Below are 55,612 nucleotides of genomic sequence, written 5' to 3'. Positions count from 1 at the left end.
CAATTCCCAACGGCCCTTCATGGTGACTTCGCCGTCGAGCGTGGTCAGCCCCAGCTTTTCGATCGCTTCCTTGGCTTTGGCGTCCTCGACGTTCGAGAGATCCGCCTTGAGCCCGGCGAGCGTCGCGTCGAAGTCGAAGCCGGCATCATTTTCCTGCCGCGTCAGATTGGCTTCCGTGCTCTCGGCCGTAAAGACGTCCTTGCCCTTGACATTGACCACGATCGGTCCGGTTCCTGCCGTCTCGTAAAGCAGAATGTCGTTGATTGTGTCGCCGGCCGGGTTGCCGGGGATAGACAGTCCGCCGATCGACAGATCCTTGGCGGAGAAGCGGGAACCGTCTTGGCTGACTTTGATATCCGGGAAGGTAACCGTCTCGGAGAAATAGCCGCCATTCTCGTTTTCCTCGACACCCTCGAAGGTGACGACGCCGATGTTGAGCGACTCTCCGGGGTTCGCCGCCATCTGCAGCTTGACGCCGGTCACCGTGACGACGTCGCCGTTCACATCCGCCTTGTCGAAGCGGATCGAGGAGCCGTTGGCGGAAAGAGCCGCATCAAGCTTCTTCATCATGTCCGCGCCATCCAGGGCGAAGGCGGGGCCGGCAAGTGTTAGAAGGGCGGCGCTCGCCATCATCAGGCGGATATTGCGCGTATGCATCATTATCGAGTTCCTTATCAAAAATGTTTGATGCGAAGCTGTTTCTGGGATCGGTTTCGCTAATCTGAGTGATCTCTGCGGGATCCGTCAACTCGCCCCCGACAGAGCCTGAACGAACCGCGACCGTCGGCATGCCCCTTGCGGTCAGCCTACTGCATGATTCCTTAAATCGGGATCAATTTAAGGACAAAGTCATGCAGCAATTCAAAGTGCTACAGCGACGTTAGCGCGTCCGATTGGACGCGCGGCGCTATAGTATCTCGAACGCGGATACCGTCACTCGAATCCTCAATTTCAAATCGGCCAAATCAGCACACCCCCGAAGCTAATACGAAAGAGGGCAAAATTATATTCGTCAGATTGGATGGTGCTTGTTCCCCGCGGATCATACTTTCCGAAACCTTACCGCCGTCAGCGGTCGTGCACGCGACGCGTCCCGGAGGCGGTGTTCTCCACAACGCAGTGCCTTGAAATTCTTGCTGTTGGCGACCGGTTGCGGTAGCAAGAGGGCATGGGACAAAGCCTTTTGCCGCCATCGGGCGGGGATGACAACATTCAGCCGGTTGACCTCAAGGCGGCGCTGGAAGAGCGCTATCTCGCCTATGCCCTGTCAACCATCATGCATCGCGCATTGCCGGATGTCCGCGACGGCTTGAAACCCGTTCACCGCCGCATCATCCACGCCATGAGCGAGATGGGGCTGAGACCCAATTCCTCGTTCAAGAAATGCGCGCGCATCGTCGGCGACGTCATCGGCAAGTTCCATCCGCATGGCGACCAGTCCGTCTACGACGCTCTTGTGCGCCTCGCGCAGGACTTCTCGCAGCGTTACCCGGTGGTCGACGGGCAGGGCAATTTCGGCAATATCGACGGCGACAATGCCGCCGCCTACCGTTACACCGAAGCGAAGATGACGGAGGTTGCGGCGCTTCTCCTTGAGGGCATCGATCAGGACGCAGTCGATTTCCGCCCGACCTACAACGAGGAAGACCAGGAGCCGGTCGTGCTTCCCGGCGCCTTTCCGAATCTTCTCGCGAACGGCGCCTCGGGTATCGCCGTCGGCATGGCGACCTCCATTCCGCCGCACAACGCACATGAACTTTGCGACGCGGCCCTCTATCTCATCCGCCATCCGGATGCGACGGTCGAGGACCTGCTGTTCGATCCCGCCAATCCCCAGAAGGGAGGCATCGAGGGGCCGGACTTGCCGACAGGCGGCGTGATCGTCGAAAGCCGGGCCAGCATGATCGAATCCTACCGGACGGGTCGCGGCGGCTTCCGGGTCCGCGCGCGCTGGGTTTCGGAGGATCTGGGCCGCGGCGGCTATCAGATCGTCGTCACGGAGATTCCCTATCAGGTCCAGAAATCGCGGTTGATCGAGAAGATCGCCGAGTTGCTGATCGCCCGCAAATTGCCGCTGCTCGAGGACATTCGCGACGAATCGGCGGAAGACGTGCGTATCGTGCTCGTGCCAAAGAGCCGCTCGGTCGATGCTGCCCTGCTGATGGAGTCGCTGTTCAAGCTGACCGAACTCGAAAGCCGTATTTCGCTCAACATGAACGTGCTCTCGATGGGCCGCGTGCCGCGCGTCATGGCGCTGAACGAGGTGCTGACGGAGTGGTTGGCTCACCGCCGCGAAGTGCTGCAGCGACGCTCGCGCCACCGGCTGGCCGCGATCGACCGCCGGCTGGAGGTCCTCGCCGGTTATCTCGTCGCCTATCTCAATATCGACGAGGTGATCCGCATCATCCGCGAGGAGGACGAGCCGAAGGCGGTGATGATCGAGCGTTTCACGCTCACCGACCTGCAGGCCGAATCGATCCTCAACATGCGCCTGCGCTCCTTGCGCAAGCTCGAGGAATTCGAGATCCGCACGGAATTCGATGCGCTGTCGAAGGAAAAGGCGGAAATCGAGACGTTGCTCGCCTCCGATGAGAAGCAGTGGCAGGCCGTTGCCTGGGAAATTGGCGAGGTCAAGAAGAAGTTCGCCAAGGCGACCGAGCTTGGCAAGCGCCGCAGCACTTTCGCCGATGCGCCGGAGGCCGATGTCGAGGCCATCCAGCAGGCGATGATCGAAAAGGAACCGATCACCGTCGTCATTTCCGAGAAAGGCTGGATCCGCGCCCTGAAGGGGCACATCTCCGACACGTCATCGCTCCAGTTCAAGGAGGGAGACGCACTGAAAGTGGCGTTCCCGGCGCAGACGACGGACAAGATCCTCGTCTTCACGACAGGCGGCAAGGTTTACACGCTTGGCGGCGACAAGCTGCCCGGCGGGCGCGGCCATGGCGAGCCCCTGCGCATCATGGTCGATATGGAGAATGACCAGGACGTCCTGACTGCCCTCGTCCATGATCCGGCACGTAAGCTCATCATTTCGTCCGCTGCAGGAAACGGCTTTGTCGTTACCGAAAGTGACATCGTTGCCAATACCCGCAAGGGAAAACAGGTGATGAACGTCAACATGCCGGACGAGGCGAAACTCGTTGTTCCTGTCAAGGGCGATCACGTCGCCGTCGTCGGCGAAAACCGCAAGATGCTTGTCTTCCCACTGGTGCAGATCCCCGAAATGGCGCGCGGCAAGGGCGTCCGGCTGCAGCGCTACAAGGATGGCGGCATTTCCGACATCAGGTGCTTTACGATCGCGGACGGCCTCACCTGGGAAGACAGCGCCGGTCGGGTTTTCAACAAGACGAAGGACGAACTGATCGAGTGGCTCGGCGACCGTGCCGCAGCCGGCCGGGTCGTGCCGAAGGGCTTCCCGCGGAGCGGCAAGTTCAACGGCTAATCTCTGCCGCCGTGCGTGCTTCAGGCGCACAAAGGTCGCTGCCGCACTTTGAATTGCCACATATTTTGTCCTTAAATCGGCTTCGATTTAAGACAATATGCAGGTCGAAGGCGCCGCCGACGCGATCGCGTTTAAGCTCAAATTCCTCTCCAGAGGGGTGAATGTCATGACCGCCGCTCTTGACGCAACCTTGCTGGCTCTTGCCGATCCGACGCGCCGCCGCATATTCGAGGTCTTGCTTGCAGGCGCAACGCGCGTCGCCGAGATCGCCGATGCCGTGGGTGTGAAAGGGGACGACCTTTCCGGGCATCTTGCCACGATGGAAGCTGCCGGATTGATCGTCCGGCAAGGTGAGCGCGGCGAGATAATCACGGCTGATCCGGCGCCGCTCCAGATCGCGGCCGAGTGGATCAATACCAATCGCGAACTCTGGACGATGCGCTCGCAGATGCAGAGCGTTTCCCTTGAGCCCGGGCCTGACGAGGCGCAGTGATTGCGCGGCGCGCCGTCGGTGCGCCTATCCCAATTCCGCACATTGTATCTGCGCCTTCATCGCCCTGTTCCGCATCTGCCAGAATGAATGGCCGATCAAGGCAAAGACGAGTATGGCTCCTCCAACGAGCGTCTGCGTCGTCGGCGTTTCCGAAAAGACGATCCACACCCAGATCGGAGCGAGGATCGTCTCCAGCAGATAGAACATGCCGACCTCCGGCGCGGAAAGATAGCGCGGGCCTGTCGCGAGGCAGAAGAAGGCGAGGGGGATCATCACCAGCCCGTTGAAGAGAATATAGCCGGGTGCTGCGATCGAAATGCCGCTCGACGGCAGGAGCAAGAAGGCGGCAATGGCGGGGAAGATTGCGGTCGTCAGCGGCACGAGCGCCATGTCGCGGCCGCTCTTGCGGGCGATGGTGATTGCGCCTGCCAGCAGGAAGGCCGAGCAGGCGGCCATCGCGTCGCCGAACAAGTGTCCGCTCTCCAGCCCGTCCTGCACGATCACGCCGACGCCCAAAACCATCACGGCCATCGTCAGCAGCGTGGCGTTCGAGGGCCGTTCCTTGAGGAAAATCCAGGAGAGGATCGCCGCAAACATCGACGTGAAGGCCAGCACGAAGTGCGACCAGGAAGGTCGAGAGGCTGCGCAGGGCGAGAATCGACCAGACCTCGCCGTTCGCCGAACGGATGAGCGGAATGTCGAAGGAAAGGGCGAGGCCGCCGAGCCCGGTGATGGCCAAGCCGCGCCGGTGCCGGGCGGCGTCAGAGGAAGGGGTCAATTATCAGTCCGTTTCGGTGGATGCGTCATCGTCGCCACAATAGCGCTCCCAACCGCGAGCCATAAGGTGCTCCTGCGGCAAAAACTTTGTTTTATACCCCATTTTGCGCGACCCCTTTACCCAGTAACCCAGATAGACATGGGGCAGGCCGCGTTCCTTCGCCCGGCGAATATGATCGAGAATCATGTAGGTGCCGAGCGAGCGCTCGGAGAGAGCGGGATCGAAGAAGGAATAGACCATCGACAGGCCGTCGCTCATTCGGTCGGTCAGCGCCGTGGCGACCAACGGCCCCTTGGCCTTTTCGTTGATGCCGTCGCCTTCGATCCGCAAGCGGTATTCGATGATCTTCGTATGCACATGCGTGTCCTCGACCATCATGGCGTAGTCGAGTACCGACATGTCTGACATCCCGCCCTTCTGATGCCGGCGATCGAGATAGCGGCGGAAGAGGTTGTATTGTTCGCTCGAGGGTTCGGCGGGGTATTCGGCCGAGACCACGTCCCGATTGGCGGCGAGCACCCGCCGCATCGAACGCGTCGGCGCGAACTCGTGCGCAAGGATGCGGACCGAGATGCAGGCGCGACAGGTTTCGCAGGCCGGTCGGTAAGCAATGTTCTGGGAGCGACGGAAGCCGCCCTGCGTCAGGAGATCATTCAGTTCCGGGGCCCGCTCACCCACCATGTGGGTGAAGACCTTTCGCTCCATCTCGTTCGGCAGGTATGGGCAGGGTGCCGGCGCAGTCAGGTAGAATTGTGGAGACGGTGCGGTCTGCGTGTTCATCGAACGTGGGGGCCACTCTTCGTGCGGTTACTCATCGCAATAGCATGGCCTAAGAATGAAAAACGTCAACTCACTCGTTTAGGCATTCCTCACGGAATGGCGCTGTAAAGCACGCAGCTAGCTCGCAAGCATTAATAGGCGTCGCTACGGACCGTGACGGTGCCGATCAGGAGGTCGTGCAAGAGCCGGCCGCGGTCGGTGAAGAGACCGATCAACAGGATGAGCGGCGTCAACAGGGCGTTAGCGATCCAGAAGATCACCAGATGGACGATCGCCGTCAGAAAATCCATCGGCCGTCCGTCCGTGCGGGCGATCGCCACGCCCATGATTCTCATGCCCGGCGATGCCTGATCGCGGCCGCCGACCGTCAGCCCGAAATAGAGCATAGCCACAAGGGCGAAGAGGACGGGATAGAGGAAGAATCCGAGGCCGAGCGTGAGAATGCCAAGGAAAAACACGACAACCGCCGCCGGAATCCAGAGCAGTGCGATGATCACATAGTCGATGATGAAGGCAAAGACCCTGCGCGACAGCACGCCCTGATAGGCGCGCCAGTCATTGCTCGGGACTCTCAGTTGTTCGTCATGCATGCTCATCAGCGTGCCTCACATTGTTGCCGGTGAGATATGGGGAATGAGCCTCGACAAAACAATGCATGGCTGCAATGCGCTCTGCCACATCAGCGTTTTGCCAGGATACGTGCCACTTCGACCGCAAAATAGCTCAATATTCCATCGCAGCCGGCCCGCTTGAAGGCAAGCAGCGTTTCCAGCATGACCCGTTCGCCATCGATCCAGCCGTTGGCCGCGGCTGCCTTAACCTGCGCATACTCGCCGGAAACCTGATAGGCGAAAACCGGCAGGCCGAAGGCCTCCTTCATCCGCCAGCAGATATCGAGATAGGGGAGGCCAGGCTTGACCATGAGCATATCGGCACCTTCCTCGACATCGAGCGCGGCATCGCGGATTGCCTCGGTACCGTTGGCCGGATCGATGTAGTAGGTCTTCTTGTCGCCCTTAAGCAGGCCGCCGGTGCCGATTGCCTCACGGTAGGGCCCGTAGAAGGCGGAGGCGAATTTCGTCGCGTAGGACATGATGCCGACATTCTGGTGGCCGGCTGCGTCGAGCGCCTCCCGGATCGCGCCGATGCGCCCGTCCATCATTTCGGACGGGGCGATGATGTCCGATCCGGCATCGGCCTGCGTCACCGCGGCCCTGGCGACAACCTCCACGGTTTCGTCGTTTACGATCTCGCCGTCACGAAGGATCCCGTCATGACCGTGGCTCGTGAAGGGATCGAGCGCGACGTCAGTGATAACGCCGATGTTCGGCACCGCCTTCTTGATCGCCCGCGTTGCCTCATTGATGAGATTGTCGGCGGCGAGGCTGTTGGAGCCGGTTTCGTCACGCAACGCCATGTCGATGTTCGGAAACGTGGCGATCGCCGGGATACCAAGGTCGGCCGCCTCTTTCACCGCCTCGACCGCCTTGTCGATGCTCATGCGGTTCACGCCCGGCATGGCGTCGATCGGCTGGACGATGCCGCTGCCCGGCACAATGAAGATCGGCCAGATCAGGTCGTCGACGGTCAAGCGGTTTTCCTGCACCAGCCGCCGTGTCCAGTCCGCCTTGCGGTTGCGGCGCATGCGGCGGTGTCCCGTTATCCTGTCCACAAGATTCGTCTTGTCGTTCATCGCGCCGCCTCCTTCTTCATTTGCACCGAGAACGCGCTTTACCATGTGCCGCCGTCGGTTGAAAACCGCACAGCCTCGCCCCCGGCTGCGGCATTTGCTCCCGGCTTTCCATAAGACAGGAGGGCAGCCTGCGGTTCTGGTGGATCTGGGGAGATACTCAGCCTATGTTGCCGCGCATGCTTCACGATTCTGCTCATGTTCCGAAGCCGTCGCTGACCGAAGTGCTCTTCGGCTGGTTCCTGCGCTTGGTGTCGGCGTCCTGCTTCTGGTTCGCGTTGAACTATTGGGCGATGCTCATCGGCTTCTCCCACGGAGGTGCCGGCCGGTTCGATCTGCTGCCGCCGGAATGGCGCGCTGCGGCCACCGCCCTTGCCGTCGTTTACCCGGTTGCCGCTATCGGCCTGTGGCTCCTGGTTTCCTGGGGCCCCGTCGTCTGGGTCCTCGCCGCGGCAATCGAGATCGCCGTCTACGAATTCTACCCCGGCACCTTCGGCGCGCGGCCCTTGCTTTTCGTGCTCCACGCGGCTGTCGCCGTGACCTTCGTTCTTTTCCGTGTTGCGCTTTTCGTGCAGCGACTGCGGCAAGCGCGGAAGGTAAGGGTTGATTCACCCTGAAACAGGCTCGCGCGACGGTAAGTTCATGTTAAGGCTGCGGTTTAAGTAGAATTTTATACGTATTCGATAGGGTCTCACTCAAGGCGGGAAGACAAACAGACACCGCCAAACAAAACAGTGAGGCAGTCAAATGAACACGAAAATGAAGCCGCAGGCAGTTGCGCCCCGAGACCCGCAGGAAGAAACGATCCGTGGTCTCTACATGGAATCCCTTCACCTTGTCGAGCGTCTGCATCGCCGGCTGCTCGACGTCATCAAGGACGAGTTCGACCGCCAGGGCCGCAGCGATGTCAATGCCGTCCAGGCTCTGTTGCTCTTCAACATCGGCAACTCCGAACTGACCGCCGGCGAACTCCGTTCGCGCGGCTATTATCTCGGCTCGAACGTTTCCTACAACGTCAAGAAGCTGGTCGATCTGGGTCTCATCAACCATCAGCGCTCCCGCGTTGACCGCCGCTCGGTCCGCATCAGCCTGACCGAAGAGGGCCAGGAAATCGCCGAAACCGTCGCGAAGCTCTACGAGCGCCACATCGGCTCGATCCAGAAGGTCGGCGGCATCGGTTCCGACGAATTCACTCAGATGAACAAGCTCCTGCAGCGTCTCGACCGCTTCTGGAACGATCAGATCCTCTATCGCCTCTGATCAAATCGCAAACCTCCAGTTCAAGGGTCGGGCGCAACCCCTGCGTGTCCGACCCTTGCCTTTTTTGCACGACGTCGTTGTTGCCGAAGCCGTGCCGTGTTATCCGGTCAGCGCTTCCGAGACACGAATTGGCCATATTGCTATGAGAGCGACGCTGCACGCGGCAGGTGTGTGCTTGCACTTTGGACGGCGATTCGGTTCGTGGTCGGCCTGCCGGGAGAGGCTCTCACTCGCGCTGTTGTGAAGCCGACGCGAGAGCGGGGCGGCACGCGGGTTAACGTTTGTTAACCACGTTCGTGTTAGGGCTCGGGCAGCGCGCATTTTTCGCGCATTGAAACGGTGGGACTATGTCGAAAAAGAACGGAATTGATGCTTTCTCGCGCCGTGCATTTCTGCGTTCGGCCGCAACGCTCGGCGCCGTCGCCTGGGCAGGCGCCGCCAATGCCCAGGACGCATTAGGCGAGATCATCAATTCGCCGCACCGCGGCTCCTGGGACGACCAGTTCGACGCCAAGGCCTCGCGCACGGCGACGGCGGTTCTTTCCAACACGCCGGTCTTCGGGCCCGAAACGATCAGCCATCTCCAGCAGGCGATCTTTGACTATCAGCAGATCGTTGCCTCCGGCGGTTGGCCGATTGTCACAACCTCGGTGAGGCTCGAGCTGGGCGTCACCGATCCCTCCGTTCAGCAGTTGCGCCAGCGCCTGATGGTTTCCGGCGATCTGCCGCAGTCGGCCGGCATTTCCTCTTCCTTCGACTCCTATGTCGACGGTGCGGTGAAGCGCTTCCAGGCGCGTCACGGCCTGCCGGCCGATGGCGTCATCGGCGAATACACCTTGAAGGCGCTGAACGTCGACGCCATGACGCGCCTCGGCCAGCTTGAAACCAACCTCGTCCGCCTCCAGTCGATGTCGGGCGATCTCGGCCGCCGCTATGTGATGGTCAATATTCCGGCCGCCTATATCGAGGCAGTCGAGAATGGCCGTGTCGTGCTGCGCCACACGGCGGTCGTCGGCAAGATCGATCGCCAGTCGCCGATCCTCAATTCGAAGATCTACGAGGTCATCCTCAATCCCTACTGGACTGCCCCGCGCTCGATCGTCCAGAAGGACATCATGCCGCTGATGCGCAAGGATCCGACCTATCTCGAGCGCAACGCGATCCGTCTCTTCGACGGCAGCGGCAACGAGGTGTCGCCAGAGACGGTGGACTGGAACGCCGAGAAGGCGCCGAACCTGATGTTCCGGCAGGACCCCGGCAAGATCAACGCGATGTCCTCGACGAAGATCAACTTCCACAACGAGCACGCGGTCTACATGCACGACACGCCGCAGCAGGGCCTGTTCAACAAGCTGATGCGTTTCGAGTCGTCGGGCTGCGTGCGCGTCCAGAACGTGCGCGACCTCTCGACCTGGCTGCTGAAGGAAACGCCCGGCTGGTCCCGTCAGCAGATGGAGGCGACGATCAAGTCGGGTGTCAACACGCCGATCACACTCGCGGAGGAAGTACCGGTTTACTTCACCTATGTCACCGCCTGGTCGGCAAAGGACAGGGTCGTGCAGTTCCGCGACGACATCTATCAGCGCGACGGTGCTGCCGAGCTCGCGCTCCAGACGACAACGGGAGTCGAACAGCCAGCGGGCTCCATAGAACAGGACGCTTTGCCGCAATAAGCAAACTCCCGATTTCACCGATCAAGGCCGCGCATCTGAATGGAACGCGGCCTTTTTCTTGGCGTGCGCGCTCGCTTCTTCGGCGCGGCGGATGGTGGAAATGGCGCAAACCGCACAGCGGATATTGCTCTCCGCGTGCGAGGAAGCTAAAGAACGACCACCTTTGAGAGGAGCCTCGAGCCGATGCTTGCACAAACCAATGACGCCTTCTTCACCCGCTCTCTCGCGGAAAGCGATCCGGACATCTTCGGTGCGATCGAGAAGGAGCTGGGGCGCCAGCGCCACGAGATCGAGCTGATCGCCTCTGAAAACATCGTTTCGCGAGCTGTGCTCGAAGCCCAGGGCTCGATCATGACGAACAAATATGCCGAGGGCTATCCGGGCAAGCGCTACTACGGCGGCTGCCAGTTCGTTGACATCGCCGAGGAACTGGCGATCGAACGCGCCAAGAAGCTCTTCGGCGTCAATTTTGCCAACGTCCAGCCGAACTCCGGTTCGCAGATGAACCAGGCAGTCTTCCTGGCGCTCCTGCAGCCGGGCGACACCTTCATGGGTCTCGATCTCAATTCCGGCGGTCACCTGACCCACGGCTCCCCGGTGAACATGTCCGGCAAGTGGTTCAACGTCATTTCCTACGGGGTGCGCGCGGACGATCACCTGCTCGATATGGATGACGTCGCCGAAAAGGCCCGCAAGCACAAGCCGAAGCTCATTATCGCCGGCGGCACCGCCTATTCGCGTATCTGGGACTGGAAGCGCTTCCGCGAAATCGCCGATGAAGTCGGTGCCTGGCTGATGGTCGACATGGCCCATATCGCCGGTCTCGTTGCCGGTGGTCAGCATCCCTCTCCGTTCCCGCATTGCCACGTCGCGACGACGACGACGCACAAGTCGCTGCGCGGCCCGCGCGGCGGCATGGTGCTGACGAATGACGAGGATGTCGCCAAGAAGATCAACTCGGCCGTCTTCCCCGGCCTTCAGGGCGGCCCGCTGATGCACGTGATCGCCGCCAAGGCCGTCGCGCTCGGCGAAGCCCTGCAGCCCTCCTTCAAGGAATACACGGCCCAGATCGTCAAGAATGCCCGCACGCTCGCCGAAACGCTGAAGGCGAACGGCCTCGACATCGTCTCGGGCGGCACGGACAACCACCTGATGCTCGTCGACCTGCGCAAGAAGAACGCGACCGGTAAGCGGGCGGAAGCCGCTCTCGGCCGCGCCTACATCACCTGCAACAAGAACGGCATTCCCTTCGATCCGGAAAAGCCCTTCGTCACCTCGGGCGTCCGCCTCGGTGCGCCGGCTGGCACGACCCGCGGCTTGAAGGAAGCCGAATTCAAGGAAATCGGCGAGTTGATCGTCGAGGTGCTTGACGGCCTCAAGGTCGCCAATTCCGACGAAGGCAACGCCGCCGTGGAAGCTGGAGTGCGCGAGAAGGTGATCAAGCTCACCGACCGGTTCCCGATGTACAGCTACATGTGATCGGACGGCTGCATGCGCTGCCCCTATTGTGGTTCCGAAGACAGTCAGGTGAAGGATTCCCGTCCGGCAGAGGATGGGAATGCCATTCGCCGCCGCCGCATCTGCCCGGATTGCGGCGGCCGCTTCACGACCTTCGAGCGGGTGCAACTGCGCGAGCTGATGATTATCAAGAAAACCGGCCGGAAGGTGCCTTTCGACCGGGACAAGCTGCTCCGTTCATTCGAGATTGCCCTCAGGAAACGCCCGGTCGACCGGGATCGCATCGAGCGCGCCGTGTCGGGCATCGTCCGCCGGCTCGAGAGTTCGGGCGAGACGGAAATCCCTTCCGAAGAAATCGGTCTGCAGGTGCTCGAAGCCCTGAAGAGCCTCGACGATGTCGCTTTCGTCCGCTACGCGTCGGTCTATAGAGATTTCTCGCACGCGGAAGATTTCGAGAAAGTCATCGCGGAAATCAGCGCCAAGATCGCGCGCGATCCCGGCGAATAGGCCCAAGCGGAGCGAAGCATGACAGCGCCGACGCGCGAGGACGAAAGGTTCATGGCGGCGGCGCTGCGCCTCGCCCGCCGCAATCTCGGCCTGACGTCGACGAACCCCTCAGTCGCCTGCATCATCGTCAACGACGGAACGATCGTGGGACGGGCGGTGACGGCGCCGGGCGGGCGCCCGCACGCCGAGACGCAGGCGCTCGCCGAAGCCGGGGAGAAGACGAGGGGAGCAACCGCCTATGTGACGCTAGAGCCTTGCTCGCATCACGGCAAGACGCCACCCTGCGCCGACGCTTTGGTCGCCTCCGGTGTCGCCCGTGTCGTCATTTCGATCCTCGACCCGGACGAGCGTGTTGCCGGACGCGGCGTGGTGATGCTGCGCGACGCCGGCATCGCCGTCGACATCGGCACGCTCTATCGCGACGGAGAGCGGGCGCTTGAAGCCTACCTTATGCGTCAGCGCAGCAAACGGCTGCATGTGACCCTGAAGCTTGCGGTTTCCCAGGATGGAATGATCGGCCGCACGGGGGAGGGGCAGGTTCGGATTACCGGCCCGATTTCTCGTGCGCAGGTACAGGTGCTTCGCGCGGAGACGGACGCGATATTGGTCGGCATCGGCACGGCGACAGCCGATGATCCGGAACTGACCGTACGCTTGCCGGGATTGGAGGACCGGTCCCCGGTTCGCGTCGTTCTCGACCGCCGTCTCGATCTGCCAGTCGGCTCGAAACTCGTCCATTCGGCACGAGAGGTTCCGGTGATCGCTGTGGCAGATGCAAGACTCGATGAGGATGCCGCCAAGCGTCGCGCGGCGCTCGAAGCCGCCGGCGTCGAAGTGCTGGACACCGATAACATCTCCGATCTTCTGACGGCGCTTGCCTCGCGCGGCATTTCCTCGCTGCTGGTCGAAGGCGGTGCGCGGGCGGCCCGCGCGTTCCTCGATGCCGATCTTGTCGACCGCATCCTGCTTTTCACCGGCCAGATCACCATTGGCGAAGACGGGATTCGATCCCCATTTGATCGGCAGTCCATTCCGGCCGGTTTCGTGCTTCGTCGGACGGCGCATTATGGCGACGATATTTTCGAGGATTACGAGAGAGACATCTGATGTTCACAGGCATTGTCACCGATATCGGTACCGTTGAGGTCGTCACGCCACTGAAGGAAGGCATCAAGCTTCGCGTTGCCACCAACTATGATCCGAAGACGATCGATCTAGGCGCCTCCATTGCGCATTCGGGCGTATGCCTCACGGTTACCGCGTTGCCAGAGGCAGGCAGCAACGAGCGTTGGTTCGAGGTCGAGGCATGGGAAGAGGCGCTTCGGCTGACGACGATCGCCGGATGGCAAAAGGGCACACGCATCAATTTGGAGCGCTCGTTAAAGATCGGCGACGAGCTCGGTGGTCATCTTGTGTCCGGCCATGTGGACGACAAGGCCGAAATCCTCTCCGTGGAGCCGGAAGGCGACGCGGTGCGCTTCCGGCTGCGCGCCCCGGAGCATCTAGCCAGGTTCGTGGCGCCCAAGGGCTCGGTCGCCCTCGACGGAACCTCACTCACTGTCAACAAGGTGGATGGCGCCGAGTTCGACGTGCTCCTTATCCGTCATTCGCTCGAAGTCACCACATGGGGCGAGCGGCGCGTCGGCGATCTCGTCAACTTCGAGGTTGATACGATGGCGCGTTATGCGGCACGGCTGGCAGAATTTCCCGCGCCCAAGGCGGAATAACGACGGCAGAAATGGATCCGCCCCCGACAAGCGGGGGCGGACGCTGTTGTTAGGGTAAGGTTTCAACGGACATAAAGCGTGAGACTACCGTCGGTTGCCTGCGCTGCGCCTGCGATGTTGTTCATCTCGACATCGCGTTCCTTCAGCTTGGCGGCGAGCGCCCTGTTGGCGTCAACGGCGGCATGGAGGGCTGCCAGCTGTTGCGGCGTTTCCGCGTCGATCCTGGCGCGGGTCTCGTTCATACGGCTCAGCGTGTCGACATCGACGATCCTGAAGTTGTCGCCCTTGAAGTTTCGAACGGTCTGATCGATCTGGTTCGGCCAGTTCATTTCGACACCCGCCGCGTGAGAGATGCCGCCGAAATTCAAGGCGGAGAGGGTGGCGATGACGGAGATTTTCGCAAAGCGGTTCATTGTCATGCTCCTTTGATTGCCCGCGGGTCTCTGGCGCGTTCAACGAGCCGAGGCGTCCCGCGATGGCCAGCACCGATCCTTTGCGGGTGAGGTCACCCACAGCGAAAGGTGCTTGACTGTTTCGACTGGTTGAGGCGGCGCTCCCGTCGCGCGACCGAGAGTTACGTCGTTTCAACGTTGATAAGCTGGGCCGGAATGTGGCCCTTTCGAGGGCATAACGATTTGAAAAATAATTAAAATTTGTTCATGTTCGCGGGCCTGGAAGCCGTCTAGGCTGCGGACTTCAGATGCCGTTCGAACAGGATGACGTGGTTACCGTGATAGGTCGTGCGCCAGAATTCCGTGAAGCCATGCCTGGCGGCCACCCGGATCGATGCCTGGTTGCCGACGTCGATGACACAGGTCTTCTTCAGGGTCGGAAATTGACGATCGGCCCAGGCAAGGGCCGCGGTCACCGCCTCTGTGGCGAGCCCTTTGCCATGTGTTCTGGGGGAAAGCGCCCAGCCCATTTCCATCGTGCCTTCGAGGGATGGCGTGATCATCCGATGTGCGTCGTGGAAGCCGGCTTCGCCGATAAAAGCCCCGGTTGCCTTCTCCTGAATCGCGAAGAAGCCGAAGCCGAAATAGTGCCACATGCCGACCTGGCGCAGGAAGCGTGTCCAGGACTGCTCGCGCGAATAGGGTATGCCGCCGATGTAGCGCGTGACCTCTTCGTCGGCGAACAAGGCGGTATAGGCGGGAAAGTCGTCGCGCCGGTAGGGGCGTAGCAGAAGTCGTTCGGTTTCGATGATGGGAACGCTGTGCATGTTTCGATCCAGATTCTTGCGAGGAGGGTCAAATCAGGCGCCCGGTTCGCCGTCCCAGTAGTCGGTTGTGGATGCGGGGCGGCCGATAAACCGGAATGAAGCGTTTGGCGAACCGGGAGGCCGTGTCTTTGCCAGGAATTTGCCGGAGTCGGGATATTCGCAGATCTCCGTGGCCGCCATCGTCGAGATGGAAAGGTATTTGAGCGCCGTCGTCCCCGTGTTGATCAGATGATGCGCTGTTTCGGGGCCACCAGCCGGCGCACCCAGCACGTCGCCGGGGCCGACTTCGTGGCGCTCGTTGCCAAAGCGGTAGGTTCCCTCTCCCTCCAGGATGATGAACAGCTCCTCCTCGACATGATGGTTGTGGAAGGGGCAGCCGGATTTGCCCGGCAGCACCTCGCCGTAGCCGATCCCCAGATCCTTGAGGCCGAGGAGGGCGCCGAAAGAAACGTCGCTCGACTCGAAAAACGAGCCACGCTGCCAGTGCTCGAGTTTGAGATCCTTCAGGTTGACGATCGGCTTTCGCGCTTCAGTCATCGTGTTCCTCCCAATCTTCGGGACGCCGATGTCGCCATGTCCATCGCAGAAGCCACAGCGCCGCGCGTCTTATTAGACGCGCAAAGGACGCTGTAGCACTTTGAATTGCTGCATGTTTTCATTCTTAAATCGGCTACGATTTAACGAAACATGCAGTGGGGACAGCTCCGCCTTGCAGAATCGACGCTACTGCACCTAAGGTTTAGGTGCAATCAAAGCTGTTGCAAGCAAATACGGTCCTGCAGGCCGGTCCTTGTAACAACCCCGCGGACCCGTCTGCAGCGGCGCCTGCCTCGGCTCTTGTCTTGTTTTTGTCGTCACCCCGGACGACGGAAGAGCTATCGCGCTCGCGCCGCAAAAAAGAGCGTCGGCGCGGCAAATGGCCCCCGGCAGGCGGAATTTGCTTGCCATTCTGCGTCGGGCGTGGTTTTACCGCCGCCTGCGCCGGTCAGGTCCGGCCCCAAGTTTTCAAAGACAGGTGATCCATGGCGAAGACCAAGTCCGCCCACATCTTGATTGTGGAAGCGCGCTTCTATGATGATATGGCCGACGCCTTGCTCGACGGCGCAAAGCACGCGATCGATGCAGCCGGCGCGACTTATGATATTGTGACAGTTCCGGGGGCGTTGGAAATTCCCGCGGCGATTGCCATGGCGCTCGACGGCGCCGACGAGGGCGGCACCGAATATGACGGTTACGTCGCGCTCGGCATGGTGATCCGCGGCGAGACCTACCATTTCGACATCGTCGCGAACGAATCTGCGCGCGCCCTGATGGACCTGGCCGTCAGCGAAAGCCTTGCGCTCGGCAACGGCATTCTGACGGTCGAGAATGATGACCAGGCATGGGCTCGCGTCCGCCGGTCGGAAGGCGACAAGGGTGGTTTCGCCGCGCGCGCGGCGCTGACCATGATCGAACTGAAGAAGAAACTGGGCGCAGAAAAGTGACGAAGACTCCCTCGGATCAGCCGCTGAAGCAGGTCAACCAGCGTGGTGCCGCGCGCCTCGCCGCGGTCCAGGCGCTATATCAGATGGACATCGGCGGCACCGGTGTGCTGGAGATCGTTGCCGAATACGAAGAGCACCGGCTGGGCCGGGAACTGGACGGAGAGACCTACCTCAAGGCGGACGCCTCGTGGTTCCGTTCGATCGTGTCGGGCGTCGTGCGCGACCAGCGCAAGCTCGACCCGCTGATCGGCGCCGCCCTTCAGGACGATTGGGCACTGTCCAGGCTCGATTCCACCGTCCGTGCAATCCTGCGCGCCGGCACCTTCGAGATGATCGAGCGCAAGGATGTCCCGGTTCCGGTAATCGTCACCGAATATGTCGAGATCGCGAAGGCTTTCTTCGAGGACGAGGAGCCCAAGCTCGTCAACGCAGTCCTCGACCGGATCGCCAAGCAAGTCCGCGGCCAGCGGAAATAGCAAAATGGTGGCAGCGACTGCGGACGACTTGGGGGCGGTTCTCCGCGAGGCACGCCGCAACGTCTTTCTGTTGACCCTTGCACAGGCGCTGCTCGGTGTGGTCGGGCCGATCAGTTTCGCGGTCGGTGGTGTCGCCGGCCACCAGCTTCTCGGCGAAGACAAGTCGCTGGCGACGGCACCGCTTACCGGCTTCAACGTGGGCTTGGCGCTCGGTGTCGTTCTTGCGGCGACGCTGTCTCGGCTGGTCGGCAGGCGCTTGGCCTTCATCGGCGGCGCCGTTATCGCCGCATTAGGCGGGCTGGTTGCAGCGGCGGCGCTTTTCCGTGAGAATTTCTGGCTGTTCACGTTCGGCTTGGCCGTTCTCGGCTCCTCCAGCGGCTTCACGCAAAAACTTCGCTTCGCGGCAGCCGACGCATCGCCCGCCTTCTACAAGCCGAAGGCGATTTCCTGGATATTGGGCGGCGGCATCATCTCGGCGATACTCGGGCCGCAGATCGTCATTTTCGCCGGTGACTACTTCGCGCCCATATGGTTTGCCGGTGCGTTCGTGGCCTTGCTGCCGGTTTGCCTCGCGGCCATTGTCTTTTTTGTCCCTCTTCGCCTGCCGGATATCCGAAGCGCTTCGGATCAGCACGCCGCCTCGCCGGTTCGGCCGCTCCGTGAGATCGTCGGCACCCAGCGGTTCCTGACAGGCATGATCTGCGGCATCTCCGCCTATGCGCTGATGACCTTCATGATGACGGGTGCACCGGTTGCCATGGTTGTCGGCTGCGGTTTTTCGACGGATCTCGCGACCCTCGGAATACAATGGCATGTGCTCGCGATGTTCGGCCCGAGCTTTGCGACCGGCTGGCTCATCGCCCGCTTCGGCGCGGAGCGTATCGTGGCCTGCGGTTTTGTGCTGCTTCTCGCTTGCGCGGCGATCGCTCATATGGGCGTGGCGCTTTGGAATTTCTGGGGCGCACTGGTTCTCCTCGGATTGGGCTGGAATTTCGCATTCATCGGCTCGACCGCAATTGTTGCGCAGAGCTATCGTCCGCATGAGGCCGACAAGGTTCAGGGGCTTCCACGATATCGTGCTGTTTTCGACGGTCGCCGGCGCATCCTTCGCCTCCGGCAAGGTGCTTTCGGCCTATGGATGGGACATGCTCAATGCCGTCGTCTGGCCGGTTGCTGGCACCTGCCTCTTCCTCCTTTTCGTGTTGATGCGGAGGAACGGGCGCGTTCCCGCCTGACCGCCCGCACCGGCGGTTCAGCAAAATCTTCCAACTGCCCCCAAAACGCGATCACGCCGGTCATTTCAGGGACTTGACGATCCCTTTTCGCGCCCGCACTCTGGCCGCGCCGCGAGGGGTGCCGCTTGAGGAGGCGGCGCGCGATTCGCGGATTGAGGGGCCTGCGGGAGGGAGTGAGCCCGTGGGTTGAAACGGAGGATAGTGCGAAATGACCTTGCTTTTAGGTGTTATCGCATGCGGGTTGCTCGCGGTGGCCTATGCCATCTGGGCAACGCAGTCGGTGCTTGCCGCCGACCAGGGGAACGCCCGCATGCAGGAGATCGCAGGCTTTATCAGGGAGGGGGCGCAGGCCTACCTCACACGTCAATACAGAACTATTGCCATCGTCGGTGTCGTCGTCTTTATCGCCGCGTGGATTCTTCTCTCGAGTGCAGCCGCAATCGGCTTCCTGATCGGCGCGGTGTTGTCGGGGGCGGCCGGTTTCATCGGCATGCATGTGTCGGTGAGGGCCAATGTTCGCACAGCCCAGGCCGCATCGGTCAGCCTTGCCTCCGGTCTCGATATCGCTTTCAAATCCGGCGCGATCACAGGCATGCTGGTGGCTGGTTTGGCATTGCTCGGTGTGTCAGTCTACTACCTCATCCTGACCGTGGGCCTCGGCAATGGGCCGGCCGCGCGTGAGGTCATCGATGCGCTTGTGGCGCTCGGTTTCGGCGCGTCGCTGATCTCGATCTTCGCCCGCCTCGGCGGCGGCATCTTTACCAAAGGCGCCGATGTCGGGGGCGATCTCGTCGGCAAGGTGGAAGCGGGCATTCCGGAAGACGATCCGCGCAACCCGGCGACCATCGCGGACAACGTCGGCGACAATGTCGGCGACTGCGCAGGCATGGCCGCGGACCTCTTCGAAACCTACGCGGTTTCGGTCGTGGCGACCATGGTGCTTGCATCGATCTTCTTCGCCGGCACGCCGCTGCTCGCCACGGTGATGGTTTATCCGCTTGCGATCTGCGCGGCTTGCATTATCACCTCGATCATCGGCACCTTCTTCGTCAAACTCGGCACCAACGGCTCGATCATGGGCGCGCTTTATCGGGGGCTGATCGTCACCGGTGCGCTCTCGATCATCGGTCTTGGCGCCGCGACGTCGCTGACGATCGGCTGGGGCTCGATCGGAATGGTTGCCGGCAAGGATGTCACCGGCTGGGCGCTGTTCATCTGCGGTATCCTCGGCCTTGTCGTCACCGCACTGATCGTCGTGATCACGGAATACTATACGGGCACCAACAAGCGGCCGGTGAACTCGATTGCGCAGGCATCCGTTACCGGCCATGGCACCAACGTGATCCAGGGGCTCGCCGTCTCGCTCGAATCGACGGCGCTGCCGGCGATCGTCATCGTCGGCGGTATCATCTCCACCTACCAGCTTGCCGGCCTCTTCGGCACCGCCATCGCTGTCACCGCCATGCTCGGCCTTGCCGGCATGATCGTGGCGCTCGATGCCTTCGGTCCGGTGACGGACAACGCCGGCGGTATCGCCGAGATGTCGCATCTGCCGCCTGAGGTTCGCAAGTCGACCGACGCGCTCGACGCCGTCGGCAACACGACCAAGGCCGTGACCAAGGGCTATGCGATCGGTTCCGCGGGCCTCGGCGCTCTCGTGCTTTTCGCGGCCTATTCGAACGACCTCACCTACTTCGCCGCCAATGGCGACAAGCATCCTTATTTCGCTGATGTGGGTGCGATCTCGTTTGATCTGTCCAACCCCTATGTCGTTGCCGGCCTGATCTTCGGTGGTCTCATCCCTTATCTCTTCGGCGGCATCGCCATGACATCCGTCGGCCGGGCGGCCGGCTCGATCGTCGAAGAGGTGCGCCGGCAATTCAAGGAAAAGCCGGGCATCATGGAAGGCAAGGACCGGCCTGACTATGGACGCGCCGTCGATCTGCTGACCAAGGCGGCCATCCGCGAGATGATCGTGCCTTCGCTGCTGCCGGTGCTGGCGCCGATCGTCGTCTATTTCGGTGTATTGCTGCTTTCCGGCTCGAAGGCCTCGGCCTTCGCCGCGCTCGGGGCGTCGCTCCTTGGCGTCATCGTCAACGGCTTGTTCGTCGCCATCTCGATGACCTCCGGGGGCGGGGCATGGGACAATGCGAAGAAGAGCTTCGAGGACGGTTTCGTCGACAAGAACGGCACGCGTCACATGAAGGGTTCCGACGCCCACAAGGCTTCGGTCACCGGCGATACGGTCGGCGATCCCTACAAGGATACGGCCGGCCCGGCGGTTAATCCGGCAATCAAGATCACCAATATCGTGGCCCTGCTGTTGCTGGCTGTCCTAGCCTGACCAAGGCTGCATAAAGCCAAGAGGCCCGCGAACTTTGTTCGCGGGCCTCTCTGTATGTTGCGGCTTATGGATCTTTGCCAAAGTCCTTGAAGAGGTTTCGCGCCGCAGCCTGTCCGGCGCCGGGGCCGGTCAGAAGCTGGCCGAGGAAGCTGGTTTCCTTGCCGCCGGTCGGAGTCGTGCGCGAGAGCATGTCGAAGACCTTGCCGTCCTTCATCGTATAGTGCGCGAGCTGGCCGACGACGCCTTCCTTGTCGAAATATACGGCAAGGATCGATTGGTCGACGAGCTTCGGCTTCATGAAGGCAACCGGCCGCCTGCGCGTCTGCGAGATGTAATAGAAGACCTCGTTGTCGAAGGTGGCGGTCGTCGAAGGCGTGCCCAGAGAGAGCAGCACCTGCTCGCGGCTCGATCCGACCGGCACGAGATTCAGCGTTTCCTGATCGACGACATAGCCCTGATGCAGGACCTCGCCCATATTCGCCGTCGTGCAGGCGGCAAGCGCAGTTGTGCAAAGGGAAGCCACGAGCACGGCACGGCTTAGAACATTCAGGTTTGATATCAAATACCGCTTCGACAAGGACTGTTCCCCTGGAGTAACGATGGCAGGTCCGCCATTGCAATTCGTGCCTGCTTCGGTAAACCAGCTTCGGCTATCATGCAATAACGTCGTGGGCGCCGCCCACATTTCGAGAAAGCCAGAGCTGGGCTTTGTGATGATTTTTGGACTGTTCAAGAGAAAAAGCGGCAATATTGCGATTGTGGAGCGTCAGTATGCGTTGCTGACCGCCGCCGCACGCCAGCCGTTTCTGTACACCGACCTCGCTGTGCCCGATACCGTCATGGGCCGCTTCGAGATGTTGTCGGCAATCCTGATTCTCTATTTTCGGCGGACACGCGCCTCCGCGCGTACCGGACAGGAGATCGCGCAGGAGATCGTCGATGCCTTTTTCGAAGACGTCGACCATTCCATCCGCGAACTCGGCGTCGGTGACGCGGGCGTTCCGAAGAAGATGAAAAAGTTCGCCGGAATGTTCTATGGCCGGCTCGAGTCCTATGCCGCCGCGCTCGAGCAAAGGGATGGCCAGGCTTTGGCGGCTGCGCTCCTGCGCAACTTCCACCCCGATGCCCGCGAGGGGCCGTCGATGGACGGACTGGCCGCCTATCTTCTGGCCACCGAAGCGGCCTTGTCCGAAACGCCGGAAGAGGTGGTCGAAGCGGGTCAGTTGCGCATACCGCCAGCTGGAGCGTAATAGGCCGATATCGATGCCGCCCGACGATTGCGCTCGGCGGCTCTACTGCATGTTTCCTTAAATCGTAGCCGATTCAAGGATAAAAACATGCAGCAACTCAAAGTGCTACAGCGTCCTTTGCGCGTCTGACCAGACGCGCGGCGCTGTAGGCGCGGCATGGTGCTTCGATGCCGCGAGGAAGGATCTTGTCATGAGAGATGATAGCAAACCGGCGTTCTCCTACCCGGTGAAGGTGGGACACATCTCGGCAAACGCGGTCAGCGTCCATCTTTCGGCGAACGAGGCCGAGCGCCGGGCGCTTGCCAAGCTCTGGAATGTCGAAGAAGTACTCTCGCTCGCCGCCGACCTCCAGATCGCGCGTTGGAAGAAGGACGGAGTGAAGATCAAGGGTGACGTGGCTGCCCGTGTCGTCCAGTCCTGCGTGGTGACGCTCGAACCGGTCGAAGCGGAGATAAAGGAACCTGTTGAGGCGATTTTCGTGCCGGAAGGATCGCGGCTTGCACGCCAGGCGCAGAATGACGGTGGCGAGATGGTACTCGATCCGGATGGTCCGGACATTCCCGACACCTTTGCCGGCGATACCATCGATGCGGGCGTCGTGGTCGCCGAACATGTCGCGCTGGCTATCGATCCCTATCCGCGCAAGGAGGGGGCGGTCTTCGGTGAGCGCATCGAAAGCTCTGAGGCGGACGACAAGCGACCGAACCCGTTTGCGGTGCTGAAGAACTTGAAAAAGGATTGAAACGGCGAAAGCCGCGCTTACAATTCGGTTGTCACGCAGACGAAAAGCAGTATTTTGGCCCGACTCCAGCCGGTGGGAGCCGATGCGCCGAGACGTCGCATGTTGGCTCAAGCGTCAGAAGGAACAAGGATCGCCCCGCGTTAGAAGCGATGCGCAGGGCGAGACGCGTTGCGTAGGCAGGAAAAAAGGATAAGACACGCGTGGTCAGAATTTCACTTGACGTGATGGGGGGCGACTATGGTCCTGAAGTCGTCATCCCGGGCGCAGCGAGAGCGCTCGAACGTCACCCGGACATAAGATTCGTCTTGTTCGGTCAGGAGGCGCGATGCGCCGAGCTTCTGGCCAAGTATCCGAAGCTGATAGCAGCGAGCACCTTCAACGATTGCGAAATCGCCGTCGGCATGGACGAAAAGCCCAGCCAGGCGCTCCGCCGCGGACGCGGCAAATCGAGCATGTGGAAAGCGATCGACGCGATCAATGCCGGCGAGGCGGACGTGGTCGTTTCCGCAGGCAATACAGGCGCGCTGATGGCGATGTCCGTCTTCTGTCTCAGAACCATGCAGGGGATCCAGCGTCCGGCAATCGCCGCCATCTGGCCGACACTGAAAGGGGAGAGCATCGTCCTCGACGTCGGTGCAACGATCGGCGCGGACGCGCAGCAGCTCATGGATTTTGCCTTGATGGGCGGCGCGATGGCGCGCGCCTTGTTCGAGGTCGAACATCCCTCGGTCGGCTTGCTCAATGTCGGCGTGGAAGAGATCAAGGGTCAGGAAGAGGTCAAGGAGGCCGGGCGGCTCATCCGCGAAGCCAATATCGAGGGCATCGACTACTATGGTTTCGTTGAAGGCGACGACATCGGCCGCGGAACCGTCGATGTCGTCGTAACCGAAGGCTTTTCGGGCAACATCGCCTTGAAGGCGGCCGAAGGAACGGCTCGTCAGATTGCCGAATATCTGCGCGCGGCCATGTCGCGCACGTTGCTCGCGAAGATCGGTTACGTGTTCGCCAAAGGTGCCTTCGATCGGCTGCGCGAAAAGATGGACCCGCGAAAAGTCAATGGCGGTGTGTTCCTCGGCCTCAACGGCGTCGTCATCAAGAGTCATGGTGGCACCGACGCAGAGGGTTTCGCGGCCGCAATCGATGTCGGCTACGACATGGTAAAGAATGGCCTCAAGGCCAAAATAGAAAGCGACCTGGCGAAATATCACGGCGCGCAGCCGTCTGAATCCCTCCCGCCGGCATGAATGATGAGGTTTGAGTAAATGATCCGTTCCGTCGTTCGCGGCTTCGGCGCAGCGCTGCCGAAGCGAGTGATGACCAACAAGGAAATGGAATCGAAGGTCGACACGTCCGACGAGTGGATCGTGCAACGGACCGGGATTCGCCAGCGTTATATCGCGGGCGAGGGTGAAACGACCGCATCGCTCGGAGAAAACGCTGCGCGTGCCGCGCTTGCGCGGGCCGATCTGACGGCAGACGATTTGGACCTGATCATCGTCGCGACATCGACGCCGGATAACACGTTTCCGGCGACGGCGGTGAACATCCAGAACCGCCTCGGCATGCGGCATGGCGCAGCCTTCGACCTGCAGGCGGTCTGTTCCGGCTTCGTGTATGCGGTGGCGACAGCGGACGCTTATATCCGAGGCGGCCTCGCCAAGCGTGCGCTGGTGATCGGGGCCGAGACGTTCTCGCGCATCCTCGACTGGTCGGATCGAACGACCTGTGTGCTCTTCGGCGACGGCGCCGGCGCGATCATCCTCGAAGCCCAGGAAGGCTCAGGCACGAATGCCGACCGTGGAGTGCTGACGGCGCAACTACGCTCCGACGGCATTCACGGCGACAAGCTTTACGTCGATGGCGGCCCCTCGACCACGGGCACCGTGGGCCATCTCAGGATGGAAGGGCGCGAGGTGTTCAAGCATGCCGTCGGCATGATCACGGACGTGATCGAGGCGGCCTTCGAGGCAACTGGGACGACGGCGGATGACGTCGACTGGCTGGTTCCGCACCAGGCCAATCGGCGTATCATCGATGGCTCTGCAAAGAAGCTGGGTATCCCGCTCGATAAGGTTGTGGTGACGGTCGATGCCCATGGCAATACCTCGGCTGCCTCCATCCCGCTCGCGCTTGATACCGCCGCCGCCGACGGGCGGATTAAAAAAGGCGACCTCGTAATGCTGGAGGCCATGGGCGGCGGCTTCACCTGGGGCTCTGTTCTCATCCGGTGGTAAAGAAAATAATGAAGTACCGCAGGCGCTTGACCGCAAAAGGCAAGGGCAATAGTCTTCGTTCGCTGATCGGCATGCCAGACATCGGTGGGGGAAGATGAGCGGAAAAACAGTAACACGGGCGGATTTGGCTGAGTCGGTTTTTCGCAAGGTAGGCCTATCTCGTACAGAGTCGGCCGAACTCGTGGAAACGGTCATTGATGAAATATGCAACGCAATCGTGCGTGGCGAGAGCGTGAAGCTGTCTTCCTTCGCGACCTTCCAGGTGCGCGACAAGAACGAGCGCATCGGGCGCAATCCGAAAACCGGCGAGGAAGTTCCGATTTCGCCGCGCCGGGTGATGACCTTCAAGGCGTCGAACGTACTGAAGCAGCGCGTGCTGAAGGCGCATTTGAGTCGCAAGGCCAAGCAGAAGCCGGCCTCTCCGGCGCCCTGACCCCTTGCTTCAAACCACAAATGTGGTTGAAAACCCGTCCATAACCCATTGAAATGGGCGCGACTCGTGCGATCATCGCGCGGTGTTCCGTCCATTGCGGTGCTTACATGCCGCATGATCTGTAAACGGGGATGATATGGACAAAAGCCCGGACGCCTTCCGCACAATCAGCGAGGTCGCTGACGAGCTCGATCTGCCTCAACATGTCCTGCGTTTCTGGGAGACCCGATTCCAGCAGATCAAGCCGATGAAGCGCGGCGGCGGTCGACGGTACTATCGCCCGGAGGACGTCGATCTCCTCAAGGGCATTCGTCATCTCCTTTATGATCATGGCTACACGATCAGGGGCGTGCAAAAGCTCCTGAAAGCCAACGGCAACAAGTTTGTCGCGGCGATCGCAAGCGGCGATCTCGCAACTGTCGAAGCACTTGCAGCGTCCAGCAACGAGGAGCCGCAACCGCCAAAAGTCGGCGTCGCCGACGAAGACCAGATCGTTGGCCGCGCGAAGGCGCCGGCAGGCCGGCGGTTTTTCTCCTTCGGCGGCGGTGGCGACGACGCCGAGATATCGATCGGCAAGGCTTCCGTAAGCAAGGAGGACCGGGCGCTTTTGCAGGAAGCGCTTTACGATCTTCTGGAATGCAAGCGGCTGCTCGATCAGGTGCGGTGACACCGAGGTCGCCGTATGGCTGGCGAGTCCCGGGTGCTAGCCTATTTTTGGTCCGCGCGGCTTGGAAGTGCCGTTCGAATGTTGGTCCGGGGTGAAGACGAACGCCGGGAAATGGATATGTTCAAGGAATGCGAAACCTCTGGCCGGAGGCTTCGCGGTAGGCGCGACGTGCATCGTCGCTGAGAGCTCGTCGAGATATTCCAGCGCCTCATGGGCTGCTAACACCGTCAGCATCCCGCCGTCCGCCTGGCCCGCCTTCTGCAGGTCCCTTCTTGTATTCTCTATCGTCTCCCGGACAAAGCCTCGCGGGTCATCGCTCTGTGAAGCGGCCCATTCGAGAAGGCGGCACATCATGATTTCATTCACACGCAAGGCGGCGACTGTTTGACCAAGCAGGAGCGTCAGTTTCTGAAGCTTATCTGCGTCTATTTTACGGGACATCTGGAATCTTCACCTTTTTGGTTTTCTTTCCCTTTCCGGAGTTTCGCCCAAGTTTGTTCGATGACACTGCATCGGTAGAGGTCGAACGGCTCGGTTAAGCTTTTGTTCCCGCGGTTTGGTCGTGTACCGCGCGTCTCTCGCGTCAGCGCTGTCGTGCCCATCGGCAAACTTCATCGCCTCGTATCGGCGAGGCTGACGGCGTATGTTGCATGAAGTTCTGGCACTTGCGCCGGCCGAAATCCGGTTGCTACTCAATCTTCTGAAAGTTCTTCGACCGTAGTCGCGATAGCGGGACAAAGCGCATGCAGGCTTGCCAGGTTCGCTGGGGACGGTCGGCGGCTCTGCCGGAAACCGTGTTGTTCCAGTGCGAACCGTCGCTTCATTCACGGATGAACTTGGTTGGTGATCACCAGTGCCGGCCTGTTCGGCGCCATCTCCACCACTGTTCGATCGACCGTCAGGATGCTCATAACGAGAGCGATGAGCACGAGAATAAGCGCCGAAAATGCGAGGCCTGCTTTATCCATCTCGCATTTTGGTGGGTTGAATGCGCGCAGAACGGGGCAAAATGCCGGGAGAATTGAGGCGGTGTCCGTCGTGGTAAATGTTGTCTTAACGCACCGGATTCTAAGGCCGGCGGCAGTCTCCCCATTTCCACGCGGTTTATTCTCTTTTCAACATGCAGATCAAATTTCGGGCTTGCGCTCCTAGCGTTGAGACTATAGGGGTTTTCTCGGTTCGGAGCGTAGCGCAGCCCGGTAGCGCACTTGACTGGGGGTCAAGGGGTCGCTGGTTCGAGTCCAGTCGCTCCGACCATTTAATCACTTGGCAAACGCCCTTCGCGATCACCGTTCACGGCGTCCTGACGGCATACTCCGTAAGCACAAGCAAAACTTCCCAAGTCTGTGAGAAAAAGCCGCGTCGCGCGACGGGCACGCTTGCGGTACCGGCTGGCGCATGGGTGCTTACTCTGCTTCTCGCCGGGCACTGCGGAACGCATTTCTACGACCCCGATCACGATCGAACCAGAGAACGGTTTTGTGATTTTGTCGGGGCCGCGGCGGCGGATAAACTGCGCCTGCAACAACCAGGAGAAGCCTTATGAAGACCATCCTCGTATTTGCAGCCGCCTTCGCTTTATCGACAACGGTGGCTTCCGCTGAGTGCGTCGGGCATTCCAAGACCACTGCTTCTGTAGACAAGGAGATAACCACGGCGAGCGTCACCAAGGCCGAACAGTCGACGCCGGCGGAAGAGATCCTTCTGCAGCAGAAACAGCAGCAGGAAGAGCGACAGGCGGAAGAATAGCCCAAACACCGTCGGATGCCTGGCCTCCCGGATGCCGGGGCTCGGTCCTGCATCCGACGCTTCTCGTGAATAACACCCCTCAATCCCGCCCCTACACCGCTGCACCGTGACGGTGTGTCTTGGCGACAGCTAGAGCCCTTCAGGGTTAAATGGAAACAGTTCTGTTGGCTCAAACGGAGTCGGATGGTCGACCGGCCGGCGCGCGGCGTAGCCAAAGCATACGTCCAAGCCGGCCGGCCGATCAGGCGGCCCGTTTCAGCCAACCCGAAGGGCCGGGCATCTTTCCGCCAGGCTCAGAGGCGATCGGCTCGGACGTACATCCGGGTACGCGCCTTCGCCAATCGCCTCTGCCCTGACGAAAACCTGCTCCGGCAGAACTGCTTCCATTTAACCCTGAAGGGCTCTAGTCGTTCAAGGGCGCTGGCGCGTGGCCAGACGTCGGTAGAGCGCTTCCGTCCGGTCAATCATCACATCGAGCGTGAAACGATCCTTGCGGAGCTCGGCCGCCTTGAGGAGCGCCGCATAGCTTTCCGGGTTTGCAGCCGCGACCATCGTTTTCGTGAGCTGCGAAACATCATCGCTGTTGGGAATGATGAAGCCGTTCTGGCCGTTGTCGATGACGGTTTTGGCGCCGCCGACATCGCAGATGATGATCGGTCTGCCCGCGGCCGCGGCCTCCAGCATGACATAGGACATCGCCTCATAGCGGCTCGGCATGACGACGAGATCAAAGGCAGCCACTGCCTGAGGACCGGTGAAGGCAGAGGTCAGGTGAATGCGGCTTTGCAGCCCGCTTGCCGCGATCGCGCGGCGAAGCTCGTCCTCCAGTTCGCCGGCACCGACCATCACGAGATAGCTGTTCTTGACCAATGATGCCGCGCCCATGAAGGCGTCTATGAGCCGCGCCGGCGCCTTCTGGCTGGAAAGACGGCCAATGAAGCCGAAGACAAAGGCGTCTGCGGGAATCCCGAAGCTCGCGCGAACCGTCTTCGCCATGTCGGGCGAGGGGGGCAGAACCCCGTTGACGATCACGGATATCCGCTCCTCCGGGATGCCAAGCGACAATGCATGCGCCCGTTCGTCATCGGAAACCGCGATGAGCTGATCGGTGAAAAACCACGCCAAGGCCCACTCGATGGCGCCGTAGATCAATCGTCCGCCACGATCAAGCGCCGGGTCCATGGTCCGGAAGGCATGTGGGGTATAGACGCGCGGCGCATGGCGCCCGGGCAGCCGCAGACGCGTAAGGGCGCCAGCCTTGGAACTGTGGCCGTGCACGATGTCGAATGGTCCCGTGGTTCGGCTGATGCGCCGAATGGCGCGAAAGGCCGGCAGGTCGGACGGTCCGGGCGCACGCTCCATGTCGACCGCGTGGACGGCGGGCAAGTCGATTGCCTTGAGCTCCCGGACGAAGCCGTCTTCAGCTCGCACCGGTGAATAGATCGCCTCGACATGATGGCCGCGTGCCTGCATGCCGCGGCAAATATCGAGAAAGTGCCGGCCGGACCCGCCTCCGCTCGGCTCCAGCACTTCGAGCAGGCGCAGCGGACGGGCCGCCGATCCGTCGGTTACGGGCGTGTCGATGGTCATGCGTGCCTTCCGGCGCGGGCGCGCCTTTGAAAGCGATATTCGAGCGCGGCACATCCCCAGACGATGCCAAGCAGCATGTAGAAATGACGCCAATGGTCTGTGTCGATGACGTTGCCGACACCAGCATGGCCGATCAGCGTGACCCACGCAATCATCAGGTACGGCTGCCATGGCCGGTCGAGCAGAAGGAAGCGGAAGCCCAGCGAAAGCGTCCATGCGATCAGCGTCACGTAGGCGATCAAGCCGATCCAGCCATAGGACGTCAGGCACTTCAGCCAGATATTGTGTTCGTCCTCCGGGAAAATGGTACTGAAGACCAGCGGGCCGATGCCGAGCGGTTTTTCCATCGACATGAGAAAGCCGATCCGGTGCCGGTCGAACCGCCCAAGATGCCCGCCATCATACTCCTGAACAAGCTGGGAACGGCTCGAGAAGAGCGTCGCGACCTGCTCCGACTGCAGGGCGACCGCAAGTGCGGCGACGATGAAGAGCGCGCCGCTGAGCGCCAGCACCAGAATGCGCAGGCGGAAAAGGCCGCTCCGCTCCTTCAGCAGCATGACGAAGACAAAGGCGACGACGCAAAAGAGATTGAGTGCCCATGCCGCTCGCGAGAACGAGAGGAAAACGCCGAGCGTCAGGATGAGAAGCGCGATGATCTTCGGCGGAGCCCGCCGGATCGGCTGGGTGAACAGGCCGTGAATGAGATAAAGCGCCGGCGCGGTGAGAAACGGTCCGAAGACGTTCGGGTCCTGGAACGCTCCCTTCGCGCGGTCGTAGAGCGTGAAATTGGAGCCGCCCGGTATTGCGCCGAAATAGCCGAGAATGCCGAGGAGCGCCGTGATGACCGCGGCAGCAACCCAGGCATTGAAGATCAGCCGCAGTCTTTGATGCCGATCTTCGATGATCGCCGCGAAGAAGACAGCCGAGACCGCCAGGAAGCCGGAGACGGCCATGTACATCGGCCCGGTGGCAAGGTCCGACATCGTGGTCAGCGACAGGATGCCGCCAACCATAAACAGCACGAGGAGCGACAGCAACGGCGCCACGTAGCGGGAAATCTTCAGGCCGAAGAGCGCCCACAGGCCGATGAGGCACGCCATGAAGAGCTCGTAAGGCGCCGGCTCAGCGATGACGAAGCCAGACAGAAAAACGGCGATTGTCACCAAGCCGGAACCAAGCAGCGAAATCGCGGCAAGCTGGGGGCGAAGGACGATTGGCAGGGATGCGCTCGTGGAGATCAATAGGCGTTGTCCGTGTTGAGCAACCGGAACGGCGTCAGGACAAGGATCTTCAGATCCAGGAGCAGGGACCAGTTTTCGATGTAGTAGAGGTCGAAAGCGGTGCGGAAGCGGATCTTTTCGTCATTGTCGATCTCGCCGCGCCAACCGTTGATTTGTGCCCAGCCGGTCACCCCCGGCTTGACGCGATGGCGGGCAAAATAGCCTTCGACGACATCGGAATAGGTTCGGTTCCGGGTTTGCGCCAGAACGGCGTGGGGCCGCGGGCCGACCAGCGAGAGTTCGCCCTTCAACACGTTGAAGATCTGCGGCAACTCATCGATCGACGACTTACGCAGGAAGCGGCCAACGGGAGTTACCCGCGGGTCTCCCTTGGTGACGGCACTGCGAGCGGTCGGATCGCTCATATGCGCATACATGGAGCGGAACTTGTAAACTTCGATCGTCTCGTTGTTGAAGCCGTGTCGGGCCTGCTTGAAGATGATCGGCCCTGGAGACGTGACCTTGACGGCGACAGCCGCGGCAAGCATCACCGGCCACAGGAGAAGAAGCGCGACAACGCTGAAAAAAATGTCGAAACAGCGCTTCGCCACGGAATCCCAATCGGCGATCGGCTTGTCGAAGATGTCGAGCATCGGAACCTGTCCGACATGGGAATAGCTGCGCGGTCGGAAGCGCAGGTTGTTGGCGTGCGCCGCAAGTCGAATGTCGACCGGAAGGATCCAGAGCTTCCTCAACAGTTCGAGAATGCGCCTTTCTGCAGTCAGCGGCAGCGAGATGATCAGCATGTCGATTCTCGCAAGCCGGGCGAATTCGACGAGTTCGTTGACTGTCCCCAATTTCGGATAGCCGGCGATCATGTTCGGCGATCGCCGCTCATCGCGATCGTCGAAGATGCCGCAGATGCGGATATCGTTGTCCGGCTGATGTTCGATCGTGCGGATCAGATCCTTGGCTGGCTGACCACCGCCGACGATGACGGCACGACGTTCCATCGTCCCGTTGCGCGACCAATGGCGGATCGAATAGGCGATGAAGGCGCGTTGAGCGACAAGGAAGAACGCGCCGCCGATGAACCATCCCGCGATCCAGACGCGGGAATATTGATGCCCGGACTTCAGAAAGAAAAGCGCAAGGGCAATGGCGCCGAAGGCGATCGCCCAGGCGCCCAGAACGCGCGGCGTCATTCGCAGCCAGGCCCTGAGCGCGGGAACTTGATAACCATCGGCGATCTGAATGGCTGCGACGGCGAGTGCCGAACCGCCGGCGAGAATCGCAAGATAGACGGGCAGTTGTTCGACGGCCGGTTGGACATAGTAGGCGTTGATGCCATAGCCGATGGCGAAGAGAACGCAGAAGTCGAGCAACCGGATGAGACCAGTGATCATCGCGGGCGAATAGGTGTCGGCGCGAAACTGAAGCGCGATCTGTCGAGCCAGCGGATTGAGCTCCGCGGCGCCTTTCTCCCCGATCGTCTCTTCGGGAGCGGCCGTCCGAATTTCGGAGATCTTCTTGCGAAGCGCTTCCGGATCGAATGCCTCGGGCCTTTCGTAGTGGTTCATGGTCTCTTCCTGGCGCTGAAGTCCCAGCGCCCGGATAGCAGAAAGCCACTAAGAAACGCTTACGTTGTAAGCAACTGTCGTTGCGCATCGGCCGCTTCGCCTGCCAGATCGTGATACAGCCGCATCACGTTCTTCGTCATGACCGACGCGGCGAAGCGCGATTTGAACGCCTTGGGATCCGGCATCATTCTTTCGGGCCAGTCGTGCTCGACGATCGTGGCGGCCATGATCGCAGCGATTGAATCGACGTTGGGTTCAGCAAGAGCGCCGCTGTCGGCTCCGAAAACCTCCGGAATCCCGCCGACCCGTGTTGCGATGACGGGTTTGCTGGCGGCAAGCGCCTCGAGCACTATGTAGGGCATCGATTCCGCCCGCGACGGGATGACGACCGTGCGCGCAAGTGCGAAGGCTTCTCTCACCTTCATGGCCGGAAGCATCTTGATGCGCCGCCCAAGCCCCTTGCGCAGCTTCATCTCTGCGTATTGCTGCTGTTGCGGCCCGTCGCCGATCATCAGGGCGGTGAGGGGGCGTCCTGCGATCCGCTCGGCGGCCGCAAAGCTCTCCACAAACAAGTCGGGACCCTTGAGGTCCCGCATCATGCCGATATACAGAAAGTCCACTGCATCTTGCGCAACCGTGACGGGATCGAATTCGCGGTCGTCGATGCCGTTATAAATTAGTTCGTTGCGACCGGGTGGGCGGCCGACCTTCGTGAAATAGGTTTGGCGTTCGTAATCGCAGACGAAGACGAGAGCGTCCGTGAGGCGCTCCTGCAGCCGCTCGACACGAAAAATCGCTCGACCTTTCAACGATCTCGAATCGTAATGGAGGCTGCCACCATGGGGCGAATAAAGGCGGGCTACGCGATACTTGTTGACCCGCAAGGCTGAACCGATGATGCGCGCAAGGACGCCGCCTTTGGCGCCGTGCCCGTGCAGCACATCCGGTTGCAAACTTCTGATTTCATTGTAGCTGCGCCAAAGTGCGACAATGTCGGACGGTCCGATGGCGCGGTGAATGGGCAGGCGAACGATGCCGAGCGCCAGAAAGGGGCGGATCGCATCGAACAGGGCGTCCTCGTGGGCGCCGCCGGTCGTGCTGTCGCACAGAATTCCAACCTCGTGTCCGGCATTAGCGTGGGCTTCGGCAAGGTCGCGCACGTGCCGGAATATGCCGCCGACCGGCGACCTGAAGCAATGAAGGATGCGCAGGGGACGTTCGCTCTGCATGGATATCAGAACAGCCGTTCGCGCACATAGATCGTGTCGCCGGCCATGACCGGGTCGGAAATCGGCACGCGGCCGGTAATGATGCGGCCGTTGATCTTGCGGGTGATGTCGGCGTTCGACTGGTTTGCACGCGGCGAGAAGCCGCCGGCCACCGCGATCGCATTCTGGACCGTCATGCCAGGAACGTAGCTGTATTGGCCCGCCTGGCCCACTTCGCCCATGATGAACACCGAGCGATAGCGGTCCACCTCGATCGTGACGTCCGGATCCCGGAGAAAGCCCTCGCGCAGCTTTGCGGCGATCATGCCTTCCAGTTCCGGTAGCGTATGGCCTCGCGATGGTATGGAGCCGATCAGCGGGAAGGCGACGTAACCGGCCTGATCGACGGTATAGGTGCCGCTGAGGCCGGCCTGCTCGAACACGTTGATGCGAAGGCGGTCGCCGCTGTCCAGCCTGTAGGGCTGGATCGTGGCCTCGCTGAAGGCTTTGGGAGCCGGCTGGTAGCTCGTGCAGCCGCCGACCACTGCCGACAATATCGCCAATGCGATAGCGCGTGCTGTCTTTTTGCCTGCGGTCGACATGCGGGTCTCGGGCTCCGGAAACGATCACCTCTGGCGACGTTATCGATCCGTTAGGGTTAATAGCCGGTAAACTCGCCCTGGGAATTTTGATTTGGCGTCGACGAGGTGTGCCGCCTTAGGGTTGTGCTGGAAGTTAACCCTTGCGTTACCATGTTCCTTTACCTTCCGGCCGACTGAAGAACCTTCGGAGTTGAGGCATGTCGAGCATCGGCGGCGGGCAGCAGGATGTGGATATAGATCTCGGCGGCCTCTTTCGCGCCATTTGGGCGCAGCGAGCCCGGGTTTTGCTCGCCACGGCGTGTGTCGCGGGCGCGGCATTCGCAACCGCGACGATGATCGCTCCACAGTATCAGAGTGAAGCACGACTGCTGATCGAGTCGCGTGAACCGGAGTTCAGCGGACCGAACCAGGGTGCCCCGACGGGATCCGACCGGGTTTTCGATGAATCGGGTATTTCAAGCCAGGTGCAAGTGCTGCGTTCGGCCGATCTGATCAGACAGGTCGCGCGCAACATGAAGCTGCATGAACGCAGGGAGTTCGATCCTTCGGCCGAACCCTCGGCGCTTTCCGATCTCCTGGTGATGCTCGGCGTCAAGAAGAACCCTCTCGACTTGCCGCCCGAAGAGCGCGTGTTGAAGGAGTTCGAGTCCAAGCTACAGGTCTATCAGGTCGAAAAGTCACGCGTGATCGCCATCGCCTTCACCTCGAAAGACCCCAAGCTTGCGGCTGCCATCCCCGATGAGATGGCAAAAGTCTACTTGTCCCTGCAGAGCGGCGCGAAACTCGACTCGAATTCGGAGGCGAGCCGGTGGCTGGAACCAGAAATCGCCAACCTTCGCGAGAAGGTGCGCGAGGCCGAGGCGAAGGTTGCGGCCTACCGGGCCTCGTCTGGCTTGCTGCCGACCGGCCAGACGGAAAACTTCGCCACACGTGAACTCACCGATATTTCAAGCGAGCTCGCCCGCGTGCGGGGAGAGCGGGCCAATGCCGAAGCACGCGCGAAAGGTGTGCGGACTGCACTCGCCGACGGCCGTGCGCCGGACACACTGGCCGACGTCGCCGGCTCGCAGATGATCCAGCGCTTGAAGGAAAACGCAGCCAACGTCGGGGCGCAGATTGCGGACCTGTCGACGTCATTGCTCGACGGTCACCCGCGGCTCAAGGCATTGAAATCCCAGCTTGAAAGCATCAGAGAGCAAATCCGCTCCGAGACCCGCAAGGTTCTCGTCAGCTTGGAGAACGAAGCGAAGGTCGGGCAGTTGCGCGAAGAGCAGCTGTTGCAGCGCCTCAATACGCTCAAGGCGCAATCCGCGCAGGCGGGAGAGGAAGAGGTCGGCTTGCGTGCACTGGAGCGCGAGGCAACCGCGCAGCGGCAGCTTCTCGAAACCTATCTCGCCCGCTACAGGGAAGCGACATCGCGCACGGTTGCGAACGCAATGCCGGCAGATGCGCGCGTGATTTCGAATGCCGTCGTTCCAAGCACCCCAGACTTCCCGAAGGTGATGCCGATCACGGTAGTCGCGGCGCTCGCCGCCTTCCTGATCAGCTGCGTCGTCATCATGCTCGGCGAACTCTTCAGCGGACGGGCGCTCAGACCCGTTTCCGTCGCGGAACCGGACGCTTCCGAACAATTGCCGGCCGTCTTGGCGCCGCCGGAGCCCGCGGACTCGATGCTTGCGCTCGCGGACACCGGCGCGGCGGAACCGGACCTTGAACCCGCGGAGGAAACGAAACCGGCGGAAAGCGACTTCTCGATCGAGTTCGTTGCCGCCCACCTTCTCGACCAGAACGTCCGGATCGCCGTTTCCGTATCGCCGGGCGGCGACGAAGGATCGACGGCGACTGTCATGCTGGCGCGGCTGCTGGCCGAGGACAGGCAGAAGGTCGTTCTCATCGATCTTTCCGGCTCTGCTTGCCCGACGCGACTGATGGCACAGTCGTTGACGCTGCCGGGGATAACAAACCTGCTGTCCGGCGAAGTCGCCTTCGCCGAATCGATACACGCGGACCGCTTCTCGGAAGCGCACATCATTCCCCGGGGAAGTTCCGACCCGCGGACAGCAATGCGCGGTATCGAGCGCCTGCAGATGATCATCGATGCGCTCACCAATGCCTATGATCTGGTCCTGATCGAGTGTGGTCCGGCTGACGCCAGCGGCGTATCCAGAATTGCCCGGCGAGAGGGAACGGAGATCATACTGTCGGCTTCATCCGTCAACGATGAGCGGATTGTGGAGCTGCTCACAGACTTCGGCGAGGCCGGATACCGCAACATCGTGCTGATGACCGGACAGCGCCAAAGCGACCCCGACTTCCCGGATCGCCACGCAGCCTGAGGCGCACGCGCACCGTTTCGGAGGCTCAAAGCTGGTCCGCCGGCTTCAGCGCTGTTGACGCCGCTGGCGCAGCCGCTGGACGAATGCGTAGGATGCTTTGTTGGCCTTTATCAGCCGCTTGGCCAGCATCGCTCCGAGATGGATACGGGCGGCCAGGTGTCCGCGGAGCGTCACGGGCAAGACGATGTCCCGCAACGGGGTTTCGATTGTGCACCAAGAGCGTTTGTAGGGCTGATCGCCGATCCCGAAATCGAAGAGCGCCACGCCGTCGGAACACAGCCGCTCGATAATCCTGTAAAACAACAACTCTCCCGGACTGCTGTCGGCGGCGATTCCTTCGTCAATCGAGCCGAACTGGCAAATGACGTGATCGCCCTTGCGCGAAAGGCCGGCGATCGCAAGGATCCGGTCTTCATGCTCGCCCTTGAGGCGAATCGCGTTGAGCTCCAGCAATCGACCGTCCACTGTTTGACCACGCTCTACGAGCTGATGGAAGAAGGCGCGTGTTTCGGCGTCCTGAAACACGTCCGGCAGGCCGTGCGCCTCGAAGCGTGCCGCCTTCTGCTGGAAGAAGGTTTCCAGAAGCGCGTGCGCTTCCGATGTCTCACGGGCGACCACGTAGTCATAGCCGCCAAGCGCGGCGAGACGCCGCTCCGAGATCCGCATCTTCCTGCGTCGCCGCTTTGCGTTGAGCTGTGCCAGCGTGCGTTCGATGTTCCCGAGGAGCGGCAATTGAAACGAGGCGTTGGCATTCTGCAAGGCGGGTAGCGCGGCAAGCGGATGAACCTTCCCGCGCCACGTCGCTGGCGTCTTGTCGAGGGTGACGATGTCCGCCAACCCGCGCAGCTGGCGTTTGATTCCGCAGGTCAGCACGCTCATGACCTCCATAGGCGGAGTTGCGTCCTCGTCGGCAAACAGGCCGGTATTGAGATTGCTATGATCGGAGCCGATCAGCCGCGCCGTGCGGAAGAAGCGTCTTCTGTCGATTTCGAACGGCAGGATAAAGAGCGTTTGCTGGCCGCGCACGGCGCGAACGAAGAGCGTCTGGCCCTTGTGTGTTTTCCGCCACGCGGCGCACCAGTCGAAGCTCTGGTGCAGCGAGTTCTGACCGTTCTCGTCGAGAGCGCGCCATTCCGCTTCGAGCACGGCGATGTCGGTGTGGATGGAGATTGTTATCTTTTCGGCGCCTTGTGCTTCTGAACGGTGGGTCGAGGCGCGATCGTTCGGCTGCGGCTCGTCCAACGCCGACAAGGTGAAGCAGGCATTCGTCATTTCATCTACCGTTAGGAAGCGAGGTCGTGTCTCCATTGAAACTCAGATGTCGCTTCAATCAGCTTAATTTCGAGCGAAGGGACGGCTATTTCGCGGGCAACAGCAGATTGCGGTTAGCAAAGCATGAAGCGCACAGCGGTGAGCTCGTATTCCGCGAGCGGTTGGCAAGCCTCGGCGGCTGCGCTAGTTTTGCGCCGATCGATGGAGGGGTAGATGCGCCACTGAAGAAGGTCCGGACATGAGCGGAGTGCCGTGCGGCCGGACCGCCGAAAACCCACACGCTTGACGAGCCTTTCTTTCAAGGAGCAACTCATGCCGGTCACGCTATCCACGCCGAATCCCGGTGACAAATTTCCTGTCGCCGAATTTCCACGCATTGGCTTTCTCAAGAACATCGTGCGTTCATCTCTCATCGATGCTGGCGATTTCAGCTACTACGACGATCCAGAGGGACCCGAGCACTTCGAGGAAAAGTGCGTCCTATACCACTATGATTTCATCGGCGACCGTTTGGTGATCGGCTGATATTGCGCACTCGCCACCGGCGTGAAGTTCATCATGAACGGAGCCAATCACGCCCTCGGCGGTTTCTCGACCTTTCCCTTCAGCATCTTTCCCGGCAGTTGGCGCGACGGTTTTGACCAATCTGCCTATGCCAGTGGCTATCGCGGCGACACGGTTGTCGGCAATGATGTCTGGATTGGTATGCATGCGACGATCCTGCCAGGGACCAGGATCGGGAACGGCGCCATCGTAGCTACAAAGTCGGTGGTTTCGAAAGAGGTACCGCCCTATTCGATCGTGGCGGGAAATCCTGCGCGCATCGTCAAAATGCGATTCCCCGCGGAAACCGTCGACAGATTGCAGGCGATTGCCTGGTGGGATTGGCCGGTCGACAAGGTGACGCGAAACATTGCTGCAATCACCGGCGCGGACCTCCACGCGCTGGAACGCGCACAATAGCGTCAGTCGAGGAAACCGGTCGCAAGAGCCCTTGCCCATTCGGGACGGTTGCGACGTGCGGCAAGGCGCGACATGGCCACATGATCATAACGCACACAGCGGAAGGTGACATCCCAGTCGCCGCCGGTGCGTTCGACGATGGCATAGCGCGCGTCCGGCGACCCGGTTTCGACCTTGTGGGGAACGGGTTCGTCATCGTCGTAGCCGGGGCAGCCGACGCTGCCGGGGTTGACGACGAGTCGGCCGTCCGCGAGCCGCACGGCCCGCGGAATGTGCGTATGGCCGCAGAGGATCACGGGATAACGAATATCCGCGGCGAAGCTCTCGATGATGTCGCGCCCCGCCATGTGAACCACGCCATCGGCCGTCAGCGTTTCCAGCCAGTAGGTCTCATCGCTGCGCGGCGTGCCATGACAAAGGAAAAGCGCGTCTCGATAGACCAGGGTTTCAGGCAAGGAAGCAAGCCACGCAAGGTGATGCGGTTCAAGCTCGTCATACGCCGCGCGGTCGGAAGGCCCCATGCGCGCGGGATCGAGCGTGAGAAGATAACGATCGTGGTTGCCGCGGATCGCGGGCATGTCGTGTCTGGTCAGGATGTCGACGGTTCGCGCGGCGTTGAGCGGGCCGCTTACATGATCGCCGAGATTGACGATCTCGCTGACCCCCTGCGCCGCGATATCGGCAAGCACCGCCTCGAGCGCGAGGTCATTGCCGTGAATATCGGAAATAACCGCGATCCTCATCTCATGCCCCATCTCATGCCTCGACAATCAGCGGTTCTTGGCGGGCTTTTCCATCCACTTGATGATCAGCATCGCGGGGAGGATCCACAGCAGGCCCGTCAGGAAGAAATAGAGCAGATGCACCCACCAGGGCGATGTGCCGAGCAGCAGCGAAGCGAAGGTGACGGCCGCCAGCGCGTAAACGACGACAAGGATGATGATAAGGATCGTGCCGATCAGTTTTCTGAGGCGTACGGGCATTTCATTTCTTTCGGATGGCTTGTGCTTCACTACAGCGCCGCGCGTCTTATCGGACGCACAAAGGACGCTGTAGCACTTTGGATCGCTGCATGTTTCCTCAAGTCGGTACGATTTGAGGAAACATGCAGTAGCCGCGACGGCATGCCGCAAAGGCTTCGGCCTTGTTTTGCACGGCACTCTGGTGCAAATCAACGGCTTTCGGGGCTGGCTGGGCTGGAAGCTTGCCGCAGGCATGGCCGTGTCCCGGTGAGAAAAGAGGAAAATCCATGGCCCACGCCGAGTTGGCAACAGAACAGACGCTGCTGAGCGAGATCGGCAGGACGGAGCGCAACCGCCGGCAAATCCGCGGCTGGCTCGCAGCCGTTCTTTTTGCTCTGTTCGCCTTGGTGCTCGTTGGCGGTGCGACGCGGCTGACCGAATCCGGTCTTTCGATCACGGAGTGGAAGCCCGTTCATGGAGTCATACCGCCGCTTTCCGCCGAGGAATGGAAAGAGGAGTTCCGGCTCTATCAGCGTATTCCGCAGTACGAGCAGCTCAACAAGGGCATGACGGTCGAGGAGTTCAAGACGATCTTCTGGTGGGAGTGGGCGCATCGGTTGTTGGCGCGTACCATTGGCGTCATCTTCGCCCTGCCGCTTTTCTTTTTCTGGGTTACGGGCCGGATCGAGCGACGCCTTAGATGGCCGCTTCTCGGCATTCTGGCGCTCGGCGGATTCCAGGGCTTCATCGGCTGGTGGATGGTCTCCTCCGGTCTCGTCGAACGCACTGAGGTCAGCCAGTACCGGCTTGCCACGCACCTCGTCATCGCCTGCCTGATCTTTGCCGGCTGCATGTGGATCCTGCGCGGTCTTTGCCCGCATTCGAGCGACGCCGCGCCGACGAAAAGGTCGCGATCGATGGCGGCGATCCTCGCGGTCGTGAGCCTGTTCCAAATCTATCTCGGCGCGCTGGTGGCCGGTCTCGATGCAGGATTCACTTACAACACCTGGCCGCTGATGGACGGCGCCATCATCCCGGGAGGGCTGTTCGTGCAGCAACCGGCCTGGATCAATCTCTTCGAGAATCCGAAGACCGTGCAATTCTTCCATCGTGCCGGCGCCTACCTGCTGTTCGCACTGGCACTAGCACACATGCTTGCTTCGTTGCGGGCGGCTCCGGAAACGACGCATGCGCGCCGCTCGGTGGTTCTCTTCGCGTTGGTGACTATCCAGGCCGCGATCGGCATCACCACGCTCGTGCTGCAGGTGCCGATCGGCTGGGGTGTTCTGCATCAGGCGGGTGCACTGGTCGTGCTCGGTTTCGCCATCGCTCATTGGCGGGGCTTCGTCGGCGAATATCCGAAATCGACAGCGATCGAGCTCCGCGACTGACCAAACTTGCAATGGCAATAAAAAAGCCCCCGGCAGGCGACTGTCGGGGGCACGGTTTTTGACGGCTTTATTCAGGCTGACAGCATCAGGTCCATGTTCTGGACTGCCGCGCCCGAAGCGCCCTTGCCGAGGTTGTCGAGCAGGGCGACGAGGTTCACATGGGTTCCGCCACTCGTTCCGAAGACGAAAAGCTTCATTGTGTCCTTGCCTGCGAGTTCCGTTGCGTCGATGCGGGCGAGCTGCGCGCTTTCGGCAAGCGGAGCGACCTCCACGATCGACTGGCCGGCATAGTGCTCCACGAGCGCGGCATGAATGCTTTCGAGCGTCGCGCCGGCGGCGAGATCATCGAGATACAGCGGCACCTGCACGATCATGCCCTGCGGGAATTTGCCGACGGACGGCGAGAAGATCGGAGCGCGTTCGAGCAGGCCGTGCATCTTCATTTCCGGGACATGCTTGTGCTTGAGCGTCAGCCCGTAGAGGAAATGCGGCGCGCTGATGTGGTCCGGGTTCTTCTCGTCCTCCATCTGCGCGATCATCTGCTTGCCGCCGCCGGTATAACCGGAAACCGCATTGACGGTGACCGGATAGCCATCCGGCAGGATGCCCGCCTGACGCAGCGGCCGGATCAGGCCGATGGCGCCGGTCGGATAGCAGCCGGGGTTGGCGACATGGCGAGCGTCGCGGATCTTTTCGGCCTGCGCTTTGTCCATTTCGGCGAAGCCATAGGCCCAGTCGGGTGCGACGCGATGGGCGGTCGACGTGTCGATGATGCGTACGCGATTGTTGCCGGCGACCATCGACACGGCTTCGCGCGACGCGTCGTCAGGCAAGCAGAGTATGGCGATGTCGGCATCGTTGAGCAGGTCTTCGCGCATCGCGGCGTTGCGGCGTTCCGCTTCCGGGATCGACAGCAGTTCGACATCCGTGCGACCAGCCATGCGGGTGCGGATCTGCAGCCCGGTGGTGCCGTGTTCGCCATCGATGAAGATCTTCGGTTTCATGATTTACCTGTTCCTCCAGACGGTTACGGAAATTTCCGGAATCAGTCTGGCATAGAATCGAATCAATTTCTTACTGCATGTTTCCTTAAATCGTATCCGATTTAAGGATAAAAACATGCAGCAATTCAAAGTGCTACAGCGTCCTTTGCGCGTCTGACAAGACGCGCGGCGCTGTAGCGGTCGCTGCGAATTAGCCGCGCCTTTCCGCGAGCCATTCGGCCCGCAGGCCCAGCATATACATGGCGATCGTCGAGCCAGCAATGGCGGTCATGTCGGCATGGTCGTAAGCCGGCGCCACCTCGACGACGTCGCTCCCGGCGATGTGGAGAGCACCAAGCTTGCGCAGCACCGAAAGGATTTTCGCGCTCGACGGTCCGCCGGCCACGGGCGTGCCGGTGCCAGGCGCATAGGCTGGATCGAGGCAGTCGATATCGAAGGTCAGATAGGCGGGCGGGCTGCCGACATGCCGGACGATCGTGTCGGCGATCTCCTCGGCGCGCATCTCCTCGACCTCGTAGCCATAGACGATCCGGATGCCGCAATCCTCGGGCGCGTGCGTCCTGATGCCGATCTGGATCGAACGCTCAACGTCGATCAACCCCTCGCGTGCGGCGCGACCGACAAAGGAGCCATGGTCGATGCGGCCCCTCTCGTCCGGCCAGGTATCCTGATGGGCGTCGAACTGAACGAGGGCGAGGGGGCCATGCAAGGCGGCGTGAGCCTTGAGTACGGGATAGGTGACGAAATGGTCGCCACCGAGCGTCAGCAGATAGGCGCCGGATTTCAGGATCCTCGCCGCCTCACGCTCGATCGTCGCGGGCGTCTTGGTGTGATTGCCGTAGTCGAGCAGGCAGTCGCCATAGTCGATCGTCGCCATGTCGGCAAAGAGATCGCGCTCGAACGGATATTGCGGATCGTTGTCGAAGATGGCGGAGGCGCGGCGGATCGCCTGCGGTCCGAAACGGGCGCCGGGGCGGTTGGAGGTCGCTGCGTCGAAGGGAATGCCCCAGACGACGGTGTCCACGCCCTTCAATTGCTTGGTGTATTTCCGCCGCATGAAGGAAAGGATGCCGGCGTGGGTGGGATCGGACGCCGCCGCAGTCAGTGATCTTGCCGTGATCGCGTGGTCGATCGTCTTGTTTGCCATGCCCGTCTCCCGTCAGTTTGACGGGACGTTGGACAAACGATGCCGGCAAGGCAAGAGCTTGCCGGCAAAATCATGTGCATTCCAAGGGGACAACCTTAGGACGCCTTGGCCTCGAAGGTCGGCGCAAAATCACCAAGCCTCTTGGCTTCATTGATCCGTGCAGGGATGTCCTCCTCGATAATCGTCTCGAGCTGGGCGAAGCTGTCGATGACATAGTAGATCGGCTGGACGATATCGATGCGGTAGGGCGTCCGCAGAACGCTCATCAGATCGAAGGGGCGGAATTCGCAGTCCATCGTCTCCATGGCATGGCGCGTCTCGCTCGTTGACGAAACGACCCCCGCGCCGTAGCAGCGCCGGCCCTTCGGTGTGTTGATAAGGCCGAACTCGACCGTGAACCAGAAGAAGCGGAACAGATGCCACGAATAGTCCTTGCCGAGCTTGACCGCCTTCTGGCCGAAGCGGCGGACGAAGTTGGCGTAGCTCTGGTTGGTCAGCAGCGGGCAATGGCCGAAGACCTCGTGGAAGAGGTCGGGTTCCTCGATATAGTCGATGTGCTCCCGGCGGCGCATGAAGGTCGCGAGTGGGAACTTGCCTTGTGAAAGGAGTTCGTAGAAGCGCGAAGGCGGGATAAGCGCCGGCACGCCCTCGACGCCGAAGCCCGTGGTTTCGGCGAGCCTGCGGTTGACGTCCTTGAGCTGCGGGACATGGTCCGGATTGAGGCCGAGGGTCCGCACGCCTTCGAGATATTCGTCGCATGCCTTGTCGGCAAGCAGCTTCATCTGCCGCAGATAGAGTTCGCCCCAGACCGCATCCTCCTCCGGTGTGTAGAGATAGGTGCCGTCCGGTTCCGGCAGTTTCGCGGTGTAGGTGCTTTGTTTGGTCATGACGTCTCCTCATTCGTCAGAACAGATTGCTGTTGCAATTGTATCCCCAACGGGCTGAGTATTTGTTTCACAGTTGCCGGTCAGCGGCTTCCTGGCGGGAGGAAATTTCGAAATGCCGTCAGATTTGAAGGAATCGTTCCAACCGTTGCGCCGATTGCTTCGCCTGATCCAGGCCGACGGCGGCCAGTCGCTCGCGGAGCTGGCGGAGAAGGCCGGCATGTCGCAAAGCTCGGCCTGGCGTCGGCTGCAGGAACTCGAGGCCGATGGCGTGATCCGCAAGCGCGTGGCGCTGCTCGATCCGGCAAAGCTGGATCTGAAGCTCTGCATCATCGCCCATGTGACGCTCGAGGACCATCATGACGAGGCGATCGCATCGTTTTCGGCTGTGGTCAGGGACAGACCGGAAATCATGGAATGTTACGCGCTCTCCGGCACGTTCGACTATATGCTGAAGATCCGGGCGGCGGATGTGGAAAGCTATGACGCGTTCATGACGCGCTACCTGATGCGCAATCCGCATGTACGGACGGTGGTGTCGAGCTTCGTGCTGAGGGAGCTCAAGTCGACCACGGAACTGCCGATCTGACTCTTGGAAATCAACGAAAAAAGGCCGGGACATGCCCGGCCTTGGAAGTGCAGTAACTGCCAGCGATTAACGCTTGGAGAACTGGAACGAACGGCGTGCCTTTGCACGGCCGTACTTCTTGCGCTCGACCACGCGGCTGTCGCGGGTGAGGAAGCCACCGCGCTTCAGAACGGAGCGCAGGCCCGGTTCGAAGTAGGTGAGAGCCTTGGCAATGCCGTGACGAACGGCACCGGCCTGGCCGGAGAGACCGCCACCGGCAACGGTCGCGTCGATGTCGAACTGGCCGTCACGGGCAGCAGCGACGATCGGCTGCTGCAGGATCATCTGCAGAACCGGGCGAGCGAAGTAAGCCGCATAGGGCTTGCCGTTGATCGTGATCTTGCCGGAGCCGGGCTTGACCCAAACACGGGCGACAGCGTCCTTACGCTTGCCGGTCGCGTAGGAACGGCCCTGCGTGTCGACCTTCTTGACGTGAACCGGAGCAGCCGGTTCCGCGGTCGTGGCGATATCCTTGAGAGCGGAAAGGTCAGCCATTATCAGGCGCTCCTTGTGTTCTTGCTGTTCAGCTTGGCGACGTCGAGGACGGTCGGCTGCTGTGCTTCATGCGGGTGATTGGAGCCGGCGTAAACACGCAGGTTCTTCATCTGGCGACGGCCGAGCGGGCCCCGCGGAACCATGCGCTCTACAGCCTTCTCGATGACGCGCTCCGGGAAGCGGCCTTCGATGATCTGGCGCGCGGTGCGCTCCTTGATGCCGCCCGGGTAGCCGGTGTGCCAGTAGTACTTCTTGTCGGTGTACTTCTTGCCGGTGAGGACGGCCTTCTCGGCGTTGATCACGATGACGTTGTCGCCATCGTCAACATGCGGCGTGAAGGTGGCTTTATGCTTGCCGCGAAGGCGGTTTGCGATGATGGAAGCGAGGCGACCGACAACGAGGCCTTCGGCGTCGATGACGATCCACTTCTTCTCCACCTCTGCAGGCTTCTGAACGAAGGTTGCCATATCTAAACTCTTTCGTTGGACCCGGAAGCATAGCGCCGGGCTTTTCTTGTTGCTTGGTTTGACCCGCAGGCGGGTCAAAAAAGAAGGCGGCCCGAAAGGGACCGCGATCTGCGGCAGCTTATACGGAAGTGCGAAAATGCCGTCAAGGGCGGATTTTTGCGCTTCGTAAAAGAATGATGTTTAAAATCAGTAAGTTAGCAATGTGGTGTGGACATACCACAAATTAACGCGACGGAATCGAGTATGTCGCCGTGGCATGAGCAACGAGATCGTCCGCACCAACAGGTCTTATCGAAGCGTCGAGAACCGCGAGTCGCTTCCCGAGTTTCAGGATCCGGCAGGTGCATTCGAGCGGCTCCGGCTCAGGCTTTCGCAGGAAGTTGATGTTGAGGCTGGTGGTGACGGCAAGGGCTATCGGGCCGATATGCGCAATCAGCGCGATATAGGCGGATACGTCGGCGAGCGCGAACAGCGTCGGCCCCGAGACGGTGCCGCCAGGGCGAATATGTCGTTCGTTCGGATCGAGCCGCATCGTTGCAAAGCCCGGCCCGGTGCCGGTCACGGCGAAGACCTTGCCGTCCGTGTGGACCTGCGGAAAGTCAGTATCGAGGAAGCTGTTCAACTCGTCGACGGTCATGATCGGCTGCAGCTTCATCGCTTTCCTCCTCTTTTCTTGCACTCGTTACAGGATGTCCGCGGCGATCGCGCAAGCTGGAAAATGGTCTTACAGCGCCGCGCGTCTTGTCAGACGCGCAAAGGACGCTGTAGCACTTTGAACTGCTGCCTGTTTCCTTAAATGGCAACGATTTAAGGAAACAGGCAGCGGGCTTGAAAGAGCGGTTTTAGCGGCGTACCACGCGTCGCCAACGGCAATCATTCGGAGAAGGTCATGGCGGACGTCGTTTCATTCAGGAAGGAAGAGCCGAACGGCTTGCTGCTCCGCGAGGTAAACGGCCCGGTCCTGCGGCTGACGCTCAACAACCAGCCAGCGAATGTCCTTTCGATTGCCTTGATGGAGGCGCTTCTGGCCGAGTTTGATGCGGCCGCCGGCTCGAAGGACATCAAGGTGATCGTGATAGCCGCTGCGGGCAAGCTCTTCTCCGCCGGTCACGATCTCAAGGAAATGACCCTGCATCGCGCCGACGAAGATCGTGGCCAGGCCTTTTTTGAGCGCACGATCCGGCTTGCCGCAGACCTGATGCTGAAGATCACCCGGTTGCCTCAGGCGGTGATCGCCGAGATCGATGGTCTCGCGACGGCCGCCGGCTGCCAGTTGGTGGCAAGTTGTGATCTGGCAATCTGCACCGACAGTTCGACCTTCTGCACGCCGGGCGTGAACATCGGCCTCTTCTGTTCGACGCCGATGGTTGCGCTCTCGCGCGCCGCTCACCGCAAGCAGGCGATGGAGATGCTATTGACCGGCGAGACGATCGACGCCTCCACGGCCAAGGATTTCGGCCTCGTCAATCGCATCGTGCCGCAGCAGTATCTGCGCCAGGTGGTGGACAAATACGCCGCCGTCATCGCTTCGAAGTCGCCGCAGGCACTGAAAATCGGCAAGGAAGCCTTCTATCGGCAAGCAGACCTGCCGTTGGCGGACGCCTATGACTACGCGGTCGACGTGATGGTCGAGAACATGCTCGCCCGCGATGCGGAAGAAGGTATCGGCGCCTTTCTCGGCAAGCGCATGCCGGAGTGGAAAGAAGACTGACCGTCAGGCAAGCTTGAGGAGCAATGCGCCGAGCGCGATGACTGATGCGGCGGCGATGCGCCAGATGCTGACCCGCTCCTTGAGGAAGACAACGGAGATCACGACCGCGAAGAGGATCGATGTTTCGCGAAGCGCCGCGACCGTTGCGACCGGCGCCTTGGTCATCGCCCAAAGCGCGAGCCCGTAGGCGCCAATCGACCCGGCGCCACCGATCAGTCCGCGCCGCCAGTGCTGATGGACATGGCGCAGCACGGGCTTGACGCCGCGGTGAACGAACGCCCAGGCGAAGAGAAGCACGGGTGGCAGCAGCGCCATCCACAGCGTGTAGGAAATCGGGTTCCCGGAGAGCCGCGCCCCGACGCCGTCGACATAGGTGTAGCACGCGATCACGAAGGCATTGGCAAGCGCCAGCAGGATCGCATGCTTGCCGCCCTTGCGGGCTTCGAAGGCGAGCGTGAGCACACCGGCGCAAATCGTCATGATGCCGGCGACGGCGCCGCGGCTCAGTTCCTCACCGACAACGAGGCTGCTCGTTGAGGCGACGATAAGCGGTGCGACGCCACGCATCAGCGGATAGACGAGGCCGATGTCACCGGCGCGATAGGATGCCGCCACCAGCTGAAAATAGACGAACTGGAAGATTGCCGAAACCAGGACGAAGGGCCACGCTTCGGATTTCGGGAGCGGCAGGAACGGCAGGAAAGGCACGGCCACGGTGGCCGCGCCGAGCGCAACCATGGCCGCATCCAGCGACTTTTCCGAACCGGCCTTGACGAGTGCGTTCCAGGTTGCGTGCAGAAGCGCCCCGAAGAGGACAAGCACGATAACGTCAAGCGGCAAAATGAACCTCGGCGGGACGATGTGGAGCGCTCCGGGTTTGTGGAGCGGTGCCGGGCGAAAAGCAACCGGATTCGGTCAGGCGAACGGGAAATCTCCGGACGGTTGTTGAAATGGCGAATGATCCTGCCCGCTTCGGTTGACTTGTGGACATGCGAGGCCAAGTATCCAGACGTGTAAGTGATCCTTGGATATGCCAGCATGAATCATGATGCCTACCCGGACTACTATCTCACCGACATTCTGCGCACGACGAAGACGATCGCCCTGGTCGGCGCTTCGCCAAAGGCCGAGCGGCCGAGTCATCGCGTGATGGCTTTTCTGTTGCGCAAGGGATATCGCGTTATTCCTGTCAATCCGGGTCAGGCCGGGAGGACGATCCATGACCAGCCAGTCGTGGCGAGGCTCGCGGACATCAAGGAGCCTATCGACATGGTCGACGTCTTCCGCGCCGCCCATGCGCTGCCCGCGCTCGTCGACGAAATCCTCGAGCTCCCATCCTTGCCGAAGGTGATATGGGGACAACTATCCGTGCGGGACGACAAGGCTGCGGCCAAGGCCGAGACCGCCGGGATCAAGGTCGTCATGGACCGCTGCCCCGCGATCGAGTATCCGCGCCTGATAGGCTGACCGCTGGATGATGCCTTAATCGCAGACGCTCTACCGACAAATCATGCAACAATGCAAAGTACTTCAGTGACTTTGCGGGTCTGATTACGACTCGCGGCACTGGAGTGGGCGCAGGGAGGAACGAATGACGAAGGCCGGTCCCGGTTTCAGCACGCTTGCAATTCACGCCGGTGCCCAGCCCGATCCGACGACCGGCGCACGCGTGACGCCGATCTATCAAACGACAAGCTTCGTTTTCGACGACACCGATCACGCCGCCGCACTCTTCGGCTTGCAGCAGTTCGGCAACATCTACACGCGGATCATGAACCCGACACAGGCGGTGCTGGAGGAGCGCGTCGCCGCACTCGAGGGCGGCACGGCGGCACTTGCGGTCGCTTCGGGACATGCGGCGCAGCTTCTGGTCTTCCACACGATCATGGGGCCGGGAGACAATTTCGTTGCGGCGAAGCAACTCTATGGCGGCTCCGTCAACCAGTTCGGCCATGCCTTCAAATCGTTCGACTGGCAGGTTCGCTGGGCGGATTGCGTAGATCCCGCAAGTTTCGATGACAAAATCGATGAGCGAACCAAGGGCATCTTCATAGAAAGTCTCGCCAATCCCGGCGGCACCTTCGTCGATATCGCGGCAATCGCCGAGGTGGCGCGGAGACACGGTCTGCCGTTGATCGTCGACAACACGATGGCGACGCCCTATCTGCTGCGGCCGCTGGAGCACGGCGCGGACATCGTCGTTCATTCACTCACCAAGTTCATCGGCGGCCACGGCAATTCGATGGGCGGCATCATCGTCGATGGCGGCACTTTCGATTGGTCGAAGTCCGGCAAATACCCCCTTCTTTCCGAGCCGCGTCCGGAATATGCCGGGGTGGTGCTGCACGAAGTCTTCGGCAACTTCGCCTTCGCGATCGCGGCGCGCGTGCTCGGGCTGCGCGATTTCGGGCCGGCGATCTCGCCTTTCAACGCCTTCATGATCCTGACCGGCATCGAAACGCTGCCGCTGAGGATGCAACGCCACTGCGACAATGCGTTGGCGGTCGCGAAGTCGCTGAGGGAACACGACAAGGTATCCTGGGTCCGCTATACCGGTCTGGACGATGATCCGAACAACGCGCTTCAGAAGCGCTATTCCCCGAAGGGGGCGGGCGCCGTCTTTACCTTCGGCCTCAAGGGCGGCTACGATGCTGGAAAACGCTTCGTTGAGGGGCTCGAACTGTTCTCGCACCTCGCCAATATCGGTGACACGCGGTCGCTCGTTATCCATCCTGCATCGACCACGCATCGCCAACTGACGCCGGAGCAGCAGGTCGCGGCCGGCGCCGGGCCTGACGTCATCCGCCTCTCCATTGGCATTGAGGACGTTGCCGATATCATCGCCGACCTTGAGCAATCCCTCGCGAAGATCTGAAACGCGATGTGGCCTTTCGACCCCTGCCAGATAGGTGTCCCATGAGCAATCTCTTGAAGTTCGATCCCTCTTCCGTCGAAGCAGAGGTTGGAGCGCCGGCGCCCGACCGGCTGATTTCCGGAACCCCCGAGTTTCGCACCTGGAACTTGGAAGAGGCGGGAGGCAGCCTCTATGCGGGCGTCTGGGAAGCGACGCCCGGAAAGTGGCGGATCATTTACGACGAATGGGAATATTTCCACATCCTGTCCGGCCATTCGATCGTAACGGAGGAGGGGCGGGAGCCCATTCACCTGAGAGCCGGCGACAGCATGATCCTCAGACCCGGCTTCAAGGGAACCTGGGAAGTCGTTGAAACGACTCGCAAGGATTATGTCATCCGCCTGTAACATCGCTCCGCCGCGATCAATGCTCCGACCGACCGGCGGAACGCTACGGCGCGCCGCGTCTGAGCGAAGGTCTGCAGCTGACTACCAGACGAGATCCAGACGCTCCAGCCCGTGGAAATGGAAGCTGTCCTTGACATGCGGCTCGTGCTTGAGCCGCATGCCTGGCAGGCGTCGGAAAAGGATCGGAAGGGAAAGCTTAAGCTCGAGCCGCGCGAGCGGCGCGCCGATGCAAAAGTGCAGGCCGGCACCAAACGAGACATTGGGGCCTTCGTCCCGATCCGGTTTGAATGTGCCGGGTGCCGAGAACTTTCGCGGATCGACATTGGCCGCGCCAAGCATCAGCCCGACCTTGTCGCCCTTCTTGAGGGCGATGCCGTCCTCGAGCTCGATATCTGTCAGCGCATAGCGCTGGAAGATATGCAGCGGTGCCGCGAAGCGCAGGCATTCCTCGATGGCCCGTTCCGTCGATTCCTCGGTCGCAAAGAGTTCGCTCGGGAAAAGAACCGATTGCAGGATCGTCCGCACCGCATTGCCGATCTGATGGACCGTTGCCTCGTGGCCCGCATTCAGCAGCAGAACGGTTGTCGAGATCAGCTCGGCGTCCGACAGTCGCTCCCCATCTTTCTCCGAAGTGATCATGTGCGTCAGCAGATCGTCGCCCGGATTGGCGCGTTTTTCGGCGATGACGTCGCGGAGATACGCGGCGAATTCGGCGGACGCTTGATTGGCGTCGAGCTCCGTTTCGAAGCTCGGATTGAAGACGTACATCCGGACCATTCGATGCGACCAGTCGAGAAGGCGAGGGGCCGCCTCCACGGGGATTCCCAGCATGCGCGCGATGATGGTCACCGGGATCGTCTCGGCATAGGCCTTCAGCAATTCCACCTCGCCGTTTTTCTCGAAGCTTTCGATGACGGCGTGCGAAAGCGTCTCGATCTCCGGCTTTAGTTGTTCGATCTGCCGCGAAACGAAAGCGCGGTTGACGAGCGTCCTCAGCCGCGTGTGCGCCGGCGGCTCCAGTTCCAGCAGCGAGTGCGCCTCCAGCGCATCGAAATCCTTCAGATGCGGTTTCGGCTCGGGCATGCCGAGTTCGTCGCGCGTCGCGACATGCAGAATCTGGCGACCGAAGCGGCGATCGCGCAGCAGGCCGTTTACCTGATCATAGCCCGCAAAATACCATTGCTGCCGTTCCTCCCAGAAGAAGGCCGGACATTGCGCATGGAGAGCTGCATAGGCGGGAAGCGGATTGCGGAAGAAGTCCGGATCGCGAACGTCGAGAGAAACGCGGCGGCTCGAACCGTCGATCGAAATACCGGGGACTACGGGCATGACTCAACTCTTCACGTATGGGTAGACTCGCTGCTTCATCTGCATCTCTATTGCGCCGGGCGCGGCTGCCGCAAGCGTAATCGGTCGGCGCGTGTAGGGTGCAGGCTCTCGATGTGAGCCCGATCTTCCGTAAGAAACAAGATGCGTGGCCCGGACTTTTTCGGTGGCACGAGCGGACCTATTTGAGCATGATGCGGCAGCAAGCAGGGAGCGGCATGGCAAAAGTACAGAACAGTTTATCCGCGGGCATTCTGGCGGCGATCCGCAAGCGACGGCCCACGGTCGTGGGGCGCGAGGCGGCAGTGGAGCGCGGAGACATCGTCATCGCCTCCTACAATATCCATAAATGCGTCGGCACCGACGGCCGGTTTGACCCGGCGCGCACAGCCCAGGTTATCAGCGAGATCGGCGCGGATATCGTTGCCCTGCAGGAAGCGGATCAGCGCTTCGGCGAACGGGCCGGTCTTCTCGATCTCGAACACCTGCGGCGCGAGGCGCATCTGGTTTCGGTGCCGATCTCACCCTTTTCAGCCAAAGGGCACGGCTGGCACGGCAATGTCCTCTTGCTACGAGAAGGGGCGGTTTCCGACATCCGCCAGTTGAAGCTGCCTGGTGTCGAGCCGCGGGGCGCGTTGGTCGTCGATCTCGACCTCAAGGCCGGTCCGCTGCGGGTGATCGCCGCCCACCTCGGACTGTTGCGTCACTCGCGAGCCCAGCAAGCCGAGGCCCTTCTGCGCGCCGCCGCCGATGGGGTCGGCCGACCGACCCTGCTTATCGGCGACCTCAACGAATGGCGCATGGGCAAGCGTTCATCGCTCAAGTTTCTGAGCCCGACCTTCGATCCCTCGCACGCGACGGTCGCTAGTTTTCCCTCGCGTTTTCCGCTACTGCCGCTCGATCGGGTGCTTGGCAATCCGCATCATCTGGTCACGTCCGTGGCTGTGCATGACTCGCCGCTCGCGCGTATTGCTTCAGACCATTTGCCGGTAAAGGCATCAATTGACCTGAAGGCCGTTCAAAAAAGCGACAACGATCCAGGTCGCGCCGAGCTGATCGAGACGGATTCGGCTTAAGCAGGCTGAGGCGGCGTGCGATGTTTTCTTGGGTTACGGTATTTCTTGCCGTTGTGATCGCCCTCGCCGGTGCGGCGATCCTTTACATCTACGGGCGGTTTGGGCGTCGTCCCCAGGCGCCGCCTTCCTATGCGCTGCCCGTCGCCGAGAACGAGACCGAGATCGATCTGGATATCGGTCTGCTTCTGCTCGATCATCCTCATCAAAGCGGCGTGGCATTAATATCCGACAGCATCGAGGCCTTTGTCGCGAGGGTGCACTCCGCGCGGCGAGCCGGACGTAGCCTCGACCTGCAATATTATTACTGGAAGGACGATCTGACTGGGTTTCTGCTGACGCGCGAACTCGTCATGGCCGCCGACCGTGGCGTGCGTGTTCGATTGCTGCTCGACGATATCAATGCGGGGATTCATGACCGCCTGTGCATCTCGCTTGATGCGCATTCGAATATCGACGTGCGCCTGTTCAATCCGAGCCGGGCGCGCACAGACCGCCTTCGCCGCGGTTTCGAAATGGCCATCCGCGCCTTCAGCGCAACCCGCCGCATGCACAACAAATTATGGATAGCGGACGGCCGGTTGGCTATTACCGGCGGACGCAATATTGGCGATGCCTATTTCGACGCTGCCGAACTCTCGAACTTTCGCGATCTGGATGTCTGGATGATTGGGCCGGTCGTCGATCAGGCGACGGAGATGTTCGATCGCTATTGGAACAGCGCCTCCGTCCTGCCGATCGCAGCGCTGCGCACGCCGCGCAGGCAATTTCTGCCGGCGCTGCGTGAAACGCTCGATGTGCTTGCCCGCACGCCCGCCGCGCGGTTCTACCTGGAACAGGTCGGCAAGGCGGTCGCTGAGAAGGGTTGCTTTTGGGGCAGTCGCCCGCTTCACCGGAGCGCCGATGTACGCATTGCCTTCGATCCGCCCGAAAAGGCGCTGATGCAGAAGCGCCAGAACTGGCTGCTGCGTGAGCTCTTTCCGCTGATCAACGCCGCCAAGCGCGATCTGCGCATCATTTCCCCCTATTTCATCCCGGGCGCCGAAGGAACGCGCGAACTGACGACGCTTGCCAAGAAGGGGGCGAAGGTGGCCGTGCTGACGAATTCGCTGGCAGCGACGGACGTCGCGGCCGTCCATGGCGGCTATGTGAAATATCGCAAAGGGCTGCTGCGCGGCGGAGTGGATCTGTTCGAGCTTAAGGAGCGCGGGGATTTCATCGACCGTCACCGCATGTCTCTGTTCGGCGCCCGCAATGCAAGCTTGCATACCAAGGCCTTCGTCATCGACGGGATGATCGGATATGTCGGCTCGATGAATTTCGATCCGCGTTCCGCGTCGCTCAACACCGAGATGGGGGTCGTGTTTTCGGATGAAGCTCTAGCCAAAGAACTTCAATCGATATTCGACGACGAGACATCGCCGGAAATGAGTTATAGGCTGGCCTTGGAGAATGGCAGGCCGGTCTGGCGCGATCGCACGAACGGAACGGAAAGATGGCTGCGGCGCGAGCCGGATGCTGGCATTCTTCGGCGGCTGATCGCCGGCGCAATCCGCTTCTTGCCGCTGGAGTCCCAACTGTGAAGCGCGGACGTTTCACGCGAAGCGAGGTTTACCGATCGTTTACCGCCGCATCCGCAATGCCTGTGAGCAATGCGGCGCACACCGGGCGGTAGCGCCGGAAAAATGTTCTACCGGCAATCGGTCGGCAAGCATTTGGGCTTTGCGTAATGTGGCCGCGACCATTGAGCCTATCGAATGTTCGCGACTTGAAGTGAAGGGCATTGACACTCTATGTAAGGACTGAGGCTAATCCGATGATTCCGGTCCGCGAGGGATTGCGGCCCCGATTGATGAAGGTTCGATATGAGAAATCCAGTTGATACGGCCATGGCGCTGGTGCCGATGGTTGTTGAGCAGACCAACCGCGGCGAACGTTCCTACGATATCTTTTCGCGTCTGCTCAAGGAGCGGATCATCTTCCTGACAGGCCCGGTCGAAGATCAGATGGCAACGCTTGTCTGCGCCCAGCTGCTTTTCCTCGAGGCTGAAAACCCGAAGAAGGAAATCGCGCTGTACATCAATTCGCCGGGCGGCGTCGTGACGGCCGGCATGGCGATCTACGATACGATGCAGTTCATCAAACCGGCTGTCTCGACGCTCTGCATCGGACAGGCGGCATCCATGGGTTCACTGTTGCTGGCGGCGGGTCACAAGGACATGCGTTTCGCGACGCCGAATTCCCGCATCATGGTGCATCAGCCTTCCGGCGGGTTCCAGGGGCAGGCATCCGACATCGAGCGGCACGCGAGAGACATTCTGAAGATGAAACGCCGGCTGAACGAGGTCTATGTCAAGCATTGCGGACGGACCTATGAAGAGGTCGAACAGACGCTCGATCGCGACCATTTCATGAGCTCTGACGAGGCTCTGGACTGGGGGCTAATCGATAAGGTCATCACGTCGCGTGAGGCAGCCGAAGGCGCTGAACAGGCTTGATATCAAGCTTTTGTGTCACCACCGATGTAATTGTGACACATTTGTAATGGCTAAGGGGCTTTATCGCTAAGTTAAAGCCGTTAATATGAACCAAAGTGCTGTGTCGGAGTTTGGAAACACGGTGCTCGGGTTTCGGCGGGAGAGTCGTTGCGGCCGAAATTCAGGCGATTGCCTGTTACGGTGAGTACTCCCAAGAACCTTGCGATGGGTGGCAAGCTTTTGCGCAAGGCGGATTGAGTGGTCCGGTATATCTTTCCGAAGGTGTCCGGCGTGCTGGAAGGAAGTGGACATGAGCAAGGTCAGCGGTAGCAACGGCGGTGACTCGAAAAATACCCTCTATTGTTCGTTTT

Annotated in this window: 56 protein-coding genes, 1 tRNA gene and 3 pseudogenes (2 of these 60 cut by a window edge); 33 read left to right on the top strand and 27 right to left on the bottom strand. The window is 60.9% G+C overall.

Translation table 11 applies throughout. The features are described 5' to 3' along the window. A protein-coding gene (locus PZN02_RS19635) for a YdgA family protein (protein WP_280659555.1) crosses the window boundary here: on the bottom strand, positions 1-660 show its 5' portion. It extends 534 nt beyond the left edge of the window; 660 of the gene's 1,194 nt are visible here — the first part of the coding sequence; its start codon is at positions 658-660; its stop codon lies off the left edge, out of view. 508 nt (positions 661-1,168) lie between these two features. On the opposite strand from PZN02_RS19635, the gene parC reads away from it, so the two are divergent. Next, positions 1,169-3,445, top strand: coding sequence for a DNA topoisomerase IV subunit A (gene parC, locus PZN02_RS19630; RefSeq protein ID WP_280659554.1), 2,277 nt, complete (start codon positions 1,169-1,171; stop codon positions 3,443-3,445). A 166-nt stretch (positions 3,446-3,611) separates the two neighbouring features. Next, entirely contained in the window at positions 3,612-3,938 is a 327-nt protein-coding gene (locus PZN02_RS19625; RefSeq protein WP_280659553.1) for an ArsR/SmtB family transcription factor, read from the top strand. Positions 3,939-3,962: 24 nt separating this feature from the next. Here the strand turns inward: PZN02_RS19625 and PZN02_RS19620 are convergent. The 4 genes and pseudogenes from PZN02_RS19620 to hemB all read right to left on the bottom strand — a co-directional run bounded on the left by PZN02_RS19620 (position 3,963) and on the right by hemB (position 7,189). Further along, positions 3,963-4,716: pseudogene (locus PZN02_RS19620) on the bottom strand (DMT family transporter). A 3-nt stretch (positions 4,717-4,719) separates the two neighbouring features. Further along, entirely contained in the window at positions 4,720-5,496 is a 777-nt protein-coding gene (locus tag PZN02_RS19615) for an arginyltransferase (protein WP_280659552.1), read from the bottom strand. A gap of 131 nt (positions 5,497-5,627) precedes the next feature. After that, positions 5,628-6,092: an RDD family protein gene (locus PZN02_RS19610; RefSeq protein ID WP_280659551.1), complete on the bottom strand. Its 465-nt coding sequence runs from the start codon at positions 6,090-6,092 to the stop codon at positions 5,628-5,630. Positions 6,093-6,175: 83 nt separating this feature from the next. Next, positions 6,176-7,189, bottom strand: coding sequence for a porphobilinogen synthase (gene hemB / locus PZN02_RS19605; RefSeq protein ID WP_280659550.1), 1,014 nt, complete (start codon positions 7,187-7,189; stop codon positions 6,176-6,178). Between the two features lie 176 nt (positions 7,190-7,365). Between hemB and PZN02_RS19600 the strand changes: the two genes are divergently transcribed. The 7 genes from PZN02_RS19600 (at position 7,366) to PZN02_RS19570 (ending at position 13,811) form a co-directional block, all read left to right on the top strand. Further along, complete coding sequence (locus tag PZN02_RS19600; protein WP_280659549.1) at positions 7,366-7,803, top strand: DUF6163 family protein; 438 nt, start codon at positions 7,366-7,368, stop codon at positions 7,801-7,803. A gap of 130 nt (positions 7,804-7,933) precedes the next feature. After that, positions 7,934-8,446, top strand: coding sequence for a transcriptional regulator LdtR (gene ldtR, locus PZN02_RS19595; protein WP_136504221.1), 513 nt, complete (start codon positions 7,934-7,936; stop codon positions 8,444-8,446). A 347-nt stretch (positions 8,447-8,793) separates the two neighbouring features. Continuing rightward, positions 8,794-10,119 (top strand): L,D-transpeptidase family protein, encoded by a 1,326-nt coding sequence (locus PZN02_RS19590; RefSeq protein WP_280659548.1) that lies wholly within the window; start codon positions 8,794-8,796, stop codon positions 10,117-10,119. A gap of 183 nt (positions 10,120-10,302) precedes the next feature. Beyond that, complete coding sequence (gene glyA / locus PZN02_RS19585) at positions 10,303-11,598, top strand: serine hydroxymethyltransferase (protein WP_280659547.1); 1,296 nt, start codon at positions 10,303-10,305, stop codon at positions 11,596-11,598. A gap of 12 nt (positions 11,599-11,610) precedes the next feature. Further along, positions 11,611-12,084 carry a transcriptional regulator NrdR gene (gene nrdR, locus PZN02_RS19580; protein ID WP_003529310.1) on the top strand — a complete coding sequence of 158 codons (474 nt, stop codon included), beginning with the start codon at positions 11,611-11,613 and terminating at the stop codon, positions 12,082-12,084. A gap of 18 nt (positions 12,085-12,102) precedes the next feature. Further along, complete coding sequence (gene ribD / locus PZN02_RS19575; protein WP_280659546.1) at positions 12,103-13,191, top strand: bifunctional diaminohydroxyphosphoribosylaminopyrimidine deaminase/5-amino-6-(5-phosphoribosylamino)uracil reductase RibD; 1,089 nt, start codon at positions 12,103-12,105, stop codon at positions 13,189-13,191. After that, positions 13,191-13,811, top strand: coding sequence for a riboflavin synthase (locus tag PZN02_RS19570; protein ID WP_280659544.1), 621 nt, complete (start codon positions 13,191-13,193; stop codon positions 13,809-13,811). Before ribD ends, PZN02_RS19570 begins: the two co-directional genes overlap by 1 nt. Positions 13,812-13,873: 62 nt before the next feature. On the opposite strand, the gene PZN02_RS19565 is transcribed toward PZN02_RS19570, so the two are convergent. From PZN02_RS19565 to PZN02_RS19555, 3 genes are all read right to left on the bottom strand, one after another. Continuing rightward, the gene (locus PZN02_RS19565; RefSeq protein ID WP_280659543.1) at positions 13,874-14,224 is read right to left on the bottom strand and encodes a hypothetical protein; all 351 of its coding nucleotides are present in this window, start codon (positions 14,222-14,224) and stop codon (positions 13,874-13,876) included. Positions 14,225-14,493: 269 nt separating this feature from the next. Further along, the gene (locus PZN02_RS19560) at positions 14,494-15,030 is read right to left on the bottom strand and encodes a GNAT family N-acetyltransferase (RefSeq protein ID WP_280659542.1); all 537 of its coding nucleotides are present in this window, start codon (positions 15,028-15,030) and stop codon (positions 14,494-14,496) included. Between the two features lie 33 nt (positions 15,031-15,063). Then, the gene (locus PZN02_RS19555; protein WP_280659541.1) at positions 15,064-15,567 is read right to left on the bottom strand and encodes a cupin domain-containing protein; all 504 of its coding nucleotides are present in this window, start codon (positions 15,565-15,567) and stop codon (positions 15,064-15,066) included. Positions 15,568-16,052: 485 nt separating this feature from the next. On the opposite strand from PZN02_RS19555, the gene ribH reads away from it, so the two are divergent. From ribH to PZN02_RS19535, 4 genes and pseudogenes are all read left to right on the top strand, one after another. Beyond that, positions 16,053-16,514, top strand: a complete 462-nt coding sequence (gene ribH / locus PZN02_RS19550) for a 6,7-dimethyl-8-ribityllumazine synthase (protein ID WP_280659539.1) — start codon at positions 16,053-16,055, stop codon at positions 16,512-16,514. Next, positions 16,511-16,990, top strand: coding sequence for a transcription antitermination factor NusB (gene nusB / locus PZN02_RS19545; RefSeq protein ID WP_280659538.1), 480 nt, complete (start codon positions 16,511-16,513; stop codon positions 16,988-16,990). Before ribH ends, nusB begins: the two co-directional genes overlap by 4 nt. Positions 16,991-16,994: 4 nt before the next feature. Then, positions 16,995-18,225, top strand: a pseudogene (locus tag PZN02_RS19540) (MFS transporter). A gap of 208 nt (positions 18,226-18,433) precedes the next feature. Further along, entirely contained in the window at positions 18,434-20,569 is a 2,136-nt protein-coding gene (locus tag PZN02_RS19535; RefSeq protein ID WP_280659537.1) for a sodium-translocating pyrophosphatase, read from the top strand. Positions 20,570-20,633: 64 nt separating this feature from the next. On the opposite strand, the gene PZN02_RS19530 is transcribed toward PZN02_RS19535, so the two are convergent. Beyond that, positions 20,634-21,146 carry an outer membrane protein assembly factor BamE gene (locus PZN02_RS19530; protein ID WP_280659536.1) on the bottom strand — a complete coding sequence of 171 codons (513 nt, stop codon included), beginning with the start codon at positions 21,144-21,146 and terminating at the stop codon, positions 20,634-20,636. Between the two features lie 136 nt (positions 21,147-21,282). Here PZN02_RS19530 and PZN02_RS19525 point away from each other — a divergent pair, with 136 nt between their 5' ends. The 6 genes from PZN02_RS19525 (at position 21,283) to PZN02_RS19500 (ending at position 25,895) form a co-directional block, all read left to right on the top strand. Then, on the top strand, positions 21,283-21,819 hold the full coding sequence (locus PZN02_RS19525; protein ID WP_280661554.1) for a ubiquinol-cytochrome C chaperone family protein: 537 nt from the start codon (positions 21,283-21,285) through the stop codon (positions 21,817-21,819). A gap of 190 nt (positions 21,820-22,009) precedes the next feature. Next, on the top strand, positions 22,010-22,561 hold the full coding sequence (locus tag PZN02_RS19520; RefSeq protein ID WP_280659535.1) for a YceD family protein: 552 nt from the start codon (positions 22,010-22,012) through the stop codon (positions 22,559-22,561). Between the two features lie 200 nt (positions 22,562-22,761). Further along, entirely contained in the window at positions 22,762-23,805 is a 1,044-nt protein-coding gene (plsX, locus tag PZN02_RS19515; protein ID WP_280659534.1) for a phosphate acyltransferase PlsX, read from the top strand. Positions 23,806-23,823: 18 nt separating this feature from the next. After that, positions 23,824-24,795 carry a beta-ketoacyl-ACP synthase III gene (locus PZN02_RS19510; protein WP_280659533.1) on the top strand — a complete coding sequence of 324 codons (972 nt, stop codon included), beginning with the start codon at positions 23,824-23,826 and terminating at the stop codon, positions 24,793-24,795. 94 nt (positions 24,796-24,889) lie between these two features. Next, positions 24,890-25,228 (top strand): integration host factor subunit alpha, encoded by a 339-nt coding sequence (locus tag PZN02_RS19505; protein WP_280659532.1) that lies wholly within the window; start codon positions 24,890-24,892, stop codon positions 25,226-25,228. Between the two features lie 136 nt (positions 25,229-25,364). Then, entirely contained in the window at positions 25,365-25,895 is a 531-nt protein-coding gene (locus tag PZN02_RS19500; RefSeq protein ID WP_280659531.1) for a MerR family transcriptional regulator, read from the top strand. Between the two features lie 36 nt (positions 25,896-25,931). On the opposite strand, the gene PZN02_RS19495 is transcribed toward PZN02_RS19500, so the two are convergent. Continuing rightward, positions 25,932-26,336: a hypothetical protein gene (locus PZN02_RS19495; RefSeq protein ID WP_280659530.1), complete on the bottom strand. Its 405-nt coding sequence runs from the start codon at positions 26,334-26,336 to the stop codon at positions 25,932-25,934. A 383-nt stretch (positions 26,337-26,719) separates the two neighbouring features. Next, entirely contained in the window at positions 26,720-26,863 is a 144-nt protein-coding gene (locus PZN02_RS19490; protein ID WP_280659529.1) for a hypothetical protein, read from the bottom strand. Positions 26,864-27,075: 212 nt separating this feature from the next. Between PZN02_RS19490 and PZN02_RS19485 the strand changes: the two genes are divergently transcribed. Both PZN02_RS19485 and PZN02_RS19480 read left to right on the top strand, forming a co-directional pair. After that, positions 27,076-27,152: transfer RNA gene (locus tag PZN02_RS19485), tRNA-Pro, on the top strand. A gap of 285 nt (positions 27,153-27,437) precedes the next feature. Further along, on the top strand, positions 27,438-27,644 hold the full coding sequence (locus PZN02_RS19480) for a hypothetical protein (protein ID WP_153436907.1): 207 nt from the start codon (positions 27,438-27,440) through the stop codon (positions 27,642-27,644). Between the two features lie 411 nt (positions 27,645-28,055). Here the strand turns inward: PZN02_RS19480 and PZN02_RS19475 are convergent, their stop codons facing one another. Genes PZN02_RS19475 through PZN02_RS19455 form a run of 5 tightly spaced genes read right to left on the bottom strand, consistent with a single transcriptional unit; the run spans position 28,056 to position 33,844 of the window. Further along, entirely contained in the window at positions 28,056-29,234 is a 1,179-nt protein-coding gene (locus PZN02_RS19475; RefSeq protein ID WP_280659528.1) for a glycosyltransferase family 4 protein, read from the bottom strand. Next, complete coding sequence (locus tag PZN02_RS19470) at positions 29,231-30,475, bottom strand: O-antigen ligase family protein (protein WP_280659527.1); 1,245 nt, start codon at positions 30,473-30,475, stop codon at positions 29,231-29,233. Before PZN02_RS19470 ends, PZN02_RS19475 begins: the two co-directional genes overlap by 4 nt. Next, positions 30,472-32,034, bottom strand: a complete 1,563-nt coding sequence (locus PZN02_RS19465) for an undecaprenyl-phosphate glucose phosphotransferase (RefSeq protein ID WP_280659526.1) — start codon at positions 32,032-32,034, stop codon at positions 30,472-30,474. Before PZN02_RS19465 ends, PZN02_RS19470 begins: the two co-directional genes overlap by 4 nt. A gap of 59 nt (positions 32,035-32,093) precedes the next feature. Next, positions 32,094-33,263: a glycosyltransferase family 4 protein gene (locus tag PZN02_RS19460; protein WP_280659525.1), complete on the bottom strand. Its 1,170-nt coding sequence runs from the start codon at positions 33,261-33,263 to the stop codon at positions 32,094-32,096. Positions 33,264-33,268: 5 nt separating this feature from the next. Then, complete coding sequence (locus PZN02_RS19455) at positions 33,269-33,844, bottom strand: polysaccharide biosynthesis/export family protein (protein ID WP_280659524.1); 576 nt, start codon at positions 33,842-33,844, stop codon at positions 33,269-33,271. A gap of 197 nt (positions 33,845-34,041) precedes the next feature. Here PZN02_RS19455 and PZN02_RS19450 point away from each other — a divergent pair, with 197 nt between their 5' ends. Beyond that, positions 34,042-36,180 carry a GumC family protein gene (locus PZN02_RS19450; RefSeq protein WP_280659523.1) on the top strand — a complete coding sequence of 713 codons (2,139 nt, stop codon included), beginning with the start codon at positions 34,042-34,044 and terminating at the stop codon, positions 36,178-36,180. Positions 36,181-36,225: 45 nt separating this feature from the next. Here PZN02_RS19450 and PZN02_RS19445 read toward each other — a convergent pair whose 3' ends face one another. Then, positions 36,226-37,452: a GNAT family N-acetyltransferase gene (locus PZN02_RS19445; protein ID WP_280659522.1), complete on the bottom strand. Its 1,227-nt coding sequence runs from the start codon at positions 37,450-37,452 to the stop codon at positions 36,226-36,228. A 312-nt stretch (positions 37,453-37,764) separates the two neighbouring features. On the opposite strand from PZN02_RS19445, the pseudogene PZN02_RS19440 reads away from it, so the two are divergent. Next, a pseudogene (locus PZN02_RS19440) lies at positions 37,765-38,415 on the top strand (CatB-related O-acetyltransferase). 2 nt (positions 38,416-38,417) lie between these two features. Here PZN02_RS19440 and PZN02_RS19435 read toward each other — a convergent pair. Continuing rightward, positions 38,418-39,158, bottom strand: coding sequence for a metallophosphoesterase family protein (locus tag PZN02_RS19435; RefSeq protein WP_280659521.1), 741 nt, complete (start codon positions 39,156-39,158; stop codon positions 38,418-38,420). A gap of 27 nt (positions 39,159-39,185) precedes the next feature. Then, positions 39,186-39,398 carry a DUF2842 domain-containing protein gene (locus tag PZN02_RS19430; RefSeq protein ID WP_136504249.1) on the bottom strand — a complete coding sequence of 71 codons (213 nt, stop codon included), beginning with the start codon at positions 39,396-39,398 and terminating at the stop codon, positions 39,186-39,188. Between the two features lie 266 nt (positions 39,399-39,664). Here PZN02_RS19430 and PZN02_RS19425 point away from each other — a divergent pair, with 266 nt between their 5' ends. After that, positions 39,665-40,768 carry a COX15/CtaA family protein gene (locus PZN02_RS19425; RefSeq protein ID WP_280659520.1) on the top strand — a complete coding sequence of 368 codons (1,104 nt, stop codon included), beginning with the start codon at positions 39,665-39,667 and terminating at the stop codon, positions 40,766-40,768. Between the two features lie 71 nt (positions 40,769-40,839). Here the strand turns inward: PZN02_RS19425 and argC are convergent, their stop codons facing one another. From argC to PZN02_RS19410, 3 genes are all read right to left on the bottom strand, one after another. Continuing rightward, entirely contained in the window at positions 40,840-41,772 is a 933-nt protein-coding gene (gene argC, locus PZN02_RS19420) for an N-acetyl-gamma-glutamyl-phosphate reductase (protein WP_280659519.1), read from the bottom strand. A gap of 190 nt (positions 41,773-41,962) precedes the next feature. Next, entirely contained in the window at positions 41,963-42,919 is a 957-nt protein-coding gene (gene speB / locus PZN02_RS19415) for an agmatinase (protein WP_280659518.1), read from the bottom strand. Between the two features lie 95 nt (positions 42,920-43,014). Further along, positions 43,015-43,806 (bottom strand): phenylalanine 4-monooxygenase, encoded by a 792-nt coding sequence (locus PZN02_RS19410; protein WP_280659517.1) that lies wholly within the window; start codon positions 43,804-43,806, stop codon positions 43,015-43,017. 112 nt (positions 43,807-43,918) lie between these two features. Between PZN02_RS19410 and PZN02_RS19405 the strand changes: the two genes are divergently transcribed. Beyond that, a complete protein-coding gene (locus tag PZN02_RS19405) occupies positions 43,919-44,392 on the top strand; it encodes an Lrp/AsnC family transcriptional regulator (protein WP_136504254.1) in 474 nt (157 codons plus the stop codon). A gap of 66 nt (positions 44,393-44,458) precedes the next feature. Here PZN02_RS19405 and rpsI read toward each other — a convergent pair whose 3' ends face one another. From rpsI to PZN02_RS19390, 3 genes are all read right to left on the bottom strand, one after another. After that, a complete protein-coding gene (rpsI, locus tag PZN02_RS19400) occupies positions 44,459-44,926 on the bottom strand; it encodes a 30S ribosomal protein S9 (RefSeq protein WP_280659516.1) in 468 nt (155 codons plus the stop codon). A gap of 2 nt (positions 44,927-44,928) precedes the next feature. Continuing rightward, on the bottom strand, positions 44,929-45,393 hold the full coding sequence (gene rplM, locus PZN02_RS19395) for a 50S ribosomal protein L13 (RefSeq protein WP_280659515.1): 465 nt from the start codon (positions 45,391-45,393) through the stop codon (positions 44,929-44,931). Between the two features lie 223 nt (positions 45,394-45,616). After that, positions 45,617-46,048, bottom strand: coding sequence for a PaaI family thioesterase (locus PZN02_RS19390; RefSeq protein ID WP_280659514.1), 432 nt, complete (start codon positions 46,046-46,048; stop codon positions 45,617-45,619). A gap of 234 nt (positions 46,049-46,282) precedes the next feature. Here PZN02_RS19390 and PZN02_RS19385 point away from each other — a divergent pair, with 234 nt between their 5' ends. Further along, the gene (locus tag PZN02_RS19385) at positions 46,283-47,104 is read left to right on the top strand and encodes an enoyl-CoA hydratase (RefSeq protein ID WP_280659513.1); all 822 of its coding nucleotides are present in this window, start codon (positions 46,283-46,285) and stop codon (positions 47,102-47,104) included. Between the two features lie 3 nt (positions 47,105-47,107). On the opposite strand, the gene PZN02_RS19380 is transcribed toward PZN02_RS19385, so the two are convergent. Beyond that, positions 47,108-47,944: an EamA family transporter gene (locus PZN02_RS19380; protein WP_280659512.1), complete on the bottom strand. Its 837-nt coding sequence runs from the start codon at positions 47,942-47,944 to the stop codon at positions 47,108-47,110. Between the two features lie 198 nt (positions 47,945-48,142). On the opposite strand from PZN02_RS19380, the gene PZN02_RS19375 reads away from it, so the two are divergent. The 3 genes from PZN02_RS19375 to PZN02_RS19365 all read left to right on the top strand — a co-directional run bounded on the left by PZN02_RS19375 (position 48,143) and on the right by PZN02_RS19365 (position 50,365). Next, entirely contained in the window at positions 48,143-48,571 is a 429-nt protein-coding gene (locus PZN02_RS19375; protein WP_280659511.1) for a CoA-binding protein, read from the top strand. Between the two features lie 124 nt (positions 48,572-48,695). Beyond that, positions 48,696-49,979, top strand: a complete 1,284-nt coding sequence (locus PZN02_RS19370) for an O-acetylhomoserine aminocarboxypropyltransferase (RefSeq protein WP_280659510.1) — start codon at positions 48,696-48,698, stop codon at positions 49,977-49,979. 41 nt (positions 49,980-50,020) lie between these two features. Further along, positions 50,021-50,365, top strand: coding sequence for a cupin domain-containing protein (locus PZN02_RS19365; protein WP_280659509.1), 345 nt, complete (start codon positions 50,021-50,023; stop codon positions 50,363-50,365). An 81-nt stretch (positions 50,366-50,446) separates the two neighbouring features. Here PZN02_RS19365 and PZN02_RS19360 read toward each other — a convergent pair whose 3' ends face one another. After that, entirely contained in the window at positions 50,447-51,694 is a 1,248-nt protein-coding gene (locus tag PZN02_RS19360; protein WP_280659508.1) for a cytochrome P450, read from the bottom strand. A gap of 215 nt (positions 51,695-51,909) precedes the next feature. Here PZN02_RS19360 and PZN02_RS19355 point away from each other — a divergent pair, with 215 nt between their 5' ends. From PZN02_RS19355 to clpX, 4 genes are all read left to right on the top strand, one after another. Next, on the top strand, positions 51,910-52,767 hold the full coding sequence (locus PZN02_RS19355; protein WP_280661553.1) for an endonuclease/exonuclease/phosphatase family protein: 858 nt from the start codon (positions 51,910-51,912) through the stop codon (positions 52,765-52,767). Between the two features lie 20 nt (positions 52,768-52,787). Continuing rightward, positions 52,788-54,347, top strand: a complete 1,560-nt coding sequence (locus PZN02_RS19350) for a phospholipase D family protein (protein ID WP_280659507.1) — start codon at positions 52,788-52,790, stop codon at positions 54,345-54,347. 282 nt (positions 54,348-54,629) lie between these two features. Beyond that, positions 54,630-55,262 (top strand): ATP-dependent Clp endopeptidase proteolytic subunit ClpP, encoded by a 633-nt coding sequence (clpP, locus tag PZN02_RS19345; protein ID WP_180940759.1) that lies wholly within the window; start codon positions 54,630-54,632, stop codon positions 55,260-55,262. Positions 55,263-55,551: 289 nt separating this feature from the next. Next, a protein-coding gene (gene clpX / locus PZN02_RS19340) for an ATP-dependent Clp protease ATP-binding subunit ClpX (protein ID WP_280659506.1) crosses the window boundary here: on the top strand, positions 55,552-55,612 show its beginning. Its footprint extends 1,217 nt past the window's final position; 61 of the gene's 1,278 nt are visible here — the first part of the coding sequence; the start codon lies at positions 55,552-55,554; its stop codon lies off the right edge, out of view.

The organism is Sinorhizobium garamanticum (assembly GCF_029892065.1).
Classification (GTDB): Bacteria; Pseudomonadota; Alphaproteobacteria; order Rhizobiales; family Rhizobiaceae; genus Sinorhizobium; species Sinorhizobium garamanticum.
The sequence above is the reverse complement of the archived record's forward strand: the minus strand, read 5'-3'. Positions and strand labels throughout refer to the sequence as shown.

Coding starts and splice junctions, on each gene's coding strand:
- parC (WP_280659554.1), top strand. CDS start 1,169: ATGGGACAAAGCCTTTTGCCGCCATCGGGCGGGGATGACAACATTCAG.
- PZN02_RS19625 (WP_280659553.1), top strand. CDS start 3,612: ATGACCGCCGCTCTTGACGCAACCTTGCTGGCTCTTGCCGATCCGACG.
- PZN02_RS19615 (WP_280659552.1), bottom strand. CDS start 5,496: ATGAACACGCAGACCGCACCGTCTCCACAATTCTACCTGACTGCGCCG.
- PZN02_RS19610 (WP_280659551.1), bottom strand. CDS start 6,092: ATGAGCATGCATGACGAACAACTGAGAGTCCCGAGCAATGACTGGCGC.
- hemB (WP_280659550.1), bottom strand. CDS start 7,189: ATGAACGACAAGACGAATCTTGTGGACAGGATAACGGGACACCGCCGC.
- PZN02_RS19600 (WP_280659549.1), top strand. CDS start 7,366: ATGCTTCACGATTCTGCTCATGTTCCGAAGCCGTCGCTGACCGAAGTG.
- ldtR (WP_136504221.1), top strand. CDS start 7,934: ATGAACACGAAAATGAAGCCGCAGGCAGTTGCGCCCCGAGACCCGCAG.
- PZN02_RS19590 (WP_280659548.1), top strand. CDS start 8,794: ATGTCGAAAAAGAACGGAATTGATGCTTTCTCGCGCCGTGCATTTCTG.
- glyA (WP_280659547.1), top strand. CDS start 10,303: ATGCTTGCACAAACCAATGACGCCTTCTTCACCCGCTCTCTCGCGGAA.
- nrdR (WP_003529310.1), top strand. CDS start 11,611: ATGCGCTGCCCCTATTGTGGTTCCGAAGACAGTCAGGTGAAGGATTCC.
- ribD (WP_280659546.1), top strand. CDS start 12,103: ATGACAGCGCCGACGCGCGAGGACGAAAGGTTCATGGCGGCGGCGCTG.
- PZN02_RS19570 (WP_280659544.1), top strand. CDS start 13,191: ATGTTCACAGGCATTGTCACCGATATCGGTACCGTTGAGGTCGTCACG.
- PZN02_RS19565 (WP_280659543.1), bottom strand. CDS start 14,224: ATGAACCGCTTTGCGAAAATCTCCGTCATCGCCACCCTCTCCGCCTTG.
- PZN02_RS19560 (WP_280659542.1), bottom strand. CDS start 15,030: ATGCACAGCGTTCCCATCATCGAAACCGAACGACTTCTGCTACGCCCC.
- PZN02_RS19555 (WP_280659541.1), bottom strand. CDS start 15,567: ATGACTGAAGCGCGAAAGCCGATCGTCAACCTGAAGGATCTCAAACTC.
- ribH (WP_280659539.1), top strand. CDS start 16,053: ATGGCGAAGACCAAGTCCGCCCACATCTTGATTGTGGAAGCGCGCTTC.
- PZN02_RS19535 (WP_280659537.1), top strand. CDS start 18,434: ATGACCTTGCTTTTAGGTGTTATCGCATGCGGGTTGCTCGCGGTGGCC.
- PZN02_RS19525 (WP_280661554.1), top strand. CDS start 21,283: ATGATTTTTGGACTGTTCAAGAGAAAAAGCGGCAATATTGCGATTGTG.
- PZN02_RS19520 (WP_280659535.1), top strand. CDS start 22,010: ATGAGAGATGATAGCAAACCGGCGTTCTCCTACCCGGTGAAGGTGGGA.
- PZN02_RS19510 (WP_280659533.1), top strand. CDS start 23,824: ATGATCCGTTCCGTCGTTCGCGGCTTCGGCGCAGCGCTGCCGAAGCGA.
- PZN02_RS19505 (WP_280659532.1), top strand. CDS start 24,890: ATGAGCGGAAAAACAGTAACACGGGCGGATTTGGCTGAGTCGGTTTTT.
- PZN02_RS19500 (WP_280659531.1), top strand. CDS start 25,365: ATGGACAAAAGCCCGGACGCCTTCCGCACAATCAGCGAGGTCGCTGAC.
- PZN02_RS19495 (WP_280659530.1), bottom strand. CDS start 26,336: ATGTCCCGTAAAATAGACGCAGATAAGCTTCAGAAACTGACGCTCCTG.
- PZN02_RS19490 (WP_280659529.1), bottom strand. CDS start 26,863: ATGGATAAAGCAGGCCTCGCATTTTCGGCGCTTATTCTCGTGCTCATC.
- PZN02_RS19480 (WP_153436907.1), top strand. CDS start 27,438: ATGAAGACCATCCTCGTATTTGCAGCCGCCTTCGCTTTATCGACAACG.
- PZN02_RS19475 (WP_280659528.1), bottom strand. CDS start 29,234: ATGACCATCGACACGCCCGTAACCGACGGATCGGCGGCCCGTCCGCTG.
- PZN02_RS19465 (WP_280659526.1), bottom strand. CDS start 32,034: ATGAACCACTACGAAAGGCCCGAGGCATTCGATCCGGAAGCGCTTCGC.
- PZN02_RS19460 (WP_280659525.1), bottom strand. CDS start 33,263: ATGCAGAGCGAACGTCCCCTGCGCATCCTTCATTGCTTCAGGTCGCCG.
- PZN02_RS19455 (WP_280659524.1), bottom strand. CDS start 33,844: ATGTCGACCGCAGGCAAAAAGACAGCACGCGCTATCGCATTGGCGATA.
- PZN02_RS19450 (WP_280659523.1), top strand. CDS start 34,042: ATGTCGAGCATCGGCGGCGGGCAGCAGGATGTGGATATAGATCTCGGC.
- PZN02_RS19445 (WP_280659522.1), bottom strand. CDS start 37,452: ATGACGAATGCCTGCTTCACCTTGTCGGCGTTGGACGAGCCGCAGCCG.
- PZN02_RS19435 (WP_280659521.1), bottom strand. CDS start 39,158: ATGAGGATCGCGGTTATTTCCGATATTCACGGCAATGACCTCGCGCTC.
- PZN02_RS19430 (WP_136504249.1), bottom strand. CDS start 39,398: ATGCCCGTACGCCTCAGAAAACTGATCGGCACGATCCTTATCATCATC.
- PZN02_RS19425 (WP_280659520.1), top strand. CDS start 39,665: ATGGCCCACGCCGAGTTGGCAACAGAACAGACGCTGCTGAGCGAGATC.
- argC (WP_280659519.1), bottom strand. CDS start 41,772: ATGAAACCGAAGATCTTCATCGATGGCGAACACGGCACCACCGGGCTG.
- speB (WP_280659518.1), bottom strand. CDS start 42,919: ATGGCAAACAAGACGATCGACCACGCGATCACGGCAAGATCACTGACT.
- PZN02_RS19410 (WP_280659517.1), bottom strand. CDS start 43,806: ATGACCAAACAAAGCACCTACACCGCGAAACTGCCGGAACCGGACGGC.
- PZN02_RS19405 (WP_136504254.1), top strand. CDS start 43,919: ATGCCGTCAGATTTGAAGGAATCGTTCCAACCGTTGCGCCGATTGCTT.
- rpsI (WP_280659516.1), bottom strand. CDS start 44,926: ATGGCTGACCTTTCCGCTCTCAAGGATATCGCCACGACCGCGGAACCG.
- rplM (WP_280659515.1), bottom strand. CDS start 45,393: ATGGCAACCTTCGTTCAGAAGCCTGCAGAGGTGGAGAAGAAGTGGATC.
- PZN02_RS19390 (WP_280659514.1), bottom strand. CDS start 46,048: ATGAAGCTGCAGCCGATCATGACCGTCGACGAGTTGAACAGCTTCCTC.
- PZN02_RS19385 (WP_280659513.1), top strand. CDS start 46,283: ATGGCGGACGTCGTTTCATTCAGGAAGGAAGAGCCGAACGGCTTGCTG.
- PZN02_RS19375 (WP_280659511.1), top strand. CDS start 48,143: ATGAATCATGATGCCTACCCGGACTACTATCTCACCGACATTCTGCGC.
- PZN02_RS19370 (WP_280659510.1), top strand. CDS start 48,696: ATGACGAAGGCCGGTCCCGGTTTCAGCACGCTTGCAATTCACGCCGGT.
- PZN02_RS19365 (WP_280659509.1), top strand. CDS start 50,021: ATGAGCAATCTCTTGAAGTTCGATCCCTCTTCCGTCGAAGCAGAGGTT.
- PZN02_RS19360 (WP_280659508.1), bottom strand. CDS start 51,694: ATGCCCGTAGTCCCCGGTATTTCGATCGACGGTTCGAGCCGCCGCGTT.
- PZN02_RS19355 (WP_280661553.1), top strand. CDS start 51,910: ATGGCAAAAGTACAGAACAGTTTATCCGCGGGCATTCTGGCGGCGATC.
- PZN02_RS19350 (WP_280659507.1), top strand. CDS start 52,788: ATGTTTTCTTGGGTTACGGTATTTCTTGCCGTTGTGATCGCCCTCGCC.
- clpP (WP_180940759.1), top strand. CDS start 54,630: ATGAGAAATCCAGTTGATACGGCCATGGCGCTGGTGCCGATGGTTGTT.